The sequence below is a fragment of the Pantoea conspicua genome (assembly GCF_002095315.1).
Taxonomy (GTDB): domain Bacteria; phylum Pseudomonadota; class Gammaproteobacteria; order Enterobacterales; family Enterobacteriaceae; genus Pantoea; species Pantoea conspicua.
In genome coordinates, this window is sequence record NZ_MLFN01000004.1 from 1 (window position 1) to 57,671 (window position 57,671).

At 54.8% G+C, this 57,671-nt stretch carries 45 protein-coding genes and 6 pseudogenes; 27 read left to right on the plus strand and 24 right to left on the minus strand.

Going from position 1 to position 57,671, the window contains the following annotated elements:
• Window positions 1–438: 438 nt before the first annotated feature.
• Window positions 439–687, minus strand: coding sequence for a DUF2498 family protein (locus HA41_RS02530; RefSeq protein ID WP_094119454.1), 249 nt, complete (start codon window positions 685–687; stop codon window positions 439–441).
• Window positions 688–1,058: 371 nt separating this feature from the next.
• On the opposite strand from HA41_RS02530, the gene topA reads away from it, so the two are divergent.
• From topA to acnA, 4 genes and pseudogenes are all read left to right on the plus strand, one after another.
• On the plus strand, window positions 1,059–3,656 hold the full coding sequence (topA, locus tag HA41_RS02535; RefSeq protein ID WP_094119455.1) for a type I DNA topoisomerase: 2,598 nt from the start codon (window positions 1,059–1,061) through the stop codon (window positions 3,654–3,656).
• Window positions 3,657–3,845: 189 nt separating this feature from the next.
• Window positions 3,846–4,820, plus strand: a complete 975-nt coding sequence (cysB, locus tag HA41_RS02540) for an HTH-type transcriptional regulator CysB (protein ID WP_009089966.1) — start codon at window positions 3,846–3,848, stop codon at window positions 4,818–4,820.
• A 493-nt stretch (window positions 4,821–5,313) separates the two neighbouring features.
• Window positions 5,314–5,472: a YmiA family putative membrane protein gene (locus tag HA41_RS02545; protein WP_071778593.1), complete on the plus strand. Its 159-nt coding sequence runs from the start codon at window positions 5,314–5,316 to the stop codon at window positions 5,470–5,472.
• 608 nt (window positions 5,473–6,080) lie between these two features.
• Window positions 6,081–8,761 (plus strand): annotated as a pseudogene (acnA, locus tag HA41_RS02555) (aconitate hydratase AcnA).
• Window positions 8,762–8,793: 32 nt separating this feature from the next.
• Here acnA and ribA read toward each other — a convergent pair.
• Window positions 8,794–9,387, minus strand: a complete 594-nt coding sequence (ribA, locus tag HA41_RS02560) for a GTP cyclohydrolase II (RefSeq protein WP_010244482.1) — start codon at window positions 9,385–9,387, stop codon at window positions 8,794–8,796.
• Window positions 9,388–9,614: 227 nt separating this feature from the next.
• On the opposite strand from ribA, the gene pgpB reads away from it, so the two are divergent.
• The 5 genes from pgpB to yciH all read left to right on the plus strand — a co-directional run bounded on the left by pgpB (window position 9,615) and on the right by yciH (window position 13,232).
• A complete protein-coding gene (gene pgpB, locus HA41_RS02565; protein ID WP_094119457.1) occupies window positions 9,615–10,373 on the plus strand; it encodes a phosphatidylglycerophosphatase B in 759 nt (252 codons plus the stop codon).
• Between the two features lie 133 nt (window positions 10,374–10,506).
• Window positions 10,507–10,815 carry a LapA family protein gene (locus HA41_RS02570; RefSeq protein WP_094119458.1) on the plus strand — a complete coding sequence of 103 codons (309 nt, stop codon included), beginning with the start codon at window positions 10,507–10,509 and terminating at the stop codon, window positions 10,813–10,815.
• Window positions 10,816–10,821: 6 nt separating this feature from the next.
• Window positions 10,822–11,991, plus strand: a complete 1,170-nt coding sequence (lapB, locus tag HA41_RS02575) for a lipopolysaccharide assembly protein LapB (RefSeq protein WP_094119459.1) — start codon at window positions 10,822–10,824, stop codon at window positions 11,989–11,991.
• A 198-nt stretch (window positions 11,992–12,189) separates the two neighbouring features.
• Window positions 12,190–12,909 (plus strand): orotidine-5'-phosphate decarboxylase, encoded by a 720-nt coding sequence (gene pyrF / locus HA41_RS02580; protein ID WP_094119460.1) that lies wholly within the window; start codon window positions 12,190–12,192, stop codon window positions 12,907–12,909.
• Window positions 12,909–13,232 (plus strand): stress response translation initiation inhibitor YciH, encoded by a 324-nt coding sequence (yciH, locus tag HA41_RS02585; RefSeq protein ID WP_094119461.1) that lies wholly within the window; start codon window positions 12,909–12,911, stop codon window positions 13,230–13,232. Before pyrF ends, yciH begins: the two co-directional genes overlap by 1 nt.
• 77 nt (window positions 13,233–13,309) lie before the next feature.
• Here the strand turns inward: yciH and osmB are convergent, their stop codons facing one another.
• Window positions 13,310–13,525, minus strand: a complete 216-nt coding sequence (gene osmB, locus HA41_RS02590) for an osmotically-inducible lipoprotein OsmB (RefSeq protein ID WP_031374546.1) — start codon at window positions 13,523–13,525, stop codon at window positions 13,310–13,312.
• Between the two features lie 350 nt (window positions 13,526–13,875).
• Between osmB and araD the strand changes: the two genes are divergently transcribed.
• The 3 genes from araD to HA41_RS02610 all read left to right on the plus strand — a co-directional run bounded on the left by araD (window position 13,876) and on the right by HA41_RS02610 (window position 17,152).
• Window positions 13,876–14,574: an L-ribulose-5-phosphate 4-epimerase gene (gene araD, locus HA41_RS02595; protein ID WP_094119462.1), complete on the plus strand. Its 699-nt coding sequence runs from the start codon at window positions 13,876–13,878 to the stop codon at window positions 14,572–14,574.
• A gap of 583 nt (window positions 14,575–15,157) precedes the next feature.
• A complete protein-coding gene (gene kdgT, locus HA41_RS02605; protein WP_094119463.1) occupies window positions 15,158–16,141 on the plus strand; it encodes a 2-keto-3-deoxygluconate transporter in 984 nt (327 codons plus the stop codon).
• Window positions 16,142–16,285: 144 nt separating this feature from the next.
• On the plus strand, window positions 16,286–17,152 hold the full coding sequence (locus tag HA41_RS02610) for a crotonase/enoyl-CoA hydratase family protein (protein ID WP_031374543.1): 867 nt from the start codon (window positions 16,286–16,288) through the stop codon (window positions 17,150–17,152).
• 15 nt (window positions 17,153–17,167) lie between these two features.
• On the opposite strand, the pseudogene pdeR reads toward HA41_RS02610, so the two are convergent.
• The 5 genes and pseudogenes from pdeR to HA41_RS02635 form a co-directional block, all read right to left on the minus strand.
• Window positions 17,168–19,152 (minus strand): annotated as a pseudogene (gene pdeR, locus HA41_RS02615) (cyclic di-GMP phosphodiesterase).
• A 158-nt stretch (window positions 19,153–19,310) separates the two neighbouring features.
• On the minus strand, window positions 19,311–19,601 hold the full coding sequence (locus HA41_RS02620; RefSeq protein WP_094119464.1) for a YbdD/YjiX family protein: 291 nt from the start codon (window positions 19,599–19,601) through the stop codon (window positions 19,311–19,313).
• Window positions 19,594–21,663: a carbon starvation CstA family protein gene (locus tag HA41_RS02625; protein ID WP_094119465.1), complete on the minus strand. Its 2,070-nt coding sequence runs from the start codon at window positions 21,661–21,663 to the stop codon at window positions 19,594–19,596. The genes HA41_RS02620 and HA41_RS02625 overlap by 8 nt, the downstream gene beginning before the upstream one ends.
• 186 nt (window positions 21,664–21,849) lie before the next feature.
• Entirely contained in the window at window positions 21,850–23,784 is a 1,935-nt protein-coding gene (locus tag HA41_RS02630) for an exoribonuclease II (RefSeq protein WP_094119466.1), read from the minus strand.
• 115 nt (window positions 23,785–23,899) lie between these two features.
• Window positions 23,900–26,203, minus strand: coding sequence for an FdhF/YdeP family oxidoreductase (locus tag HA41_RS02635; RefSeq protein WP_094119467.1), 2,304 nt, complete (start codon window positions 26,201–26,203; stop codon window positions 23,900–23,902).
• 262 nt (window positions 26,204–26,465) lie between these two features.
• Here HA41_RS02635 and HA41_RS02640 point away from each other — a divergent pair, with 262 nt between their 5' ends.
• The 4 genes from HA41_RS02640 to HA41_RS02655 all read left to right on the plus strand — a co-directional run bounded on the left by HA41_RS02640 (window position 26,466) and on the right by HA41_RS02655 (window position 31,681).
• Complete coding sequence (locus HA41_RS02640; protein WP_094119468.1) at window positions 26,466–28,052, plus strand: PTS transporter subunit EIIC; 1,587 nt, start codon at window positions 26,466–26,468, stop codon at window positions 28,050–28,052.
• A gap of 177 nt (window positions 28,053–28,229) precedes the next feature.
• The gene (locus HA41_RS02645) at window positions 28,230–29,774 is read left to right on the plus strand and encodes a methyl-accepting chemotaxis protein (protein ID WP_094119469.1); all 1,545 of its coding nucleotides are present in this window, start codon (window positions 28,230–28,232) and stop codon (window positions 29,772–29,774) included.
• 171 nt (window positions 29,775–29,945) lie between these two features.
• On the plus strand, window positions 29,946–30,662 hold the full coding sequence (locus HA41_RS02650) for a YoaK family protein (protein ID WP_094119470.1): 717 nt from the start codon (window positions 29,946–29,948) through the stop codon (window positions 30,660–30,662).
• A gap of 122 nt (window positions 30,663–30,784) precedes the next feature.
• On the plus strand, window positions 30,785–31,681 hold the full coding sequence (locus HA41_RS02655; RefSeq protein WP_094119471.1) for a LysR family transcriptional regulator: 897 nt from the start codon (window positions 30,785–30,787) through the stop codon (window positions 31,679–31,681).
• A 5-nt stretch (window positions 31,682–31,686) separates the two neighbouring features.
• On the opposite strand, the gene HA41_RS02660 is transcribed toward HA41_RS02655, so the two are convergent.
• The 5 genes from HA41_RS02660 to sapC all read right to left on the minus strand — a co-directional run bounded on the left by HA41_RS02660 (window position 31,687) and on the right by sapC (window position 36,641).
• Window positions 31,687–32,799: a CMD domain-containing protein gene (locus tag HA41_RS02660; RefSeq protein WP_094119472.1), complete on the minus strand. Its 1,113-nt coding sequence runs from the start codon at window positions 32,797–32,799 to the stop codon at window positions 31,687–31,689.
• A gap of 219 nt (window positions 32,800–33,018) precedes the next feature.
• The gene (gene fabI / locus HA41_RS02665) at window positions 33,019–33,807 is read right to left on the minus strand and encodes an enoyl-ACP reductase FabI (protein WP_094119473.1); all 789 of its coding nucleotides are present in this window, start codon (window positions 33,805–33,807) and stop codon (window positions 33,019–33,021) included.
• Between the two features lie 142 nt (window positions 33,808–33,949).
• Window positions 33,950–34,753: a putrescine export ABC transporter ATP-binding protein SapF gene (gene sapF, locus HA41_RS02670; RefSeq protein ID WP_094119474.1), complete on the minus strand. Its 804-nt coding sequence runs from the start codon at window positions 34,751–34,753 to the stop codon at window positions 33,950–33,952.
• Between the two features lies 1 nt (window position 34,754).
• Window positions 34,755–35,750: a putrescine export ABC transporter ATP-binding protein SapD gene (sapD, locus tag HA41_RS02675; RefSeq protein WP_094119475.1), complete on the minus strand. Its 996-nt coding sequence runs from the start codon at window positions 35,748–35,750 to the stop codon at window positions 34,755–34,757.
• Window positions 35,751–36,641: a putrescine export ABC transporter permease SapC gene (sapC, locus tag HA41_RS02680; RefSeq protein ID WP_094119476.1), complete on the minus strand. Its 891-nt coding sequence runs from the start codon at window positions 36,639–36,641 to the stop codon at window positions 35,751–35,753.
• Between the two features lie 127 nt (window positions 36,642–36,768).
• On the opposite strand from sapC, the pseudogene HA41_RS02685 reads away from it, so the two are divergent.
• A pseudogene (locus tag HA41_RS02685) lies at window positions 36,769–37,094 on the plus strand (Arm DNA-binding domain-containing protein); the annotation flags it as partial.
• A 429-nt stretch (window positions 37,095–37,523) separates the two neighbouring features.
• Here HA41_RS02685 and HA41_RS02690 read toward each other — a convergent pair.
• The 3 genes from HA41_RS02690 to sapA all read right to left on the minus strand — a co-directional run bounded on the left by HA41_RS02690 (window position 37,524) and on the right by sapA (window position 40,973).
• The gene (locus HA41_RS02690; RefSeq protein WP_094119477.1) at window positions 37,524–37,727 is read right to left on the minus strand and encodes a hypothetical protein; all 204 of its coding nucleotides are present in this window, start codon (window positions 37,725–37,727) and stop codon (window positions 37,524–37,526) included.
• A gap of 657 nt (window positions 37,728–38,384) precedes the next feature.
• Window positions 38,385–39,350, minus strand: a complete 966-nt coding sequence (sapB, locus tag HA41_RS02695; RefSeq protein WP_094119478.1) for a putrescine export ABC transporter permease SapB — start codon at window positions 39,348–39,350, stop codon at window positions 38,385–38,387.
• Window positions 39,351–40,973: an ABC transporter substrate-binding protein SapA gene (gene sapA / locus HA41_RS02700; RefSeq protein ID WP_094119479.1), complete on the minus strand. Its 1,623-nt coding sequence runs from the start codon at window positions 40,971–40,973 to the stop codon at window positions 39,351–39,353.
• Between the two features lie 170 nt (window positions 40,974–41,143).
• Here sapA and HA41_RS21515 point away from each other — a divergent pair, with 170 nt between their 5' ends.
• Entirely contained in the window at window positions 41,144–41,278 is a 135-nt protein-coding gene (locus HA41_RS21515) for a hypothetical protein (RefSeq protein ID WP_279627055.1), read from the plus strand.
• Between the two features lie 168 nt (window positions 41,279–41,446).
• On the opposite strand, the gene HA41_RS20950 is transcribed toward HA41_RS21515, so the two are convergent.
• The 3 genes and pseudogenes from HA41_RS20950 to pspF all read right to left on the minus strand — a co-directional run.
• Complete coding sequence (locus HA41_RS20950) at window positions 41,447–41,587, minus strand: hypothetical protein (protein ID WP_158086612.1); 141 nt, start codon at window positions 41,585–41,587, stop codon at window positions 41,447–41,449.
• 525 nt (window positions 41,588–42,112) lie between these two features.
• Window positions 42,113–42,778, minus strand: coding sequence for a class I SAM-dependent methyltransferase (locus HA41_RS02705; protein WP_094119480.1), 666 nt, complete (start codon window positions 42,776–42,778; stop codon window positions 42,113–42,115).
• Between the two features lie 720 nt (window positions 42,779–43,498).
• A pseudogene (pspF, locus tag HA41_RS02715) lies at window positions 43,499–44,473 on the minus strand (phage shock protein operon transcriptional activator); the annotation flags it as partial.
• 164 nt (window positions 44,474–44,637) lie between these two features.
• Here pspF and pspA point away from each other — a divergent pair.
• From pspA to HA41_RS02745, 6 genes and pseudogenes are all read left to right on the plus strand, one after another.
• Window positions 44,638–45,303 (plus strand): phage shock protein PspA, encoded by a 666-nt coding sequence (gene pspA, locus HA41_RS02720; RefSeq protein ID WP_094119481.1) that lies wholly within the window; start codon window positions 44,638–44,640, stop codon window positions 45,301–45,303.
• A gap of 35 nt (window positions 45,304–45,338) precedes the next feature.
• Entirely contained in the window at window positions 45,339–45,566 is a 228-nt protein-coding gene (pspB, locus tag HA41_RS02725; protein ID WP_094119482.1) for an envelope stress response membrane protein PspB, read from the plus strand.
• On the plus strand, window positions 45,563–45,913 hold the full coding sequence (gene pspC / locus HA41_RS02730; RefSeq protein ID WP_094119483.1) for an envelope stress response membrane protein PspC: 351 nt from the start codon (window positions 45,563–45,565) through the stop codon (window positions 45,911–45,913). The genes pspB and pspC overlap by 4 nt, the downstream gene beginning before the upstream one ends.
• 55 nt (window positions 45,914–45,968) lie before the next feature.
• Window positions 45,969–46,217 (plus strand): phage shock protein PspD, encoded by a 249-nt coding sequence (gene pspD, locus HA41_RS02735; protein WP_094119484.1) that lies wholly within the window; start codon window positions 45,969–45,971, stop codon window positions 46,215–46,217.
• Window positions 46,198–47,595, plus strand: a complete 1,398-nt coding sequence (locus tag HA41_RS02740) for a YcjX family GTP-binding protein (RefSeq protein WP_094119485.1) — start codon at window positions 46,198–46,200, stop codon at window positions 47,593–47,595. The genes pspD and HA41_RS02740 overlap by 20 nt, the downstream gene beginning before the upstream one ends.
• Window positions 47,592–48,652: pseudogene (locus HA41_RS02745) on the plus strand (YcjF family protein). The gene HA41_RS02740 and the pseudogene HA41_RS02745 overlap by 4 nt, the downstream one beginning before the upstream one ends.
• A 184-nt stretch (window positions 48,653–48,836) precedes the next feature.
• Here HA41_RS02745 and HA41_RS02750 read toward each other — a convergent pair.
• The 3 genes from HA41_RS02750 to HA41_RS02760 form a co-directional block, all read right to left on the minus strand.
• Window positions 48,837–50,255, minus strand: coding sequence for a hypothetical protein (locus HA41_RS02750; protein WP_094119486.1), 1,419 nt, complete (start codon window positions 50,253–50,255; stop codon window positions 48,837–48,839).
• Window positions 50,256–50,318: 63 nt separating this feature from the next.
• On the minus strand, window positions 50,319–51,257 hold the full coding sequence (locus HA41_RS02755; protein WP_094119487.1) for a glycosyltransferase family 2 protein: 939 nt from the start codon (window positions 51,255–51,257) through the stop codon (window positions 50,319–50,321).
• On the minus strand, window positions 51,254–51,613 hold the full coding sequence (locus HA41_RS02760) for a GtrA family protein (RefSeq protein ID WP_094119488.1): 360 nt from the start codon (window positions 51,611–51,613) through the stop codon (window positions 51,254–51,256). The genes HA41_RS02755 and HA41_RS02760 overlap by 4 nt, the downstream gene beginning before the upstream one ends.
• Window positions 51,614–51,842: 229 nt before the next feature.
• Between HA41_RS02760 and tyrR the strand changes: the two genes are divergently transcribed.
• Complete coding sequence (gene tyrR / locus HA41_RS02765) at window positions 51,843–53,408, plus strand: transcriptional regulator TyrR (protein WP_094119489.1); 1,566 nt, start codon at window positions 51,843–51,845, stop codon at window positions 53,406–53,408.
• 60 nt (window positions 53,409–53,468) lie between these two features.
• Here tyrR and tpx read toward each other — a convergent pair whose 3' ends face one another.
• Window positions 53,469–53,972 (minus strand): thiol peroxidase, encoded by a 504-nt coding sequence (gene tpx, locus HA41_RS02770; protein WP_094119490.1) that lies wholly within the window; start codon window positions 53,970–53,972, stop codon window positions 53,469–53,471.
• 153 nt (window positions 53,973–54,125) lie between these two features.
• Between tpx and ycjG the strand changes: the two genes are divergently transcribed.
• Window positions 54,126–55,109: an L-Ala-D/L-Glu epimerase gene (ycjG, locus tag HA41_RS02775; RefSeq protein WP_094119491.1), complete on the plus strand. Its 984-nt coding sequence runs from the start codon at window positions 54,126–54,128 to the stop codon at window positions 55,107–55,109.
• Here the strand turns inward: ycjG and mpaA are convergent.
• Complete coding sequence (gene mpaA, locus HA41_RS02780) at window positions 55,084–55,791, minus strand: murein tripeptide amidase MpaA (protein WP_094119492.1); 708 nt, start codon at window positions 55,789–55,791, stop codon at window positions 55,084–55,086. The genes ycjG and mpaA overlap by 26 nt on opposite strands.
• A gap of 154 nt (window positions 55,792–55,945) precedes the next feature.
• Here mpaA and HA41_RS02785 point away from each other — a divergent pair.
• Window positions 55,946–57,564 (plus strand): annotated as a pseudogene (locus HA41_RS02785) (peptide ABC transporter substrate-binding protein).
• The last annotated feature ends 107 nt before the right edge of the window (window positions 57,565–57,671 follow it).

Sequence of the window (57,671 nt, forward strand, 5' to 3'; positions counted from 1 at the left end):
TGCTTTGCCGTCGTGCCGACGAACCGTTCGCGGATCGGCCCTCCCTGGCCGGCCCGGAACTCTCCACGCTTCCCGGCGTGGCGTTCTGGCCCAACGTCACGCCTCAGCGCTGCGGATAGCCCTTTCAGCAGCAGAGGCGCTCAGGCCTCTGCCATCGTGCCCTTTTTAACAGCACGCCTGAAGCTTCAGAGCAGGCTGGGGTCGGGCAGGGGCAGGCAATTCGCAGCGCTGAACAGAATGAGTCTGCCAGGAGAGCCCGCAGGACGCGGGCGAAAGGCGGCGCGGCACAGGATGTGCCATCCCCGGCGGTCCGTCAGGCAGACGAATGAAGTGAAGGAAGCGCGCAGCGGCGCGAGGACCGCCAGCCCCTGAGCGGCACCAGACTGCGTTATCACCTGCTGCTTCACTGACGAGCATCAGGCCTCTGTGCCAGGTTTTTTATTCCAGATGGTACTGCGACGATAATACAACGGCTAAATGTTTAAACACGTTGAACACCGCCGTGGTTCTGGCGGTGGGCAGTTCATCGGCATCCAGAAAAAACGGGCCGCGAAACACCAGAACGTTTCCCTGCTGAATCACTTCATCCGCCTGCATACCGGCAAAATAATTATCATGCTCTTTGATCAGCGCATTGGCCATTTCCAGCAATGCCTGGCGTGAAATAGGCTGGGTTATTGTCTTCATTGTTTGCTCCTTTTTTGACAGCACCTTAATCCTTTCTATATTACTTGCGTGTCCCATTGTGTGACAAATCGGCGTAACGGCTGAAAAGTTGGCGGAAATTTATCCTGAGTGCTAATTAAGTTGCGTAACAGATTTTATCAGGTAGAGTGTGGGCGATTCTGATTTCAGGGGTTTTGCACCGCGATGTGTGATTATGTCAGATGGAAAAAGTCCTCTTTATCATGCAGTTGCATAACGCCGCATCGTCTGATCAGAGATTGACCCCTCCGCCTTGAAATGTTAAACAGGCGCAGCAATATTGAACCCATTGGGTTTTTGGGCATCCAATCCTCTCCCGTTAAGCAGGATGTTTTCATTAGGTAAAGGTAAATATGGGTAAAGCACTCGTTATTGTTGAGTCCCCGGCAAAGGCTAAAACAATCAATAAATACCTCGGCAGTGACTACGTGGTTAAATCCAGCGTGGGTCATATCCGGGATCTGCCGACCAGTGGTTCAACCGCCAAAAAAAGTGCTGACGCCTCGACAGATAAAAAAGTCAAAAAAGTTAAAAAAGATGAGAAAGCGGCACTGGTCAGCCGGATGGGGGTTGATCCTTACCACGGCTGGGAAGCGGATTATCAGATCCTGCCTGGCAAAGAGAAAGTGGTTGCCGAACTGAAAGCGTTAGCGGCCAGCGCTGACCACATCTATCTCGCAACGGACCTTGACCGCGAAGGGGAAGCCATTGCCTGGCACCTGCGGGAAGTGATCGGTGGCGACGACCAGCGTTTCAGCCGCGTGGTGTTTAACGAAATCACCAAAAATGCGATTCGTCAGGCGTTTGAAAAGCCGGGCGAACTGAATATCGATCGGGTTAATGCTCAGCAGGCGCGTCGTTTTATGGACCGCGTGGTGGGCTATATGGTGTCACCGCTGCTGTGGAAGAAAATCGCCCGTGGCCTTTCCGCCGGACGGGTGCAATCCGTTGCTGTGCGGCTGGTGGTGGAGCGTGAGCGCGAGATCAAAGCGTTTGTACCAGAAGAATACTGGGAAATTAACGCTGCGCTGACTACGCCAAAAGGCGACGAGCTTTCAATGGATGTCAGCCACAAAGGCGACAAGCCATTCCGTCCGGTCAATCGCGACGAGACCTATGCGGCCGTTTCGCTGCTGGAAAAAGCGCGCTACGAAATTGTCGATCGTGAAGATAAGCCGACCAGCAGCAAGCCGGGCGCGCCTTATATCACCTCAACGTTGCAGCAGGCCGCCAGTACCCGTCTCGGCTTTGGCGTGAAGAAAACCATGATGATGGCGCAGCGCTTGTATGAAGCGGGCCACATTACCTATATGCGTACCGATTCGACCAACCTGAGTCAGGATGCGGTCGCCATGGCACGCGGCTATATCGAAAGCCACTTCGGTAAAAAATATCTGCCTGAAGCGGCCAACACTTACGCCAGCAAAGAGAATTCACAGGAAGCGCACGAAGCGATTCGTCCTTCTGATGTGGAAGTGGTGGCGGAACAGTTAAAAGATATGGAAGCGGATGCGCAAAAGCTCTATCAGCTGATCTGGCGCCAGTTTGTTGCCTGTCAGATGATGCCAGCGCAATATGATTCCAGCACCATTACCGCAGTGGCAGGCGATTTTAAGCTCAAGGCCAAAGGCCGTACGCTGCGCTTCGACGGCTGGACCAAAGTAATGCCGGCGCTGCGTAAGAACGATGAAGATCGGACTTTACCGCCAGTTAACGTCGGCGACGTGCTGGATCTGCAGCAGTTGCTGCCTGGCCAGCACTTTACTAAACCACCGGCGCGCTTCAGCGAAGCCTCTCTGGTGCGTGAACTGGAAAAACGCGGTATTGGTCGTCCATCGACTTACGCGGCGATCACGTCAACCATCCAGGATCGCGGATATGTGCGGGTCGAGAACCGCCGTTTCTATGCGGAGAAAATGGGTGAGATCGTCACCGATCGGCTGGAAGAGAACTTCCGCGAACTGATGAATTACGATTTCACTGCGCGCATGGAAAACAGCCTCGATCAGGTCGCCAATAATCAGGCGCAGTGGAAAGCGGTGCTGGACAATTTCTTCAGCGACTTCACTCAGCAGCTTGAGCGGGCAGAGAAAGATCCTGAAGAGGGCGGCATGCAGCCGAACCAGATGGTGCTGACCTCGATTGACTGCCCGACCTGCGGCCGCAAAATGGGTATTCGTACCGCCAGCACCGGCGTGTTCCTCGGCTGTTCAGGCTATGCCTTACCGCCGAAAGAGCGCTGCAAGCAGACTATTAACCTGATTCCGGAAAATGAAGTTCTCAATATTCTGGAGGGGGATGATGCTGAAACCAACGCCTTGCGCGCACGTCGTCGTTGCCAGAAGTGTGGTACGGCGATGGACAGCTACCTGATCGATAACGAGCGTAAGCTGCACGTCTGTGGTAACAACCCGGAATGCGACGGCTACGAGATTGAACAGGGTGAGTTCCGCATCAAAGGCTATGACGGCCCGGTGGTTGAGTGCGAGAAATGTGGTTCAGAGATGCACCTGAAAATGGGACGTTTCGGCAAGTACATGGCCTGTACCAACGACGAGTGCAAAAACACCCGTAAAATCCTGCGTAACGGCGAAGTGGCACCGCCGAAAGAAGATCCGGTCCCGCTGCCTGAACTGGCGTGCGAGAAGTCGGATGCCTATTTCGTGCTGCGCGACGGCGCTGCCGGGGTTTTCCTGGCCGCTAACACCTTCCCGAAATCGCGCGAAACCCGTGCGCCGCTGGTAGAAGAGTTGCAGCGCTTCAGCGATCGTCTGCCAGAAAAGCTGAAATACCTGGCTGAGGCACCGGCGACCGATCCGGAGGGGAATAAAACCCTGGTCCGTTTCAGCCGCAAAACAAAACAGCAGTATGTCTCCTCTGAAAAAGAGGGTAAAGCGACCGGCTGGTCTGCCTTCTATATTGATGGCAAATGGCAGGAAGCGAAGAAGTAATCCTCACAGGCCAGCGCTCGCTGGCCTTTTTCTGAGCCTTATACCCATCCGTTCTACAATCACACTTAAAATGTTATAGTGGTTATAGCATTTCCGACCTTTCCTGATGCATGGCTTTTCTTCACCCTGTTAAGGCGACAATACGTCATCCGGGGATGCGACTCTGTAACTTACCGGGATGGAACAGATATGAAATTACAGCAGTTGCGCTATATCGTCGAAGTGGTTAACCATAATCTGAATGTCTCTTCGACGGCGGAAGGACTCTATACCTCGCAGCCCGGCATCAGTAAACAGGTGCGGATGCTGGAAGATGAGCTGGGCGTTCAGATCTTCGCCCGCAGCGGTAAACACCTGACTCAGGTCACACCAGCCGGTGAAGAGATTATCCGCATCGCGCGTGAAGTGCTTTCTAAAGTGGATGCGATTAAATCGGTAGCCGGTGAACATACCTGGCCGGATAAAGGATCGCTCTATGTGGCGACAACGCATACGCAGGCGCGCTATGCGCTGCCGGGGGTAATTAAAGGTTTCATTGAACGCTATCCACGGGTGTCGTTGCATATGCATCAGGGCTCACCGACGCAGATTGCAGAAGCGGTATCGAAAGGGAATGCCGATTTTGCGATCGCCACCGAGGCGCTGCATCTTTACGACGATTTAATTATGCTGCCGTGCTACCACTGGAACCGGGCGATAGTGGTGACGGCTGACCATCCGCTGGCCGGAAAAGGGCAGGTGACCATTGAAGAGCTGGCTGAATATCCGCTGGTCACTTATACCTTTGGTTTTACCGGTCGTTCCGAACTGGATACGGCATTCAATCGTGCCGGTTTAACTCCGCGGATTGTGTTCACCGCTACCGATGCTGACGTGATTAAAACGTATGTCAGATTAGGTCTGGGTGTCGGCGTCATAGCCAGCATGGCAGTTGATCCGGTCTCCGATCCTGATCTGATTCGTATTGAAGCGGCCGATATCTTCACCAACAGCACCACCAAGATTGGCTTCCGTCGCAGCACGTTCCTGCGTAGCTATATGTATGACTTCATTCAGCGCTTTGCGCCGCATCTGACCCGCGATGTGGTGGATACCGCCGTGGCGTTACGCTCAAATGAAGACATTGAGGCGATGTTTAAAGACATTAAGCTGCCGTTTAAGTAACGTTGATATTCAACACAATTTCCCAGGCTGCCTCAGGCAGCCTTTTTTATTGCTAGTCGTTAGCGCCAGACCAGATTCAAATTTTTTTATTATTTTTTTGTAAATGAAACATCGGTCACATGTTTTCGGATTGATCTTCCTTAAATGCGAATTACGACACATTTTTTACTTTGCCGCTTTGCGGCTCGCCAGGAATATTCCCATACTCCAGTTAAGACCTGATGGAAAGCCGGTAGATATCAGGTTCTGTAATCCGCTCTTTAGTTTTGAATGGTCCTGATTTGAATTTAAGTCAAATTTATAATGTGATCGTTTAATTAAAATTTTGTTCCGCGGTTAATGATTTCAGACGTGACTGGGTCTTATTGATTAATAGCGTTAATCGTTTTACTCAATAAAAATAACTGGATTTTTGGCCTTAACGCGTTTAGGATTCGTCCTAAATCTTAATCGTTGTTATCAATCATTTTGTTGAGAGTGATTATCAAAAACTATGAATACACGACTGACTGTACAACCGGGTTTCCCGGCTAAAAGCACCAAGGTTGAGCGCACTGGCAATACACGTCGTAAAGCCTGGCTGACCGTATTCGCTGCCTCAGCGCTGTTCTGGGTAGTTGTTGCTTTAATGATCTGGCGTATCTGGGGCTAAAGCCATGTGGGCAAACACACTCAGCCATAAACGTTCTTTGACGGCGCGTCAGCACAAGCCCGCTTCCTGCAAAGGAAAAGAGCCGCTTGCAAAGGATGAAAAAGTGTCTATCCCCGATTCCTGGGATTTGAGTGATGGCCAGCGACACTTTATCGAGTCGTTTCTGGACCCTAAAACGAAATAACGTTTTCGCTGTACCGTTTATTATTTTTTTCTTTCTGCTCTTCTTATCGGATTCGCCGGCGGGCAAATTAAAAGCCCATCCCCACACTCAGTAACACAAACGGGTTTCATCCCTATACCGGATGAACGCAGGCCTTTGTACGCCCATTTCTGGCGAAGGAGTGAACACCATGAATATCATAAAAATGTCCTGGCTTAGCGCTTATGCCTTCTGCTTCGCGTTCTGGTCTGCGGCGGTGTGGATAACGCTCTGATTTGAATTAAATCACCTCTTTCTGATGCCCTGTCTCCGGACGGGGCATTTTCGTTTCGGCCGATTGTAGCAATTTGTGTTGTAATCAAAACGTTAACGAAATTGTGGTCTATCTTTAACATAAACCTTTACCTCTCTGAGGTTTAAAGACCACGATTATAAAGGAGGAGCTATGTCGTCTACCCTACGCGAGCAGAGTCAGGAAATACTGCAGGTCGACAATAAAAACTACCACATCTTCAGTCTTCCCCATGCTGCTCAACATCTCGGTAACATTGACCGCTTACCCAAATCCCTGAAAGTTTTACTGGAAAACCTGTTGCGCTGGCAGGATGGTGAATCGGTCACTGCGGAAGATATTCAGGCACTGGTTGACTGGCAAAAAGATGCCCATGCCGATCGCGAAATTGCCTACCGTCCTGCGCGGGTATTAATGCAGGACTTCACCGGTGTGCCCGCCGTGGTCGATCTGGCGGCGATGCGTGAAGCAGTAAACCGGCTGGGCGGCGATGTCGCGAAGGTGAATCCCTTATCGCCGGTTGATCTGGTGATTGACCATTCGGTCACCGTTGACCATTTTGGCGATGATGATGCATTCGGGCAGAACGTCCAGCTTGAGATGGAACGTAACCATGAACGTTACGTTTTCTTACGCTGGGGTCAGAAAGCCTTTGATAAATTCCGCGTGGTTCCACCGGGTACCGGTATCTGTCATCAGGTCAATCTGGAATATCTCGGTAAAGCGATCTGGCATGAAACCCTGAATGGTGAAGAGTATGCCTGGCCGGACACGCTGGTGGGTACCGATTCTCATACCACCATGATCAATGCGCTTGGCGTGCTGGGCTGGGGTGTGGGCGGCATTGAAGCGGAAGCGGCGATGCTCGGTCAGCCGGTTTCGATGCTGATTCCGGATGTGGTGGGTTTCAAGCTCACCGGTAAACTCCGGGCGGGGATCACCGCAACCGACCTGGTGCTGACCGTCACGCAGATGCTGCGTAAACATGGCGTGGTGGGTAAATTCGTTGAATTCTACGGTGATGGACTGGCCGACCTGCCATTGGCTGACCGCGCCACTATTGCCAATATGGCACCGGAATATGGCGCAACCTGTGGTTTCTTCCCGGTGGATGAAGTGACCCTGAGTTATATGACGCTGACCGGGCGCGAAGCCGAACAGGTTGCGCTGGTGGAAGCCTATGCTAAAGCGCAAGGCCTGTGGCGTAACCCGGGGGATGAACCGCGCTTCACCAGCACTCTGGCGCTGGATATGAATGAGGTTGAATCGAGCCTTGCCGGACCGAAGCGGCCGCAGGATCGCGTCTCTCTCGGTGACGTGCCGGCAGCCTTTGACGCCAGCAATGAGCTGGAGGTCAATCACGCGCAGAAGCCGCACAAAACGGTCGACTATACCGACAGTGATACCGGTCTTAGCCACACCCTGACCGACGGCGCGGTGGTGATCAGTGCCATTACCTCCTGCACCAACACTTCAAACCCCAGCGTGCTGATGGCTGCCGGTTTACTGGCGAAAAAGGCGGTTGAGCGGGGCCTGAAGCGGCAACCCTGGGTGAAAGCCTCGCTTGCACCTGGCTCTAAAGTGGTCTCCGATTATCTTGCCGTGGCACAGCTGACTCCTTATCTGGACAAGCTGGGCTTTAATCTGGTCGGCTACGGCTGCACTACCTGTATCGGTAACTCGGGTCCGCTGAAAGACGAAATCGAATCGGCGATCAGGGAAGGCGATCTGACGGTGGGGGCTGTGCTGTCAGGCAACCGTAACTTTGAAGGCCGTATCCATCCGCTGATTAAAACCAACTGGCTGGCGTCGCCGCCGCTGGTCGTCGCTTACGCCTGGCGGGTAACATGAAGATCAATCTGCAAACCGATCCGATCGGACACGATCGCAGCGGCCAGCCGGTCTTTCTGAAAGATATCTGGCCATCGCCGGAAGAGATCTCCACCGCGGTGCAGCAGGTGACCAGCGACATGTTCCATAAAGAGTACGCCGAAGTGTTTGACGGCACGCCAGAATGGCAAGAGATCAGGGTGAGTGAAGCCGCGACCTATGACTGGGACGAAGGCTCAACCTACATTCGTCTGTCGCCATTCTTTGATGATATGGAGAAAGAGCCGAAACCGGTACAGGATATTCGCGGCGCACGGGTACTGGCGATGCTGGGCGACTCTGTCACCACCGACCACATCTCGCCAGCCGGCAGTATTAAGGCGGAAAGCCCGGCGGGTCGTTATCTGCTGTCGCATGGCGTTGAGCGCAACGACTTCAACTCATACGGTTCACGTCGCGGTAACCACGAAGTGATGATGCGGGGCACCTTCGCGAATATCCGTATCCGTAATGAGATGGTGCCTGGCGTGGAAGGCGGCTACACCCGTCACTATCCGAGTGGCGAGCAGCTGGCTATCTATGATGCCGCGATGAAATATCAGGCAGAAGGGGTGCCGCTGGCGGTGATTGCGGGGAAAGAGTACGGCTCGGGCTCGAGTCGCGACTGGGCTGCCAAAGGCCCGCGCCTGCAGGGTGTCCGGGTAGTGATTGCCGAATCCTTTGAACGTATTCACCGTTCGAACCTGATCGGCATGGGGATACTGCCGCTGGAGTTCCCACAGGGCGTGAACCGTAAATCGCTGGGGCTGACCGGTGAAGAGCGTATTGACGTCGAAAACCTGGGCGCGCTGGTGCCGGGCTGTTCGGTAAAAGTCACGCTGACCCGTGCCGATGGCAGCAAAGAAGAACTGAATACCCGCTGCCGCATCGACACCGGTAACGAGCTGACCTATTACCGTAACGACGGTATCCTGCACTACGTCATTCGTAACATGCTGGACTAATAAAAAAGCCGGGGAAACCCGGCTTTTTTAACTTATGACTTCGGCAGCAAATGGCCCATCTTTTCCGCTTTGGTATCGAGATAGTGCGCATTTTTAGGATTGCGACCCACTACCAGCGGCACACGCTCAACGATGTTAATGCCCGCCTCACTGAGGATCTCCACTTTACGTGGATTATTGGTCAGCAGACGCACTTCATTCACGCCCAGCAATTTAAACATGTCGGCACACAGCGTGAAGTCGCGTTCATCGGCGGCAAAGCCCAGCTGATGGTTCGCTTCAACCGTATCGTAGCCTTTATCCTGCAACGCATAGGCGCGGATCTTATTCAGCAGCCCGATGTTGCGTCCTTCCTGGCGGTGATAGAGCAGCGCGCCGCGACCCTCTTCAGCGATGGCGTTCAACGCCGCTTCCAGCTGGAAGCCACAATCGCAACGCAGGCTGAACAGCGCATCGCCGGTCAGGCACTCGGAGTGCACGCGCGCCAGCACTGGTTCGTTGTCATTAATATCGCCAAAGACCAGCGCAACGTGGTCATGTCCGGTTGCCAATTCTTCAAAACCGACCATCAGGAAATCTCCCCATGGCGTGGGCAGTTTGGCTTCTGCCACCCGTTTAAGCTGCATGTGACTCTCCAGAACCTTCAGAGGATGCACTATCATCATGATAGCGCACAGGCCAGTGTGGCCTGACAAACGTGCAATATTGTGCCACAACCCACAGGCGGGCTGGTAATCTGTCAGAGCAATTGATGTGATAAAGCACGATTATCTAATCGATAATGGTTATGTTATTCTTTTTTAAGCTAAAGTTATGCTGCTTTTGCGATTTGTCACCGATATAAGGGAAAAGGATGTATAAAATTTCGCGTCGCACCACCTTCGGGATGTTATTGCTATTAATCATGCCGATAGGCGTCTGGTTATCAGGCTGGCAATGGCAACCGGGCGAAAGCAACGCGATATTGAAAGGGTTGTTCTGGATGACCGAAACAGTCACCAACCCCTGGGGCATTGTTACCAGCGTGGTGCTGAGCGCCTGGGTACTCTGGTGTCTGCGCTTTCGCCTGAAACCGGCGATTCTGCTGTTGCTGATCATGAACGCCACCATTCTGGCCGGGCAGTACACCAAATCCTTTATTAAAGAACAGGTTCAGGAGCCGCGTCCCTATGTGATCTGGCTGGAAGAACATCACGGCCTGGATGATAAAGCGTTCTATGAACTGAAACGCAAACAGCGTGGCGAAATGGTCACGGCATTAATCGCTGATGAGAAGCAGATTCCGGGCTGGCTGAAGCGCCACTGGGCTTTTGAGACCGGCTTTGCGTTTCCGTCGGGGCATACTATGTTTGCTGCCAGCTGGGCGCTACTGGCGATCGGTCTGCTGTGGCCGCGCCGCCACTACAAAACCGTGGTAATCGTTTTTCTCTGGGCGATGGGCGTCATGGCCAGTCGGATGCTGTTGGGGATGCACTGGCCGCGCGATCTGGCGATGGCAACCGTGCTCTCCTGGTTGCTGGTTACCCTGGCGACCTGGCTGGCACAGCGTGTCTGTGGTCCGTTAAGCCTGCCGCCAGCCGAGCAAAAAGAGGTGGCGCAGCGGGAGCCCTGATTGTAATTCACCATAAAGACCCCATATTATTGATCGGGCTGGCGTAAAAGCGGGCCGTCTGATGCTGCTGGGAGCAGCATTTTTGCTGGAGTTTTGGCATAATTCTACTGACAACCTCACAACAGGATGCACTGTGAAATATTTGCTGATTTTTTTAGTGGTATTGGTGATTTTCATCATTTCCGTCACCTTAGGCGCGCATAACGACCAGGTTATTACCTTTAACTACCTGCTGGCGCAGGGTGAGTTCAGCATCTCGACCTTACTGGCAACGCTGTTTGGTGCCGGTTTTGTGCTCGGCTGGATGATCTGTGGTCTGTTCTGGTTACGCGCCCGGGTGTCGCTGGCCAATGCCAATCGAAAAATTAAGCGCATGCAGGCACAAATTGAGCAGAGCAATGTGGGTGCCACAGTGCCATCCTCTCCGGCTGGCCGGGAATAAACATCAATGCTTGAGCTGCTGTTTCTGTTACTGCCGGTTGCGGCTGCGTATGGCTGGTATATGGGCCGCCGCAGTGCGCAGCAGGACAAGCAACAGGAAGCTAACCGCCTGTCACGCGAATATGTCGCTGGCGTCAACTTCCTGCTTTCTAACCAGCAGGATAAAGCGGTCGACCTGTTTCTCGATATGTTGAAAGAGGACAGCGGCACCGTTGAAGCCCACCTGACGCTGGGTAATCTGTTTCGCTCGCGCGGTGAGGTCGATCGCGCCATCCGCATTCACCAGGCGCTAATGGAAAGTGCTTCCCTGAGCTATGAACAACGTCTGCTGGCCATTCAGCAACTGGGTCGCGACTACATGGCGGCCGGTCTGTACGATCGCGCAGAAGATATGTTCAAGCAACTCACCGATGAAACCGATTTCCGTATCGGTGCGCTGCAGCAGTTATTGCTGATCCATCAGGCGACCAGCGACTGGCAGAAGGCGATTGAGGTGGCGGAGCGGCTGGTCAAGCTGGGTAAAGATAAGCAGAAAGGCGAGATCGCCCATTTCTACTGCGAACTGGCGTTACAGGCGATGAGCAGCGACGATCTTGATCGTGCTATGACACTGCTGAAAAAAGGGGAGGCGGCCGATCGGCAGAGCGCGCGCGTCTCCATCATGATGGGCCGGATTCTGATGGAGAAGGGCGATTTCGCTAAAGCGGTCGGCCATCTGCAACGGGTGCTGGATCAGGACAAAGAGCTGGTGAGCGAAACGCTGGCAATGCTCGAAACCTGCTTCCAGCGGCTCAATCAACCGGAGGCCTGGGCTGAATTTCTGCAACGCTGTGTGGAAGAGAACACCGGCGCTGCCGCAGAACTCTATTTGTCCGATATTCTTGAGCAACAGCAGGGACCGGAAGCGGCGCAGAATTACATTAACCGCCAGCTCCAGCGCCATCCCACCATGCGAATGTTCCATCGCCTGATGGATTTTCACCTGCATGAAGCGGAAGATGGACGCGCGAAAGAGAGCCTGATGGTGCTGCGCGATATGGTCGGCGAACAGATTCGTACCAAACCGCGCTATCGCTGTCAGAAGTGTGGTTTCACCGCACACGCGCTCTACTGGCATTGCCCTTCCTGCCGCACCTGGTCGTCAGTAAAACCTATTCGCGGCCTCGACGGCCAGTAATCCCCGCCACCGGGCGTGCGTTGTTAGCCTTGCTATTAGTTACAACATACTAAATATTTTAAATCTCCACCCAATGCCGCAACAGTGCGCGCGAAGTCAGACAGGCGGAGAATGTCGATTGTGATGGCCCGAGGCCGCAGGTAGAATGCTTGCCGTTTGTCTATTGCGCCCGCGGGTGCCCACTGCAGAGGAAATGCCATGCCTTCACCCCACACCGTGACCGCTTCGCCGATTCTGGTGGCGCTTGATTATCACGACATCAACAGCGCGCTGCGCTTTGTCGATCAGATCGATCCGCGCAGTTGCCGGCTGAAAGTGGGCAAAGAGATGTTCACACTGTTTGGTCCTTCGCTGATCACCACCTTGCAGCAACGCGGTTTTGAACTGTTTCTCGACCTCAAATTTCACGACATTCCCAACACCACGGCGCATGCGGTAGCCGCCGCTGCCGAATTAGGCGTGTGGATGGTCAATGTCCACGCCAGCGGCGGGGCGCGCATGATGAACGCAGCACGCGAAGCGCTGCTCCCCTATGGTAAAGAGGCACCGCTGCTGATTGCCGTCACAGTGCTGACCAGCATGGATCAGGAAGACCTGCTAGGGTTGGGCATCACGCTTACGCCGGCCGAACAGGCTGAACGACTGGCGAAGCTGACGCGTGACTGCGGTCTCGACGGTGTAGTCTGTTCAGCGCACGAGGCGGTTCGCTTCAAACAGGTGATCGGTGAGGACTTTGCGCTGGTCACGCCAGGTATTCGTCCGGCAGGCAGCGATGCCGGCGATCAGCGCCGCATCATGACGCCCCTGCAGGCTAAGCTGGCGGGTGTGGACTACATGGTGATTGGGCGTCCGATCACCCAATCTGCCGATCCCGCCGCGTCGCTGCAGGCCATTCTGCACAGTCTGGAGGAAAAGTAATGGCAAATGATAATCCATTGGTTTATTCAACCGACAGCGGCCGCATCGTGCAGCCGGAGCAAAAGGCTGAACGGCCAAAAGGTGATGGGATTGTCCGCATTCAGCGCCAGACCAGCGGACGTAAAGGCAAAGGCGTCTGCCTGATTAGCGGTATCGATATGGATGATGCCGGATTAACGCAACTGGCGGCTGAGCTGAAAAAGAAATGCGGCTGTGGCGGATCGCTGAAAGAGGGTGTCATTGAGATTCAGGGCGACAAACGCGACCTGCTGAAAAGCCTGCTGGAAGCGAAAGGGATGAAGGTCAAACTGGCGGGGGGCTGAATAAAAAATCGGGCTACCGTGGTAGCCCGATAACAGGTAGATGCTTAGCGTAGCCGATAATTATTTTAATCCGGTCATTAATGGACCTGATGACCGATAATACCACCTACAGCAGCGCCGCCGACCGTGCCAAGCGCGCTACCGTTGGTCAATACTGAACCCCCAATCGCACCCGCACCCGCACCAATCGCGGTATTACGGTCACGTTTAGACCAGTTAGAACAGCCGCTCAGCGCGACAACTAATGTGGTAGCCAGTACAGCAGCGGTGATTCGTTTCATTGTAATTGTCATAACTTCTCCTTTAATGTGCTCACAGAGGCAACACCTTAAGTATAGCTCCGATATTTCCTCAACCCGCTTGTGCGCCTCATTATTGCCGCTTCCCTGTCGGCATCGAAACAGGCTCCACCATCGACCCACTGTCTGTAGCGGATGAGTCACAACGCAAAACCTTCAGGTCCACGCGTTGCCTGAGAGAATTCTATGCATTCTTCGCCATGAACGAAGATAGACAATTCTGAAATCACGACACATTTTTGCATTCACAGCCAATTCCCTCTGCGTTTATAGCCATTTGCTCCATAACCTTTTCACGGCTTACTCCGCAAAATTTAAGGACAATTGTCCGCAGGAGAAAAGGCATGCTGGAACAGCTTAAACAACAGGTTCTGGACGCGAATCTGGATCTACCCAAATACAACCTGGTGACCTTCACCTGGGGTAACGTCAGCGCGGTAGACCGCGAGCTGGGCTTACTGGTGATTAAACCCTCCGGCGTCCGTTATGAAGAGATGACGCACGACGATATGGTGGTGGTCGAACTGGCTACCGGCAAAGTGTTGGAAGGGGAAAAACGTCCATCGTCGGACACCGCCACCCACCGCGCGCTCTATCTTGCCTGGCCAGAGGTCGGCGGTATCGTCCATACCCATTCACGCCATGCGACCATCTGGGCCCAGGCGGGACGACCGATTCCCGCCTGGGGCACGACCCACGCCGATGATTTCTACGGTGAGGTCCCCTGTACCCGCGCGATGCGCGATGAAGAGATCCAGCAGCAGTATGAGTGGAATACCGGTGAAGTGATTATTGAAACCTTTGCCCAGCGGGGCCTGTCACCTTCAGCGATACCGGCGGTGCTGGTCAATTCGCACGGCCCCTTTGCCTGGGGTAAAGATGCACATGCGGCGGTGCACAGCGCGGTGGTACTGGAAGAGGTGGCCTATATGGGGCTGTTCAGCCAGCAGCTGACAGCGAATCTGCCGCCGATCCAGCAAACCCTGCTTGACCTTCACTACTTACGTAAGCATGGCGACAACGCCTGGTACGGGCAGAAATAATCGTCGGGACGCCTGCAGCGTTAATGCTCGTCAGTTAAGGTTGAATTTGCAAAGGCTGTCACGGTCAAACGTGGCAGCTTTTTTTCTGGGCAGGCGTTCCGGAGTGCGGGCCTGCGCGCTCGTGCCCTTTTTAACAACACGCACTGAAGTTTCAGAGCAGGATGGGGCCGATCAGGGGCAGGCAATCCGCAGCGCTGAACATTAGCCAGGAGAGCCCGCAGGACGCGGGCGAAAGGCGGGGCAGCACAGGATGTGCCATCCCCGGCGGTCCGTCAGGCAGAGGAATGAAGTGAAGGAACCGCGCAGCGGCGCGAGGACCGCCAGCCCCTGAGCGGCACCAGACTGCGTTATTATTGCTGCTTCACTGACAGGTATTACGCCCACTGCGTCCCTTTTTTATTGTCAGCTTAACTGGTATGGCGATCGCGATCATATTTACCAAAACAATCGGTCAATAAAAATAAAACAGCGTTTCATTTTACTGCATCGATCACTGTTTTCGTCACACACAGTCACTATTTTGTTTGCATCGCCTTCGGGCACTTTTCGCAGCTCCAACTGGCATAGCAAAGGTGACATCAATATGCATATCAAACGTGCAATAGACAAAATTCCTGGCGGCATGATGTTGATCCCGCTGTTTATCGGCGCGCTCTGTCATACCTTCTCTCCCGGTGCCGGGAAGTACTTAGGTTCCTTCACCAACGGTTTAATGACCGGCACCGTACCGATACTGGCAGTGTGGTTTTTCTGTATGGGCGCGTCTATCAAGCTAAGCGCGACCGGCACCGTATTACGTAAGTCCGGCACGCTGGTGCTGACCAAAATTGCGGTCGCCTGGATTGTCGCGGCCATTGCATCACGAGTGATGCCGGAGAATGGCATTGAGGTCGGGATGTTTGCCGGGTTGTCCACCCTGGCGCTGGTAGCAGCCATGGATATGACCAATGGCGGGCTCTACGCGTCGATTATGCAACAATATGGGTCGAAAGAGGAAGCGGGCGCCTTTGTACTGATGTCGCTGGAATCCGGTCCGTTAATGACCATGGTGATTCTGGGCACCGCGGGAATTGCCTCATTCGAGCCGCACGTGTTTGTCGGGGCGGTGCTGCCATTTTTGGTGGGCTTTGCATTAGGAAACCTTGATCCTGAACTGCGTGAGTTCTTCGGAAAAGCGGTACATACCCTGATCCCATTCTTTGCGTTTGCGCTGGGCAACACCATCAACCTGGCGGTGATCGTTGAAACCGGCCTGCTGGGCATTATGCTGGGTGTTGCGGTGATCATCATTACCGGCATCCCGTTAATTCTTGCCGACCGGCTGATTGGCGGCGGTGACGGTACGGCGGGCGTTGCAGCCTCCAGTACCGCCGGTGCTGCGGTGGCCACGCCGGTTCTGATCGCTGAAATGGTGCCGCAGTTTAAACCGATGGCACCGGCTGCTACTGCGCTGGTTGCGACCTCGGTGATTGTCACTTCGGTACTGGTGCCAATGATTACTGCACTCTACTCAAAACGCGTTAAGCGTATGCATGTCGCCATCGACCAGCGCGCTGTCATTAAGTAACCCACCTAATCAATCCCCGGCGCGCCAGTCGGGGATCACTCTGGATTTTGTGTTGTAAATCAATCTCTCATTTGGTCTTGACTCACTCTGCATTACGCTGATGTGGCGTATTTAGCGCATCAAATATAAACAGAGGATGAGACAATGACAGTTATTAACCAAGCAACGTGCAGATTATTTACCGAAGTCGGCAACACCACTCAGTTAGTCGCCTATTACGAGGAAGGCCGACGCACGATGTGGATGATGTTGCGCGCCCAGCCACGTCCCAGCTTCAACCATGAGCTGATTGAGGAGATCATGAACCTGAGCTATGCCGCACAGCGTTCCGGTCTGCCGATCGATTTCTGGGTAACCGGTTCGCTGGTGCCGCAGATGTTCAACGCCGGGGGCGATTTACGTTTCTTCGTCGAGTGCATTCGCAATAATCGGCGCGAAGCGCTGCGGGCTTATGCTCGTGCCTGTGTGGACTGCATACACTCAGCGGCACGGGGCTTCGACACCGGTGCGGTCACGCTGGCGATGATTGAAGGCAGTGCATTAGGCGGCGGCTTTGAAGCGGCGCTGGCACACCACTTCATTCTGGCACAGAACAACGCCCGGATGGGCTTCCCGGAAATCGCTTTTAACCTGTTCCCGGGCATGGGCGGCTATTCACTGGTGGCCCGTCGGGCGGGGATGAAGCTGGCTGAAGAGCTGATCTGCGAAGGGGAGTCACACAGTGCGGAATGGTACGAAACCCGTGGCCTGGTCGATAAAGTGTTCCAGCCGGGCGACAGCTATCGTGCGACCCGAACCTTCATCGACACCTTACGTCCGAAACTCAATGGCGTAAGGGCGATGCTGAAAGCGCGTCAGCGCGTGCTGCAACTGTCACGCGCTGAGCTGATGGACATCACGGAGGACTGGGTGGATTACGCCTTTACGATTGAACCAAAAGATATCGCTTATATGGAACGTCTGGTGCAGTTACAAAACCGCCACAGCGCATCGCTGCGTAAAGCGGGTTAGTAACCGTCGTTAGCGTTACACGCGGGCAGGATGCTTAGCCAGCCAATGCCCAAATTGCTCCGCGGGCATTGGTTTTGCGTAAAGATAGCCCTGACGCCCATCTACACCACTTTTAAGGATAAATTTCTCTTCATCGCGGGTTTCGATACCCTCGGCTATCACCTGCAGATCAAGCGCCTTGGCGACGGCGACGATGGCACGAACCAGCGATTGTGAAACCGGCTGCTTGTTAATATTACGAATAAAGCTTTGATCGAGCTTGATCGCGTTAATCGGCACCCGTGCCAGTTGTGACAGTGAGGAGTAGCCGGTGCCGAAATCATCGAGATGCACCTGCGCGCCCAGCTCCTGAAACTGTTTCATCAGCTTCAGCGCTTCGGTCTCATTTTCGATCAGACAACTTTCGGTCAGCTCAATGTCGATCGGACAATCGTCGAGACCGGCTTCGATCAGCGCCTGTTTCAAATCGCTGTAGATACTTTGATCGATAAGCTGACGGGCAGAGACGTTAACCGCCACCCGCAGAAACACGCCGTGCTGCCGCCAGGCGATAATCTGCTTCAGCACATTGAGCATCACCCAGCGACCCAGCGGAACAATCAGGCCCGACTCTTCGGCGTAGGGAATGAAATCGCCGGGCGAGACCAGACCACGCTCCGGTGAAAGCCAGCGCACCAGTGCTTCGGCGCTGCGAACGTTGCCGTCACTGTCGATTTTAGGCTGGTAGTGAACGATTAAGTGATCCAGCTCCAGCGCTTTACGCAGGTTGGTATCAAGCCACAGATATTCAAATACCCGCTGATTCATCTCAGCGGCGAACACGCAAAACTTGCCGCGGCCATTCTCTTTAGCGTGATACATCGCGGTGTCGGCGTTGCGGATCAGGCTCTCGCGATCTTCGCCATGCATCGGGGCGAGGGCAATACCGATGGAACAGCCGCTGTAGACTTCAATCAGACCGATACGGAACGGCTGGCGCAGTCGCTCCAGGATGCGTGAAGACATCGCCTCCAGCGCCGCCTGGCTGGTGTGTTCGGCCAGTACCACAAATTCATCACCGCCTAACCGGCCCAGCGTCTGATCTTTTCCCAGACAACTGAGGATCGCCAGGGAGACCGCCTGCAGCAGCTGATCGCCGAACATATGACCGTAGGCGTCATTCACTTTTTTGAAATTATCGAGATCGAGGTAGACCACACCGGTCTGGCTATCGCCAGCTTGCTCCAGCGCCTGGCTCATTTGCTGATGAATGGCATTGCGGTTCGGTAATCCGGTCACCGTATCGGTGTTAGCCAGCACCCGCAGCCGTTCCTGGGCGCGGCGCTCCTCGGTTATGTCCGTGCCTGAACAGATGAGGAAAATTTCATTTTTGCCACTGCCGCTGTGAACGAACTTATTACGAAACAAGAACAGTCGCTGGCCTTTTTTGGTTTTAACCCAGCGCTCAACTTCATAGGAGTTACCATCCCGGAAGAAGCCGGCAATGTTACGTCGGGAGGAGGCGGCTTCCTGTTTGGTCATAAACAGCTGAAAGACATTCCGGCCAATCACCTCATGTTCATTCAGACCGGTATATTCTTCACTCAAACGGTTAAAGCGTTGGATATTGCCGCGCTGATCGAGGATGACAATCACCGAATTGGCTTCGGAAACTACCTGTTCGGCGAATGAAAGCCCAATGTCAAATCGCGTGCCACCGCGGCGGTGTCACCCCAGGCTGATGCTGTTCCGGCCCATGAAGACTGGTTAACTTTGCGGCCGACCAGATGCAACGGGACTGCTACACCCTGCAACGGCAAGGTCAGATTAATGCTTGAGGTGATGACCGGCATAGCCCGGATCATTGCAGCCTGGCCGGGCGTGAGCGGCAGAGCGATATTGGTTTGTGACGACTCATCTTCGGCAAAACTCAGCGCATCGCTGTCCGCGGTCAGACGCCAATGAGGGCTGGTTGTACCAAACAAGGTGTACAACAACGTTTGCCCTTGTTCATCGGTCATTAAAACTTCCTCCGGGGGTGCACTGCAGGCGTTATCTCATTATTTTAGCAACAGTATTCATCATCCGACGTTAGCACAAGGTACAAACCAAATATATTTCACTATCAGGATACGAATGGCACAAAAAAGCCCCAGCAATGTGGGGCTTTGGTCTCTTGTCAGCAGGGACATTTCCCCAGTTTTCCGGCCTGACTCGGGAAGCGGGCATCCAGACAATAGCGGTGGAAATCCCGCTCATTCATCGGCGGCTGAGCGGGATGATGCAGTCGCATATGCTGCAGGTACGTTTGATAATCCTGTACGCCGACCATTAAGCGAAAGCACTGTTGCAGACCACGCCATAGCGTTCGCCAGCGAAAAGGCGCCGGAGTGGGTGCCGACATAAACTGGCAGTGATGAATCTGCCAGTCGCCCTGTGGCCGCCGCACCGGATGAATGGCATCAGACATGACGCACCGCCTTATTGCGCAGCGTCACCGCTGATTCATGGGTGGTCGGCAGATCGCTGCGCAGCGCCTTGCGAATCACAAAGAAGGCGGCAATCAGCATTGTCACCGCCACCAGCATAAAGAAGCCGCACAGTACGGCGTTGATCTGATTGCTGAAGACGATGGTCTGCATATCGGCCACGGTTTTCGCCGGTGCAATCATCACGCCTTCATCCAGTCCTTTACGGAATTTACTGGCCTGGGCCAGGAAGCCGATCGACGGTTTTTCATGGAAGATTTTCTGCCAGCCGGCGGTCATTGAGGTGATAAACAGCCAGATGGTTGGCAGGATAGTGACCCAGGCGTAGCGCTGTTTTTTCATTTTAAACAGCACCACGGTCCCCAGGATCAGCGCCATTGAGGCCAGCATCTGGTTACCGATACCAAACAGCGGCCACAGAGTATTAATCCCGCCCAGCGGGTCGACCACGCCTTGATAGACAAAGAAGCCCCAGCCCGCCACCGCCACTGTGGTGCCGGCCATGTTGCCGAGCCACGAGCGGTTATTCGCCAGCGAAGGCACCATAGTGCCCACCAGGTCCTGCACCATAAAACGGCAGGCACGGGTGCCGGCATCCACGGCGGTCAGGATAAACAGCGCTTCAAACAGGATGGCGAAGTGATACCAGAAAGCCATCATCGCCCGGCTGTTGAAAATCTCGGTGATGATGTGTGCCATGCCGACGGCAAACGTCGGCGCGCCACCGGCACGCGACAGAATCGAACCCTCACCGACGTCGCGGGCGATGCCGCTCAGCATTTCTGGCGTCACCACAAAGCCCCAGCCGTTGATCACCTGTGAGGCGCTCTCAACGGTGGTGCCAATCAGCGCGGCCGGTGAGTTCATGGCGAAATAGACGCCCGGATCCAGCACCGAGGCGCAAATCAGCGCCATGATCGCCACGAATGACTCCATCAGCATCGCCCCATACCCGATAAAGCGAATATGACTTTCACGCTCCACCAGTTTCGGCGTGGTACCGCTCGATACCAGCGCATGAAAGCCGGAGATGGCACCACAGGCGATGGTAATAAACAGGAACGGGAACATCGCACCGGAGAAGACCGGGCCGCTGCCATCGATAAATTTGGTCACCGCCGGCATTTTCATCTCCGGCATGGCAAACACGATCCCTACGGCCAGGCCGACAATCACCCCAATTTTCAGGAAGGTTGACAGGTAGTCACGCGGTGCCAGCAGCAGCCAGACCGGCAACACCGAGGCAATAAAGCCGTAGATCACCAGCACCCAGGTTAGCGAGGTGCCTTTCAGGGTGAAAAACGGTCCCCAGTAGGGATGTTGTGCGACGTCGCCGCCATAAATGATCGCCGCCATCATCAGCACAAAGCCAATCAGCGACACTTCAGCGATTTTTCCGGGGCGGATAAAACGCATGTAAACGCCCATAAACAGCGCGATAGGAATGGTGGCAGCGATAGTGAAGAGGCCCCACGGGCTGTTGGCCAATGCCTTAACCACCACCAGCGCCAGCGCGGAGAGAATGATGATCATCACCCCGAGCGCGCCGAGCATGGTGACCACACCGGCAAAGGCACCCAGCTCCTGACGCGCCATTTCCCCCAGCGAGCGGCCATCCCGGCGGGTAGAGATAAACAGGATCAGAAAGTCCTGCACCGCACCGGCCAGCATCACCCCGACCAGAATCCAGATCGTGCCCGGCAGGAACCCCATTTGTGCCGCCAGAATTGGCCCGACCAGCGGACCGGCCCCGGCAATGGCGGCAAAGTGGTGGCCAAACAGCACCCATTTGTTGGTCGGCACATAGTCGAGGCCGTCATTCAGCCGCTCGGCGGGCGTCAGGCGGCGGTCATCCAGTTCAAAAATATTACGGGCGATAAACAGGCTGTAGAAACGATAAGCGATGCTGTAGCAGGCGACAGCCGCAATCACCAGCCAGACGGCGTTAACGTGTTCGCCGCGGCTGAGTGCCAGCATGGCGAAAGCGCCCGCGCCGATTAACGCCACCACTAACCAGATCGCGCCGGTTTTGACGTTTTTCATGACTAACTCCTTGTGAGGATCGAGAGGGATGCGATCGAAAACAACGAGTCAAACTTAATGTAATGGAATGTAAGTGAAAGTTAATCGATGGAGAAGTGTGAAGCGGGGAACAAATTTAACATTTTTGCAAAGAGAGCGGGGCGGGAAGCGGCGGGATAACCGGAGTTATCCCGCCGGATTTCAGACTCAGACGGCGGGACGCGCCACGACGCTGCGGGTTTCCATTCGCACTTCGGCGATGGTCACTTCAATGACGTCAGTAACACGGTAAACCACTTCGCCTTTGATCTGCACGCTGCCATTTTCCTGGCTGCAGACCAGCTCATCACGCACCGCGTGGATGAACGGTGCCGGGATAAACGCCACCGCACCGAACTCCAGCAAGCGGACACGCATACCGCCCCGCGACACGTCAATGATCTCCGCGCTGAAGCGACGATCGGTGGCGGCGAACGGCGCCAGATAACGGGCATAGAGCCAGTCTCCGACATCGCGCTCTGCCATGCGGTTGAGGCGACGACGTTCGCTCATGGTGACGGTCAGCGCCTCATCCGGACGAGCGATCTGGTCACCGCGAATGATCGCTTTCAGCAGGCGATGGTTGATCATGTCGCCAAATTTACGAATCGGCGAGGTCCAGGTGGCATAGGCTTCAAGGCCCAGACCAAAGTGTGGACCCGGTTCGGTACTGATTTCGGCAAAGGTCTGGAAACGACGAATGCGGCTGTCGAGGAACTGTGTCGGCTGGGCATCCAGTTCGCGACGCAATACGCGGAAACCTTCCAGCGTGGTAATTGCCTGCGCATCCACGCTGATGCCGTGGGTCGCCAGCACTGCGGCCGCCTGTTCGGCGTTGGTGGTATCGAAACCGGCATGCACGTTGTAGATACCAAAGCCCAGCGTGTCACGCAGCACTTTTGCCGCGCAGACGTTAGCCAGAATCATCGACTCTTCCACGATGCGGTTGGCGATGCGGCGCGGTTCAGCCACGATTTCCAGTACTTCGCCTTGCTCACCCAGCAGGAAGCGGTAATCAGGACGATCTTTAAACACCAGCGCATGGGTCTGACGCCATTCGCTGCGTGCCAGACAGAGACGGTTCAGCAGGCGGATCTGCTCAGCAATCGCTTCGCTTTCTGGCTGCCAGTCACCGCTGTTTTCCAGCCAGTCAGAAACGTCGTCGTAGGCCAGTTTGGCTTTCGATTCGATCCAGGCCGCAAAGAACTGCAGATCCTCACCCGGCGTGCCATCTGGCGCAACGGTGACGCGACAGGCCAGTGCCGGACGACGCGCATGGGGGCGCAGCGAGCAGACATCATCAGAGAGCTGGCGCGGCAGCATCGGAATGTTGAAGCCCGGCAGATAGTTGGTGAACGCACGTTGCGCCGCCAGTTTATCCAGCTGGCTGCCTTCCGACACGTAGGCGGTGGGATCGGCGATCGCCACGGTCAGCCGCAGCGAGCCATCTTCCAGCGCTTCAACGTAGAGCGCATCATCCATATCTTCGGTGCTGGCGCTGTCGATGGTAACGAAATCGAGCGCGGTCAGATCTTCACGCGTCAGATTCTCATCCAGCATCTCGCCAAAGCTGACATCGGGCGCTTCACGCTCAAGGTTATGACGCGACAGCGTCACCCACCATGGCGCGAGGTGATCGTCAGCTTTAACAATGAAATCGGTCAGTTCGGCATAAAAACCGCGATCGCCTTTCAGCGGGTGGCGACGCATTTCAGCGACAGCCCAGTCGCCATTTTCAAACTCGTGCGTCAGTCCGCGCACCGGACGGCACTGAATGGCGTCCTTCAGCAGCGGATGATCGGGCACAATTGACAGGCGATCGTCTTTCTTCTGTACCCGGCCAACAAAGCGGCTCAGGAACGGCTCAACCAGGGTTTCCGGCTCAGCGCTTTCACGATCTTTATCGCTGTGGATCACGGCGACGATACGGTCACCGTGCATTACCTTCTTCATCTGCGGTGGCGGAATGAAGTAGCTTTTTTGCGCATCGACTTCCAGGAAGCCGAAGCCTTTTTCGGTGCCTTTAACAACGCCTTCAGCACGAGGCGTTTGTGAGTGGAGCTTCTCTTTCAGCTGCGCGAGCAGCGGGTTATCCTGGAACATAATTTTTTACGTTTCGTTGCCTGATTGCGGCTGACAGTTTTACGCGAATCGACGCCGCGCGGCAAGGCAAAAAGCCGGACAGGCCGGCTTTTCAGATGTGCTAAGTTGGCCGCGATCAGGCGATGCGTTGGTCAGCCAGGGCTGACGACAGTTCCAGTTTCACCGGCACCGATTTCGAGGTCGGTGTACCACTGCCATCGCCGAAGCTGTTCAGCGGCACCAGCGGATTGGTTTCCGGATAATAGGCTGCCAGATTTCCGCGCGGAATATTATACGGCACCAGTTTGAAACCGCTGACGCGACGGGTAATACCATCATTCCACAGGGTTTCAATATCGACGTTCTGGCCTTCGGAGAAGCCCAGATCTGCCATATCGTCCGGGTTGATGAACACCACTTCACGCTGACCAAACACGCCACGATAACGGTCATCAAGGCCGTAAATGGTGGTGTTGTACTGATCGTGGGAACGCAGGGTTTGCAGCGTAAAGGGCACCTCCTGATCCAGATTCGGGAACAGTGAAGTTGGCAGCGCTGCTGCGCTGAACTCCGCTTTGCCACTGGCGGTATTGAAGCGCAGTTCCGCCGCCGCGTTACCGAGATAGAAACCGCCCGGGATATCACATTTAGCGCTAAAGTCAGCAAAGCCCGGAATGGTGGCGGCGATGTGCTCGCGGATCAGGTTGTAATCGCCTGCCAGATCCAGCCATTTCACTTTCTCATCACCGAGCACCGCATGGGCAATACCGGCCACAATCGCGGTTTCAGAACGCTGCGTCTCCGCCAGCGGAATGCCAATCCCTTCAGAGGCGTGCACCATACTGAATGAATCTTCCACCGTGATGAACTGGTTGCCGGTCGCCTGACGGTCACGCTCGGTACGGCCCAGCGTCGGCAGGATCAGCCCTTCGTGACCCGGCACCAGATGGCTACGGTTCAGTTTGGTGCTGATGTGAACGGTGAGTCCACAGCGCGACAACGCTTCTTCAGTACGCGGTGAGTCAGGCGCGGCGGCGGCCAGGTTGCCACCCAACGCAATCAGCACTTTCACTTCGTCACACAGCATCGCATTCAACGCTTCGACCGTGTTGTGGCCGTGGGCGCGTGGCGGTTCGAAGTTAAAGTGGTTCCCCAGCGCATCAAGAAACGCCTGCGACGGTTTCTCATCGATGCCCATGGTGCGGTTGCCCTGCACGTTGCTATGACCACGAACCGGACAGAGACCCGCCCCTTTTTTGCCCAGCTGACCAAACAGCAGTTGCAGGTTGGTGATTTCACGCACCGTATCAACCGAATGCTTATGCTGGGTAATGCCCATTGCCCAGGTACAGATCACCCGATCGGCACTCTGGTAGATCGCCGCGGCTTCACGGATTTGCGCCTGGGTCAGTCCCGACTGCGCCACAATTTGCATCCAGTTGGTGTTATCGACGGCCTCAATATAGGCTTCGATACCGTTGGTTTTGGCATTGATGAATGTCTGATCAAAAAGGCCGCTTTCACCGGCCGCCAGGCGCGCACGATGGGTCTCCAGCAGGCATTTCACCATGCCGCGCACCGCCGCCATATCACCACCGAGATTCGGCTGATAATAGGAGGAGCTGATGGTACCAGACATCGATGTCACCACTTCCAGCGGTTTTTGTGGATCGGCAAAGCGTTCCAGACCGCGCTCACGCAGGGTGTTAAAGGTTACGATCTTCGCGCCATGATCGGCGGCGTGGCGCAGGCTATGCAACATGCGCGGATGGTTGGTGCCGGGATTCTGGCCGAAGACGAAAATCGCATCGGCATGATCAAAATCATCCAGACGGATGGTGCCTTTACCCACGCCGATGCTGCGCTTCAGGCCGGTACCGCTCGCTTCATGACACATGTTGGAGCAGTCGGGGAAGTTGTTGGTGCCCATCAGGCGGCCAAACAGCTGATAGAGCCAGGAGGCTTCATTACTGGCGCGACCGGAGGTGTAGAGCTCCATCTGGTCCGGGTTATCCATCGCCTTGATATGGCGGGCGATCAGCGCAAACGCATCGTCCCAGCTAATCGGCTCATAGTGGTCGGTTTCGGCGTTGTAGCGCAGCGGATGGGTCAGACGACCCTGATATTCCAGGAAGTAGTCGCTCTGGGTATAGAGCGTGGTCACGCTGTGGCGGGCAAAAAATTCGCTATCGACGATGCGGCGGGTCGCTTCCCAGGTCACCGCTTTAGCACCGTTTTCGCAGAAGCTGAAGGTACTTTTATTGTCATCGCCCCAGGCGCAGCCCGGACAGTCAAAACCGCGAGCTTTATTCATACGCATCAGATTGCGCATATTCTTCAGGGCCGCTTTGCTGTCAAGAACGAAACGCGTGGTGGCTTCCAGTGAACCCCAGCCGCCCGCAGCCGCGCGATAGGGTTTGATTTGGCGTTTAAATTTCATAGTGAGTGCAGGCTTTTTTATAGTAGGAAGTATTGTAGATGGTTTGTTATCAGGTTATGGCCTGATGGTGAAGTGAAGTGTGCAATCATCGTCATACCATGTCTAATTGATTGACTTAATGGTGCGATAGCTGCCGTTTATGATGCATTGGCCAGAATTGTGATGTCGTTCAAATTTTACCCGGACGTAACCTGCTGATAACGGGAGTTCTCGCCACAACGCGCTAATACTTGCTGTTCATAACAGAAGAGGGCGCAACTCAATGAAACAGCTGACCAGCCAGATTCATGCGTTTGGCAAAGCGTTAATGATGCCAATCTCGGTGATCGCCGCCGCCGGGATCTTCCTTGGACTGGCGGCAGCCATGCAAAACCCGGCAGTCACCGGCGATGCCTTTGCGCAGATGCAGATCCCCCAGTTGATTATTGGCTTTATACGCAAGGTCGCGGGAGCGCTGTTCGCTAACCTGCCGGTATTCTTTGCGGTTGCCAGCGCCATCGGACTGGCAAAAGCGGAAAAACCCACTGCCGCCTTTGCGGCCGTGATCGGCTATATCACCATGAACGTCGGCATCAACGCCACACTGGCGGCTAAAGGGATTACCGCCGCAACCACGACACCGGAGGCGTTACAGCAGGCCGGGCTGGACCAGACCACCGCGATGATGCGGTCGGCAGAATATATCGAGATGCTGGGTGTTTTCACCTACAACATGAGCGTGCTGGGCGGGGTCATCGCAGGGCTGGTGACGGTGGCGCTGCATAATCGCTTCTATACCCAGCAGCTACCGACGGCGATCAGTTTTTTCGGCGGACGCCGTTTTGTGCCGATTGTGACCGTGGTCTGCCTGCCACTGATTGGCGTGCTGCTGGCGATGATCTGGCCAACCATCGGCAACGGCATCGCCTGGATTGGTCAGATGATCGGGAAAAGCGGGCAGTACGGCGCTTTTCTGCTCGGAGCGTTTGAACGCATTCTGATCCCAACCGGCCTGCACCATATTCTTAATGAAACCGTCCGCTTTACCCCGATTGGCGGGATGGCGATGGTAGACGGGCAGACGATTGTTGGCGCGCTGAACATCTTTAACACCTCGCTGACCCATCCGGGTATGATCCCGGACGACACGCTGCGCACCGCTACCCAGTTTCTGGCACAGGGTAAAATTCCGGTGATGATGTTTGGTCTGCCTGCCGCCGCGCTGGCGATCTATCACACCGCCCGGCCGGAGCATAAGCAGCGGGTGAAAGCGCTGGTGCTGGCGGGCGCGCTGACCTCATTTACCACCGGCATCACCGAACCGCTGGAGTTCTGCTTTATCTTCGTTTCGCCGGTACTCTACCTGCTGCACGCGTTTCTCACCGGTCTCTCTTTTATGCTGATGTCGATGCTGCATCTGATGATCGGTAACGTGCAGGGCGGGATTATCGATCTGGTAGTATTTGGCGTATTAGGCGGCGCAAAAACCCACTGGTGGTGGACGCTGGCGCTGGGCGTGATTTACGCACCGATTTATTACTACGCTTTCCGCCTGGTGATCACCCGGATGAACGTCGAAACACCGGGCAGGGAATCGGATGATGAGAAACCCCAACAGGTGAGCGGAGATGAGCGCACTCAGGTGATCATCAGCGGGCTGGGAGGGCAGGCCAATATCGAGGATGTCGATTGCTGCTTTACCCGGCTGCGGGTGCGAGTGAAAGACATGAAAGAGGTGATCGATCAAACCCTGATGAGTACCGGTGCCAATGGGGTTAACCGGGTCAGTGACAACGATGTGCAGGTTATTTACGGACCGCAGGTAGAACAAATCGCCAATCAGGTGAAAATGGCGCTCGGTGTGGCGTAATCGCAGCGGTGTGCCGCACCCGTTTACAGCCCGGGGCTACCGGGCTGTAACACGCTGATTTTTTTATCGCTTTATCTGGCTGCCGCCTGGCTTAATTTAACTAAAAAAAGTCACGCCCTAATGGGGGGCAATTTCCGGCCGATATAACAGCATTGGTTCATTATCCGGAAGTTTGTTATGTCACTCAAAAAATCCTCCCTGCTGATCTTCTCTTTCCTGCTGGCGCTGTTTCTGACCAGCGTGGCCATCAGTACCTGGCTGCTGGTTCAGAGTAATCAGTCGTTAAATGCCGTTAATAAAGAGATCCGCGTGGTGCTGTCGGTTATCGATCCGATAAACCACAGCCGTACGCTGCGCGTGCGCCTGATGGAGTACATGAAAGCCATCGAAGAGAGCAATGGTCAAAGCCCGGCCTCTCTGGACGGCGTCAGAACGGTAGCCGCGAAGGCCGATGCTGCGTTTGAAGCCTACATGGCGGCACCGCGACTGCCAGGTGAAGAGGCGGAAGCCGACGGCTATCGGCAGGCGTATCTGGCTTACCGCCAGCAGGGGCTTCAGCCGTTGATTGATGCAGCCGAAGCGCATGATCAACTGCGGTTTAAAAATCAGATCGCCAGCGTGGTGCGTCTTGACCGGCAGTACGAAATCATCCTCGATCGCGTACTGGCCCGGCATGAAGCCTATGCGAAAAAGCTCAACACCGACGCGCAGAGCCATTTCACCTCTGGCATCACGCTGCTGGCTGTGTTTGGCATCCTGTTTTTTGCCATCATTATCGCCATCTACCTGTTTATGAAGCGCTATCTCCTTTCGCCACTCAATCAGGCTCAGGCGCACTGTAAACTGATTGCCGCAGGCGTACTGGACAGCAGCGTGCCGGTCAAAGTCGGTTCACGCAGTGAGATCCAGCTGCTGATGGCTTCGCTGGAGCAGATGCGCAGTGCCCTGACTGACATTATCATGCAGGTGCGCGATTCCACCCGCTCGGTCTCTACAGCATCACAGGAGATTGCGGCGGGCAATATCGATCTTGCGTCACGCACGGAACAACAAGCCGCGGCGCTGACCCAGACCGCCGCCAGCATGGAGCAGTTGGGCGCCACTGTTAAACAAAATACCGGCAATGTGTTTGAAGCCTGTCGCCTGACCAGTGAAGCGGTGCAGAATGCCGAAAGTGGTGCCAAAGTGTCGCAGGAAGTGGTGGTTTCGATGGAGCTGATTAATGCCAGCTCGAAAAAAATTGAAGAGATCACCACAGTGATCGACAGCATCGCTTTCCAGACCAACATTCTGGCGCTGAATGCTGCCGTTGAGGCGGCGAGAGCCGGTGAACAAGGCCGCGGCTTTGCGGTGGTGGCGGGTGAGGTACGTAATCTGGCCCAGCGCAGCGCCGTTGCGGCAAAAGAAATTGAGAGCCTGATTGCTGAATCGGTAGCGATTATTCACGCCGGTTCTGACCAGGTCAGTCGCACCGGTGATGCCATGAGCGCCATCATCTCCTCGGTCAGCCGGGTCAATCAGCTAATGGAGCAGATCTCCACCGCCTCGGACGAACAAAGTCGCGGGATTGGACAGATTGAGCAGGCGGTGACCGAGATGGACAGCGTGACGCAACAGAACGCCGCGCTGGTGCAGGAGTCCGCCGCCGCCTCGGCTTCGCTGGAAGAGCAGGTGCACTATCTGACGCAATCGGTCTCCACCTTCCGTCTGTCAGCCCGCTAACCGGCACTCCCGCTCTGTCTCACAGGGCGGGAACCGCACGCCGGGTGGTAGCGTTTCTGAAGAGGATCTGACCGCGCGCAAGGAGAGGGGGTTTAGCCTGCGCTGGCCGCTTGTTTGCGACGAAAAATCAGCGGATTATATCGGCCATGTTTGCCAGGATGCGTAGGTTCCATGCTGATCACCACAGAAGATGCGCGCAGTGTCGGCGCTGATAGCCGTCTGGCCTGTACGCTGGCAGCGGCCGCAGGCGCGCTGAACACCGCGGCGTTTGAGATTGTCGGCTTTTTCTCCGCCAATATGACCGGAAACGTCTCTTCACTGTCCGATCATCTGGCAAAAGCCAATTTAGGGGCTGGCCTGTTTTTCCTGTCGATTGTTTGCCTGTTTATTGCCGGTTCGATGGTCTCAACCCTGATCATTAATTCAGGACGTCGTCGCAATATTCGCACAATTTATGCGTTTGTCATTCTGGCCGAAGGCGCGGCGCTGGTGGGACTTGGCGTGACAGAAAGCCTTTTTTTGCCGGATTCGCCTGGCGTGGTACTGATCATGAGCCTGAGTTTTTTGATGGGCTTACAAAATGCGGTGGTCACCCGGATCTCAAATGCGCGGGTTCGCACCACGCACGTCTCCGGCACCGCGACCGATATCGGTATTGAACTGGCGATGCTGTATGAGGTGTTACGGCGTAAGGTCTCACCCAAAGAGGCGCCGCTCTATCTGGATCGCCTGCGGCTGCACGGCCTGACGCTGTTATCCTTTCTCGCGGGCGGCGTGGCGGGAATATGGCTCTACAGCGTGCTGGGGTATGGTTTTTTGCTGCCGGTCGGCTTCGCATTAATTGCGCTGGCGCTGCAAACTATCGTCAGGCGTGAAAGGGCTGGTTGAATGATCCTTGCTGTTAAGACGTATAGGCGGGTAAACGCTAAAATTGAAATTAATCATCGGGTAAACGCCCGAAATAAAAAAGACAACGTGGATTCACGCTAACCTGCTGACGGGTCATTAACATCGACATCAAACAATTAATCTATTTGTGTAATCTCGAACGCGAGCGCCACTTTGGCCGGGCCGCCGAAGCCAGTTTTGTCACCCAGCCGACGCTTTCGATGCGCCTGAAAAATCTGGAGCGCGAACTGGGCCTGTCGCTGATTAATCGCAGTAACAACTTTGCCGGTTTCACCCCGGAAGGCGATCGCGTGCTGGCGTGGGCGCGGGAGATTGTGTCCGTTTATCAGGGGCTGAAGCTGGAAGTAGAGTCCCTGAAGCATGGGGTCAACGGCACGTTGCGGCTTGGTGTGGTGCCACAGTGCAGCGTGGCGTTGCCGCTGCTGTTAAAAGCAGTACAGGCCCGTTATCCGCAGCTCGATTACCGGATTGCGGTGCTGAGCGCTGATCAACTGCTGGAGGCGCTCAACAGTCACACCGTGGATGTCGGCATTGGCTTCTTTGAAATGGCCACACTGCGTGAACTTCATTTTCAGACGGCGATGCTGGCCGATCGTGGCGTTGAGGCGATCTTCCATCCCGACCATTTTCCTCAGCTGGTGGCGAGCGGTCCGCTCACCCTGAATGAGCTGGCGCAGCAACCGCTCTGCCTGGCGGAACCGACCCGCTACTTCCGGCGTTATCTCGATATGGCGTTTCGCGAGGCGGCGCTGGTACCGCGGGTGGTGGTTGAAAGTGCCTCAGTGATGCAGCTGATGCAGTGCGCTCAGGTCGGGCTGGGACTGCTGATCTCCCCGGTGGGTCACCTGTTGCCCGGTTCGCTGCAGGGGTTGCATCAGCGGCCCATCCAGCTGCAACCGATGGCGCGTGAAGCGGCGCTGGTGATTGCTGAACCCGGACGCGCCACCCCGCTGGCCCAGCACTTTTTTGACGAAGCGCGCGGGCAGCTTCCGGTTTAACGGATTTACCTGACTTCACCCAGCGCATAAAACAGCCGGCTGTTCCAGTTACCGATCGCCGCCGATTGAATTACGCCGAACAACGCCTCAGCCGTCCAGCCTGACTCCGCTAGCGGTTGCAGATGCGCCGCGCTGAAGCGTTCCGGCGCGCGGGTGAGCTGGGCGGCCAGCGTGACAATCTGCCGCTGCGGCTCACGGATGCCAGCCTCATCTACACCTTCAATCAAATCGTCGATGTCTGAAAGTTGCTGAAATGCCCAGCGGCTGCCGAGAATCCGTGCTGCCGTCGCTTCGGCCAGCGGCTGCCCGGGCGCTAATTGCTGACGCAACTGCACCCAGCCATACAGCGCCGACGCATCATGCGCCAGTAGCCACACCGCATCCTGCATACCCGGCAGCGTCTGACTGCGGGTGATTGCGGCCAGCTGTTCAGCACTGGCGTAGCGTAATTCCAGCGGTTTCAGCGCCGGACGCCACCCAGCCGGTTGACCGAAGCCGCTGCGGTCAGCATCCGGCGGTGGGGTGGAGCCAGGCAGCCAGCGCACCGGCTGGGCCTGCATCGCCTGCAGTCCGGCGACCACGCGCGCCTGATAGCTGACAAAACCGATCAGCTGATTGAGCGTCACGATATCCGGCTCGGTCAGACCTACGGCATCCAGTGCGGAAATCGCGCTGGCGGTAATCAGCTCAGGCTGCATCGCCAGCTGACGGGCATACTGGGTAATTTGAGTCAGACGATTGTTGCTTTCACGGGATGAATCGGGTCCTGGCAGCGGGTTAAGACGTGCCGAGTAGTGATTGCACAAACGCTGGACGCCGGCCACCTGGGCTACAGTCAGGGCGGTACTCAGGCGATCGTACAGCGTCAGGGTATGGGTCAGCGAGGTCGTGATGCGATCAGGGAACAGCAGTTGCGCCAGATCGCGCGCCGCCAGCAAGGCGGGCTGGTTAGCGCGCAACACTGCCGCGATCTGCACATCATCGGTCAGGCAGCCCAGCAGGAAACGGTCATCAATGTGGGCGGCTTCAGGCACCAGCGGAGCCGCCTGCGAGATGCGTGGACTGGTCTGGCTCTCGTAAAACCAGTGGTTATGGCCCGGATAGCGGCGTTGTTCCATGATCAATCCTTTTGCAAAATTCTGGTTCGGCAGGCAGGCGGCAAAATCTGAAAAAAAGCCTGACCGAAGGGCAGAGGTATCCTCGCCGAAGGCCAGGCCAGGGCAAAAGAATGATCGGTGATAATTAATAGCGTTACGGTATAACGACAGGAAAATCAGGCGGGAAGGCGATGGGGAGAAGAAGAAAGAGAAGGGCGAGCCAGGCTCGCCCTCAGAAACTTATTTCAGTTCCAGCTCATTCATTGCGGCGATGCTGAAGCCGCCATCAACGTGAACGATTTCACCGGTGATGCCACCTGCCAGGTCAGAGCAGAGGAATGCCGCTGAGTTGCCGACATCTTCGATGGTCACGGTACGACGAATCGGGGTCACCGCTTCGCAGTGAGCCAGCATCTTACGGAAATCTTTAATGCCTGAAGCGGCCAGCGTACGGATTGGACCGGCAGAAACGGCGTTGACACGGACGCCTTCCGGGCCCATCGCGTTCGCCATGTAGCGGACGTTGGCTTCCAGTGATGCTTTCGCCAGACCCATTACGTTGTAGTTCGGGATAGCGCGCTCGGCACCGAGGTAAGAAAGGGTCAGCAGCGCAGACTGTGGATTCAGCATCGCGCGGCACTCTTTGGCCATGGCAACGAAGCTGTATGCACTGATGTCATGCGCGATTTTGAAGCCTTCGCGGGTTACGGCATTCACATAGTCACCATCCAGCTGGTCGCCTGGGGCGAAACCGATGGAGTGAACGAAACCGTCAAATTTCGGCCAGGTTTTTGCCAGTTCAGTGAACAGAGATTTGATGCTCTCATCTTCGGCAACGTCACACGGCAGAACGATGTCTGAGCCCAAATCTTTAGCAAACTCTTCCACACGACCTTTTAATTTGTCGTTCTGGTAGGTGAAAGCCAGTTCTGCGCCCTGTTTGTGCATCGCCTGTGCAATACCGTAGGCGATGGAAAGTTTACTGGCAACGCCAGTAATCAGAATGCGCTTACCGGAAAGAAAACCCATAGCTGTAATCCTTATGGTCATTGTAGTTGGCGGCCGCATTGTTTAAAAAGTAGGCGACCGACGTTAATCGACGTGCGGATTCTAGCACGTCTGTCTGAAATCAGGTAAATCAGCCCGCAAATTGCGGGACAGAGAGCAATAATCAGTGCTCTCGCCGCCAGGCTTCGGCGGTCAGCGCTTCGCCAAAATGGCTGCTGATCAGCCGGCGGGTCAAATCGTGCAACGGGGAGGCGAGCACATCGGCGGTACCGCCGCGCTCCACCACTTCCCCCTGATGCATTACCAGCACCTGATCGCTGATGTGCTTCATCATGCCGAGATGCTGGGTGACATAAATGTAGGCGATGCCGTGTTTCTCCTGCAGCTCCAGCATCAGATTGACCAGCTGCGACCGCATGGTCATATCCAGTGAGGCCAGCGCTTCATCCGCCACGATCACTTTCGGCTGCAGGATCAGCGCGCGTGCCAGACCCAGGCGCTGTTTCTGGCCGGGCGCCAGCATATGCGGATAGTAACCCGCGTGATCGCGCAGCAATCCTACCTGGCGCAGCGTGGCGATAATGCGTTTCTCTCGCTGCTCTGCAGTCAGATCGGTATTGAGCCTCAGCGGGAGATCGAGGATCTGGCTGACCCGCTGACGCGGATTCAGTGACGTGGAGGGGTCCTGAAAAATCATCCGGATACGCTGGCTGCGATAGCCGTAATCGCCAAAGCTGAGCGGATGATCGTCAATCAGGATCTCACCCTCGGTCGGCGCGATCATACCGCTGAGCATTTTTGCCAGCGTCGATTTGCCAGAGCCGTTTTCGCCGATAATCGCCAGCGTTTGCTTTTCGCGCAGGGTAAAGCTGACCGATCTTACCGCTTCGACATGCTGACGACGAAACAACCCGGTGCGATAGCGAAAGGTTTTACTCAGATTGCGCACTTCCAGCAGGGTTTCCATGTTACTGGCTCTCCATGTTCAGCGGGAAATGACAGGCGTAGAGATGCGATTTACTGCCCGCCAGGCGCGGCGTCTCAACGCATTTTCGCTGCGCGTAGGGGCAACGCGGCCCCAGCCGGCAACCTATTGGCAGGCTCTCCAGTGATGGAATGGCACCCGATAACGTATTCAGACGGCTCTTGTGCGGCAGAGCGCGGCCAAAGTCAGGCATGGCGCGAATCAGCGCCTGAGTATAAGGATGGTGCGGCGTAGTCATCAGATCGTCGCTCTGAGCGGTTTCCACCGTCTGGCCACAGTACATCACGTTAATCCGATCGGCCCATTGGCTCATGTTTCGCAGGTCATGACTGATCAGCAGAATCGTGGTGTTATTATTCTGGTTGAGGCGACTCAGCAGGCGAAAAATCTGCGCCTGGGTGGTTGGCTCCATGGCATTGGTCGGCTCATCGGCAATCAGCAGGCGCGGCTGGTTCGCCAGCGCGATGGCGATCATCACTTTCTGACACTCACCCTCAGTCAGCTCATAGGGAAAGCTGCGCATGATATCTTTGTGATCCTTGATACCGACGCGATGCAGCAGTTCAATAGCGCGGGTTTTACGCCAGAACCAGAAGCGCTTCATCCAGGAACCTTTATAGGTCCAGCGTGGAATTGCCTGCATTAGCTGGCGGCCAATGCTTTCGGACGGATCGAGACAGGACTGCGGCTCCTGAAAAATCATGGAGACGTTATGGCCGACAATACGGCGACGATCGCGTGGCGACAGGCGCAGCAGATCCACATCATCAAACACCATGCGATCGGCGGTGACGCGCCAGTTATCTTTGGTCACGCCGCAAATCGCTTTTGCCACCAGGCTCTTGCCCGATCCTGACTCACCCACCAGTCCGCGAATTTCACCTTCGCTCAGGGTCAGGTTGACACGGTCGACCGCTTTGACCGGCCCGTCGGCAGTCATAAATTCAATGGTGAGATTACGAATATCGAGTAACGGCATTTATTCCACTCCCGCTTCGACGGCGCGACGGATGCCGTCACCGAGCAGGTTAACAATTAATACGCTGACCATCAGCGCCACACCAGGCAGCATCACCGTCCAGGGTGCGACATAGATCAGTTCAAGCGAATCACCCAGCATGGCACCCCATTCGGGCGAGGGCAGCTGTGCGCCCAGATCAAGAAAGCCCAGCGCCGCAATATCCAGAATCGCCATCGACAGGGCGCGGGTAATCTCGCTGATCAATAATGGCAGAATGTTAGGCAGAATGGCGTAGCGCAGAATATTACGACTGCTGGCGCCATCGAGACGGGCTGCCACCACATACTCTTTTTCCAGTTCATCATGGACTGCGCTATAAATCTCCCGCACCAGACGAGGCATCAGGGCCAGCCAGACCGCCAGCATGGCGTGCTCCAGCCGGGGACCGAGGAAGGCCACCACAATAATCGCCAGCAGCAGCGAGGGAATCGAGAGCAGCGTATCCAGTACGTGATTCATAACCGCGGATCGCACGCCGTGAGTCATGCCTGCCAGTATGCCTAACACCAGTGCCCAGAAGGTCGCAAACAGTGTTACCAGCATCGCCGACCCGACGGTGGGGCCGGCACCGCTCAGCAGGCGGCTCAGTACATCGCGACCTAAATCGTCGGTACCGAGGAAAAATGACACATCGCCATAGCGCGACCAGGAGGGCGGCAGCAGTTGATAACCGAGGAATTGTTGATCAATACCGTAGGGCGCGATCAGTGAGCCAGACAAACAGAGCAGCAGCAACGCACCAAAACCATACAGGCCCACCATCGCCGCGGTATCGCCATAAAAATGGTGCCAGCTCTGACGAAACGCACTGGGCAGGCGTTTTTCGGCATAGATATTATCGGAGGGCATACGCTTTCACTTTACTGTGCTTAGGGTCGGGCAATGTTGCTTTATAAAAATCATTCATATCAGGTGGTTGCCCCGCTGGCATGCTTTATGTTGTGTTGTCATAGATGACGCTGTAAAGCTGTGATTTATGGATTTTGTGTACACGTTGCTGACAGATATCAGACTCAGGAAGGCGCTGGGTAAGCGCCGCGACATAACAGAGGTTATCTCTCCGACTCGCACGGAATGAATGTCAGGCTCTCCATTTCAGGCGGCGTGACATTTTTCTACCGTTATCGCTGGGAGGGTAAACCCGTTCAGCTGACTATAGGTGATTATCCGTCGATATCCCTGTCGCAGGCAAGGGAACGGCGTCAGCAATTTCGGCTCTGGATGACAGAGGGTTACGATCCGCATCGGCAGGTCGTCCTGAACAGGCTGAAAAAAGTCGAGGCGATAACGGTTGCAGAGGCGCCTGAAACTGGCTGGCATACGGCCCGGTTTGCTTTAGCAATATAACCTGCTGTGCCAGATTTTGTACCGTGCAAGCCCATCGCTTGTTACGAGAATTTCATCATTCAGATGTGTTAAATTCATATGCTCTGCAGGTTTTCCGCTGCAGTGTGGGCCATTTAAAATGGGCTTATATGACGTGAAATCAGTACTTCATTCAGTGCTGACATAAAGTTTCCCGGCAGCACTTTTCCCGCTCACCTGCAGTGGCACAGGCGGCGTACCCCGGTAAAATTCATCGTGGGCTTTTGGTTAGCCAGGGCAATTTCAGTCATCTGCTGCTCATGCTCTTCAGCTTCATATACCTGGTCTGGAAAATTCATATTTACCTCCAGATAGCAGGCAATAAAAAACCGCCTCGCTGGGCGGCTGGTTCACTATTAGTGGACGCTACGCTGGCCGGACCCTGGCCTTTGTTGGATGTCCATCAGGCCCATCGTCATGGGTGTGGTCAGGATCCGGCTCAATGATAACGATATAATCTTTACCTTTCCCGTCGCGCGTTAACGTCACTAAATCTCCGGCGCAAGGTTTGGCGTCAAAATCATGTTCCTCTTCAACGCCAGTATCTTCAAAAATCACAGTAAATTTCATTTTCCGACCTCTTTCTGATAAACCGCGTCGTTACCTCAAATTTTTTGCTGACGCTGACTTATAGAATTTTAGACTATTTTGAAAAGAGCTTAAATATCATCGATTTACTCCATTCCGACATGTCGACTCGTCATTTATTTTGATGGGTGGCTCAATGAAGAGATGCCGCTGTGCATTGAGCGTAATACAAAATTCTGCACGCTCTCACGGAAGATACACAGGCGTTGATGATGAATACATGAGGTCACTGTTTTATATCGGTATAGAAAGTCTGCAAAATGGTAACGAAGCCCCCATCACGCAGGGCATCGCCTTTACGTCGTGGCTGCTTACTGGTGTTATTATCATCCATTGCTCTTTTTCCTGCGCGGCCCGCCAGCTCTGGCGTATGTAACGGCCCCGAGCGGAAAGGCGATATAAAGTTCGCTGCTGGCTGTCGGACGAATCGACGTCATCAAGCGTGTTCACGTTGGGGCTCAGGTTTCGGGACAGGTTAAATCGCTGAATGTGAAGCTGGATGATTACGCCACTAAAGGACAACTGAGTGTCAGCATTGACGATGTACCGCAGCGGAATGATTTACGTGACGCCGGAGCTCGCTTAACGAGGTCAAAGCCGATCTGTAAGCTAAGCAGGCACAACTTTTGAAAATAAACGTTATCGGAGGGCATACCATTCCTTGTGTTTCAGCGGGTTCATGGCTGCGCCAATGACATCGGAGATAACGTTAACCAGTATCACCAGTCCACCAATCACCATCACGCCAGCGGAGATCGCGGCGTAATCCTGCTGGCGAATAGCATTAATTAACCAGCGTCCCAGGCCAGGCCAGTTGAAAACCATCTCAGTGATCATCGCCAGTGTCAGCATGGTCGAAAATTGCAGGCCAAGACGCGGTATGACCGGCGGTAAGGCGTTGTGCAACACATGGCGGCGGATCACCGTCAGGCGCGACAGGCCACGGGTCGCGGCGGCTTTGACATAGTTTTTGTCCATCACCTCACTGGTGCTGTTGCGCAGCAGGCGGATCACTTCGGTGGTCGGGGCCATTGCCAGCACCGTCACCGGCAAAATCAAATGCGTCAGGGCGCTGATAATCATCTCGTGACGCCAGGGCGAGCGGCTGAGCCAGGCATCAATCAGCGCAAAGCCTGACACATTCTGTACCGGATAGAGCAGATCGTGCCGGCCTGATACCGGCAGCCAGCCGAGCGTCAGCGAGAAAAACAGGGTAAACAGCAGCGCCAGCCAGAAAATGGGCGCTGAAAAGCCGATCAGCGCCAGCGCACTGATGGTTTTATCCGGCCACTTGTTGCGCATCACACCGGCGCAGATGCCGAGCGGAATGCCGACCAGCAGAGCAAACAGAAAGGCCAGAATGCAGAGCTCCATAGTGGCCGGAAACACTTCCCGCAGCTGCAGGCCAATCTCCTGACCATTGGTGCTGGAAACGCCAAAGTCAAACTGCAGCATTCCTTTGAACCAGAACCACCAGGCGTCAGACAGCGCAGCGCCTTCCAGCGGTGCATTCGGCGTAAAATAGCTGAGACTGAAGCTGACCAGCGACAGCAAAAACAGCGTAATCAACAGCAGCAGCAGGCGGCGCAGAATATAGATGATCACTTACTTTCCCTCACCCTTTTCACGATAAACCCCGGCAAATGACGCGTTACCAAACGGACTCAGCACCAGACCTTTAATGTCATGACGAAACGCCTGCAGACGCAGCGACGACGCCAGCGGCAGCACCGGCAGTTCCTGTGCGAGAATCTGCTGCGCTTTGTCATAACTGTCGATCCGTCCCGCCAGCTGCTGTGATAACAGGGCGTTCTGCAACGTTTCATCAAAGCCGGGCGAGCACCAGTGTGCGTAGTTGGTCTGGGAACGAATCGCCGCACAGCTGAGTAGCGGACGGAAGAAACTGTCGGGATCGTTACTGTCGGTGGCCCAGCCCGCCAGGGTCAGGTCGTGATTCATCGACATCAACTGAGCTTCCTGGAAACGTCCTTCAACCGGTACGATGGTCAGCCGGACGCCCACCTGCGCCAGATCGGCCTGCAATAACTCAGCGGTTTTCAGCGGGCTGGGATTCCATGATTGCGAGGCTGACGGCACCACCAGTTTCAGATGCAGGTCGGTCAGGCCCAGCGCTTCCAGTTCCTTGCGGGACTTCTTCGGATCGTATTCCGTGACGCGCGCATCACTGTCATAGGCCCAGGAGGCGCGCGGTAAAATAGAGGCCGCTGTCTCGGCGGTACCGTAGTAAATCGACTCCATCAGGCGTTCATTATTGATCGCCAGTGCCAGCGCGTGGCGCACTTCAGGACGGTCCAGCGGCGGCTTGCGGGTATTAAAGGCCAGATAGGCAATATTCATACCGGGCCGCAGCGTCATACGCAGGCGGGGATCATCACGTAAAATGCTGAGCTGACTGGCTGCCGGATAAGCCAGAACGTCGCATTCACCGGTCAGCAGCTTAGATAAACGACCGGTACCGCCGGCGCCTAAATCGATCACCGCCTGCTGCAGACGCGGTACGCCTTTCCAGTAGTGCGGGTTACGCGCCAGACGAATGTACTGTCCGGTACGGTATTCGCTGAGCTGATAAGGTCCGGTGCCCACCGGCTGGCGATCCATCTCTTCCTGGCGGCCTTGCGCCATCAGCTGGTCAGCATACTCTTTCGACAGCACCGGCGCGTAGTGAGTCGCCATATGCCAGAGGAATGAAGCATCGGGACTGTTCAGCCGGAACTCTACCGTCTTGTTATCCACTTTCTTCACGCTCTGCACCGAATCGGCAAACTGCAGGCTGTCGAAATAGGGGTAGCTGCCGCCGTTAACGTTATGCCACGGATGATGACGATCAAACATCCGCGCAAAACTGAACACCACATCATCGGCGTTCATCGTGCGAGTCGGTTTGAACTGGTTAGTTTGCTGAAACTGCACGCCGCTGCGCAGATGAAACCGATAGGTCGCACCGTTGTCACGTACTTCCCAACTGGCCGCCAGATCAGGTTTCAGACGATAAGTGTAAGGATCAACATCCAGCAGTCGATCGTAAAGCTGGGCCGCCAGGGTATCGACGGTTAATCCGCTGCTGACCATCTGAGGATTGAAGGTATTAAGCGTGCCGCTGACGCAATAGACAAAGCCGCTCTGGCGAATATCGCCGGCGGGGGCTGACCACGCAGGCAGGCTCAACACGCCGAGGCTAAACAACAGCGCACATATTAGTTTTGACATAGAACTCAACGATTTTGAGGCATTGGACAGAGTGTATCGCAAAGCCGGCGATGTCCCAAAATCTCAGACGGTGCGCAGGCTGTTTTTCATCAAAACAACGGCAGAAAAACGCACGAAGTGTGTGGTGATGATAATTATTCTCAATTAGCTCTTTACAGATGATAATAAGAATGATTATTATTAACTTGCACTTCGACGGTGGCTCTACCGAAGAAGAGCACGACATTGCTCACATTGCTTCCAGTATTGTTGCCCGCCCTCTGGCGGGCTTTTTTTTGCCGCCCGCTTTTTGTGGCGCAGGGTGACACTGAGCGCCGCAGCTGCCACCGCGCGCGCCTGGCAAACAAAAAAGCGATTAAGCAGGGCGTTTTATTGCCTGCATTATTGGATTTCCTGTCAGGAGCAGAGGCGTAAACTCATCAACCGGAAGGGGGGAAGTAAGGGGGAGCAGCGAGTGATCATGACGGGTTTATTTATTCTGTGAGTTCAAATTTTGCGGCTAATTTGTGCAGGGCAACAACAGACATGAAATCCGTACTGCTTTCGAAAAATGCAATCCAGTTTTTTGACAGAAAAAAAGCCAGTGCTTCTTTTTCTTCTTCAGTCAGTTCCATCCTGAATCTCCTTTATTGCTGGCACTGTTACGTTCATTTTGCTAAATCAAATCGCTGTTAGCGTTAATAACGCAGCATAAGTCAGACTGCCCGTCAATTACCGACATTTATGCACGCTCATCTGACGGTGGAAAAAAGACGCCCTGGTCGCAGGGCGACACCGAATGCCGATGAAAGCCTCTGATTGGTTTTAGCTTACACATTTAATTGATGAGGCCGAACTCACGGAAAGCATTATTAACGACGCAGCGACAACCGCAGTTAAACAGTGTTGTTTTGAAAAGGGGATTTGTTGATGACGATCATTTATTCTGACCTTTTAACTTTCAGCGTTAATATTAACGTCAATTAACCATACTTTGAAAATAGGGATATCATCTCAGTCTCTGGTTGGGATTATCAGTAGAGGTGAGGCGGCCCCAGCGTTACAGCCGTGGCCGCAGACAGGATTTCAAAGGGAAAGGGGCATTGCCGCGAGCCCAGCCTGCGAGCGTGCTCCTGAGAATGCAGCAAATACCCTGTTATTTACCACGTAATTTTGCCGGTGGCAGAAAAAAGCGCCACGGTACCGCAAATTTTGACTTCCACCTCTCTGAAGTGAGTCTCCAGAATGTTGTGTAACGCTTCAGCGGAATCCTGCCAGTTTGAAAATATCCCTTTTTTGTTATAAAGGTTCATTAACGCGGTGCCAGACTTATTGTGCCTGACGCCTGAGCCCAGAATTGTCGCACCATAGAGTGTACCGTCAGCTTTCAACGCCTTCGCGGCATGGGTAATCACCGCCGCTTTCGACATCATATTTCCAGGTATGCAGTGAAGCAGATAGAACATTGAAACCGAGTCATAAGCGTTATTCATCTCGTCAGGAAGCGGCAGCAAGATATCGTGCTGTAAACACTGGGTTTCGAATTGAGACGCAATGCGTGCACGGGCAGCATTCAGACTGTTGAGATTGAGATCGACGAGGGTGATATTGCGCGGTTTTATCTGGCTCCTGGTCAGGTAATAACCGGTGCCGACGCCGATATCCATATGATGTTCGCCTGAAAAGCGCTGGAAATGTTTAAGCAGCACGGACTCTGTATCGCACCGCCAGGCATAGCTGTTTGATATATTGAGTACCCACCAGTCGTAGGCTTTTAATGAGAGCGGCGTATAAACCTGCGAACCTTTTTGGCTATCACTATGCATTTTATCAACGTCCTTTTATCAATTTATTTTACAGGAATGGGCTCAGGGGGTATTTGTGAAGAGAACAAGCATTGCTTCCTGAATACAGCGCACTCTTCAGCACGGTAAAGATTCTTTTCCGGCAGTGAACACCTGCCAGCACTGTCGGGATTATTAACGATCTGTATGACGTTGCTGCATCTCGCGCTGGTATTTATGATAATCCACGCCACATTCTGCTGAGCAGAAAGCGGTGCTGGCAACCACTGGCTGGTCCTCACACCAGATACAGAGCCCGTCGGGGCTGGTTAATGAGGCTTGCGGTTAACCAGAGCCGCCGTAATGATTGCCTGTTCAAATTGTTGCGCTAAATCCGCGTCATCCATAACTCTTCTCTCATCGTCTGTGAAAGGAAACGTGTCGGGCTACTGCGCAGCCGCAGCCTGAAAGCATAACCCAGCCGTAAGGCCTGATGTTAGTGTGGATTTATACAGAATAAGCCGGTCACTCTCTCAGGTGAGTGAGTAGACTGGCATGAAATAAAATTTCAGAGCCTGTTATCTGGCGGTGATTAAACGATAACGGTGAATGTTTGCCTGATGTTGATCAACGGCCAGGCAGGTTATTGCCGACAGGTTAAGGGCGAAAATGAAAGAGGCCGGACGATTGCTGTCCGAAAACAGTGAGTGCTGCGCTGCTTAGCGCGTTGACCTCATAATTTATCGTTGGAAATACCGTGTTTTTCATCATTGCGCGCAATTGATGGTAGGTGACGCCTAACAGGCCTGCAGCGCGGCGCTGGTTGTATCGCGCCTGTTTGAGGCTGGCTTCTACCAGACCTCGCTCCTGCTGATTCTGCCACTGACGCAGATCCAGCGGCAGCGAGGGGAGTTCGCCATCGTGCTCAGGGCGGCTCATCGGCAGGGCATCAACCGGTACAGGACGTGAAGCGAACGGATTAATAATCACATTATCCAGCGGCTGCTCGCTGCTGTTATGACGATAAACTGAACGTTCAACCACATTCTTCAGTTCACGTACGTTGCCGGGCCAGTGATAACTCAGCAGCGTCTGCTGTGCCTGGGACGTAAATCCGGGAAACAGCAACAGGCCAAGTTCACGACACATCTGAATAGCGAAATGTTCCGCCATCACCAGAATATCGCTGCGCCGCTCACGCAGCGGCGGCAGTTGCACGACGTCAAAGGCCAGACGATCCAGCAAATCAGCGCGAAATTTTCCGGCTGCCGCCAGGGCGGGCAGGTCTTCGTTAGTGGCACAGACCAGGCGGACATTCACCTGCAAAGAGTGATTCCCCCCGACGCGCTCCAGCTGACCATATTCGATTACCCTAAGCAGTTTTTCCTGTACCAGCATCGGTGCCGTCGCCAGCTCATCCAGAAACAGCGTCCCGCCGTCCGCCCGTTCAAAGCGGCCAAGATGACGCTTCTGAGCACCGGTAAAAGCGCCAGCCTCATGACCGAACAGTTCAGAATCAAGCAGGTTTTCATTCAGCGCCGCGCAGTTAAGCGAGATAAACGGTCCCTGCCAGCGATCGGAAAGATAGTGTAAACGACTGGCGATCAGCTCTTTACCGGTACCGCGCTCACCAACCACTAATACCGGTTTTTCCAGTGGTGCCAGCTTCGACACCTGTTCCAGTACCTCAAGAAAATTATTGGACTCACCGAGAAGGTTATCGTTATTTCCTGCCATGATGAATTTCGCCACCCTTTAATCATTTTGACTATATTAGTACAAGCCGAAAGAGGTGTAAAATTTAAAATTAATTAAAAATCAATAACATATATAATTGGCACGCATCTTGTATTAGCTATGTAGCGCAACACGCCATGACACAATTAAAGAGGAACATCATTATGGGTATTTTTTCTCGTTTCGCCGACATCGTTAATGCCAACATCAATTCGCTGCTGGAGCGTGCGGAAGATCCGCAGAAACTGGTCCGCCTGATGATTCAGGAAATGGAAGACACCTTAGTCGAAGTCCGATCAACCTCAGCGCGTTCGCTGGCTGAAAAGAAACAGCTGTCACGCCGGATTGAGCAGGCGGAGATTCAGCAGGCGGAATGGCAGGAAAAAGCTGAGCTGGCACTGCGTAAAGATAAAGATGATTTAGCCCGCTCAGCGCTGATCGAAAAACAGAAACTGACTGATCTGATCGCCACACTGAAACAGGAAGTCGATCAGGTAGAAGAGACGCTAGCGCGCATGAAAGGCGAAATCAGCGAGCTGGAGAAAAAACTGAGCGAAACGCGGGCGCGTCAGCAGGCGTTAACGCTGCGTCATCAGGCGGCATCCTCCTCTCGTGACGTTCGTCGTCAGCTGGACAGCGGCAAAATTGATGAAGCGATGGCGCGGTTTGAGTCGTTTGAACGTCGCATCGATCACATGGAAGCTGAAGCGGAAAGCCACGGGTTCGGTAAACCGAAAACCCTGGATCAGCAGTTTACTGATCTCAAAGCCGATGATGAAATCAGTCAGCAACTGAATGCGCTGAAAGCCAAAATGAACCGTAGCGAATAACAATCGATGTTGCGATAAGTGATTAAGGAGAGTCAATGAGCGCACTTTTTCTCGCCATACCGCTAACGATCTTCGTGTTGTTCGTGGCACCGATCTGGTTATGGCTGCATTACAGCAACAGACGCAACGGCGGTTCGGATCTGTCGCAAAGCGAAATCCAGCGCCTGCAGCGTGTTGCTCAGGACGTGCAGCGGATGCGTGAACGCATTGATGCGCTGGAGGCGATTCTGGACGCAGAGCATCCTAACTGGAGGCAACCATGATGAAAGGCCGCAAGTTATGGCGTAAGCCTGACGAAGGTAAACTGATGGGCGTCTGTGCTGGCCTGGCGGAATATCTCGATATTCCGGTGCGCTTACTGCGCGTCATCATGGTGCTATCCCTGTTTTTCGGTCTGTTTATGTTTACCGTGGTCGCCTATTTCGTGCTGGGCTTTGTACTGGATGTCAAACCGGCCAATGCCGCTGATAACCCACGTCAGCCCAGCGCCAGCGAATTGCTCGACCAGTTAGAAAGCGCACTGCAGCGCGATGAACGCAGCGTGCGCGATGTAGAACGCTACGTGACGTCAGAAACCTTCAGCGTACGAAGCCGCTTCCGCCAGCTTTAATTTTTCTTATTCCGGGCCTGTCGCAGGCCCTTTCGCTGACCCTCTGGAGGTGTCGATGACGTTCTCGCGATCCACTGCTTTTCGCCACCGCGCGGCACCCGCGTTGAAGTCGGCGGCTAAATTCATCATTATCAATGCTGTCACCTACGGTCCTGCTGGTGTGACGGGCTGGGCAGTGAAATCGGTCGCCCGCCGACCGATACGTCTGTTACTGGCACTGGCGCTTGAGCCACTACTGAAACGCGTCATGAATTGCGCGGCATCGCGCTTCATCAGGGAGAAAGATGAAAAGACTGCAAACTGAATTTATCGCGTTAATGAACCGCGGCGTGGATCGTCATCTGCGTCTGGCGGTCACCGGCCTGAGCCGAAGTGGCAAAACGGCCTTCATCACTTCACTGGTTAATCAACTTTTAACGGTCCACAGCGGCGCACGATTGCCGCTGTTTTCCGTGGTGCGGGATGAGCGCCTGCTCGGGGTAAAGCGGGTACCCCAGCGCGATATGGGCACGGCGCGCTTTACCTACGATGAAGGACTGGCGCAGCTCTACAGCACGCCGCCCGCCTGGCCAACACCCACGCGCGGCGTCAGCGAAATGCGGCTGGCACTGCGCTACCGGCCCAATGATTCTCTGTTGCGCCATCTGAAAGAGACCGCCACGCTCTATCTTGAAATCGTGGATTATCCCGGTGAATGGCTGCTCGATTTGCCGATGCTGGCCCAGGACTATCTGGCCTGGTCGCGGCAGATGAACGGACTGCTGACAGGCGATCGTGCTGAATGGGCGAAGCCGTGGCGCACGCTCTGCCAGCAACTCGACCCGTTCGCCCCCGCCGATGAAAACCGGCTGGCGGAGATCGCCGCGGCCTGGACCGATTACCTGCACCGCTGTAAGGCCGAAGGATTGCATTTCATCCAGCCGGGCCGCTTTGTCCTGCCCGGCGATATGGCGGGCGCGCCGGCACTGCAATTTTTCCCCTGGCCGGCCGTCGACGAATCGCAGCTCAGCAAACTGGCCCAGGCGGACAAAGGCAGTAACTTCAGCATGCTGCAGCAGCGCTTTAATTTCTACTGTCAGCATGTCGTGAAAGGCTTCTATAAAAATCATTTTCTGCGCTTTGATCGACAGATTGTGCTGGTCGATTGCCTGCAACCGCTCAACAGTGGGCCGCAGGCGTTTAATGATATGCGGCTGGCGCTGACGCAGCTGATGCAAAGTTTTCATTATGGTCAGCGCACCCTGTTCCGGCGTCTGTTTTCACCGGTAATCGATAAATTACTGTTTGCCGCCACCAAAGCGGACCATATCACCAGCGATCAGCACGGCAATATGGTGTCACTGTTGCAACAGCTGGTGCAGGATGCGTGGCAGAACGCCGCGTTTGAAGGCATCAGTATGGATTGCATCGGACTGGCCTCGGTGCAGGCGACACAAAGCGGGCTGGTGGATCACCGGGGTGAGAAGATCCCCGCGCTGCGCGGTAATCGGCTGAGTGATAGTGAACCGCTGACTGTTTATCCCGGTGACGTTCCGCCGCGGCTGCCGGGCAACGCCTTCTGGCAGCAGCAGGGTTTTCGGTTTGAACAATTCCGCCCACAGCAGCTGGATGTTGATCGACCGCTGCCGCATATCCGCATGGATGCTGCGCTGGAATTTTTGTTAGGAGATAAATTGCGATGAGCGATCCGCTGAAGCCCCGTATCGATTTTGCCCGTCCACTGGACGAAGCGACAGAGGTGCCGTTGCGGCCTGCACAGACCTTTGACCCGCAGGCGCAGGCGGCTTTTCTTGCAGTGCAGGATGACGAGGCTGCTGTTGAAGAGGAGGCGCCGGTGAGCGTGCGGTAGAAGCGGCGCTGAAACCGAAACGCAGCCTGTGGCGCAAACTGGTGATGACCGGCGTGGCGCTGTTCGGCGTCAGCGTCATTGCCCAGGGTGTGCAGTGGACCCATGATGCCTGGCTGGCGCGCGACTGGTTTTCGCTGGGCAGCGGCGTGGCGGGCGGCTTGATCGTGCTGGCGGGCGTCGGCGCGCTGGCTGGTGAGTGGCGCCGTCTTTACCAGCTCCGCCAGCGTGCTGAAGAACGCGACATCGGCCGGGAACTGCTGCACAGCCACGGTATCGGCAAAGGCCGGTCATTTTGTGAGAAGCTGGCGCAGCAGGCGGAGCTGGATCAGGCGCATCCGGCACTACAGCGCTGGCAGGCCTCGCTGCATGAAACCCATAACGACAGTGAAGTGGTACGGTTATATGCTCAACTGGTGCAGCCGGTGCTGGATCGACAGGCGCGACGTGAAATCAGCCGCCACGCGGCAGAAGCAACGCTGATGATCGCCGTTAGTCCGCTGGCGCTGGTTGATATGGCCTTTATCGCGTGGCGTAATCTGCGGCTGGTCAATCGCATCGCCGCGATTTACGGCATTGAGCTGGGTTACTTCAGTCGCATCCGTCTGTTCCGGTTGGTGTTGCTGAATATGGCGTTTGCCGGTGCGTCGGAACTGGTGCGTGAAGTGGGTATGGACTGGATGTCGCAGGATATCGCCGCCCGACTCTCCACGCGTGCAGCGCAGGGCATCGGCGCCGGTCTGCTGACCGCGCGACTGGGTATCAAGGCGATGGAACTCTGTCGCCCGCTGCCGTGGCTGGAGCAGGATAAGCCGCGGCTGGGCGATTTCCGTCGCGAGCTGCTGGGTCAGATGAAAGAGGCGTTGCAGAAGGGCGGGAACAAGCCCGCGTAGCGCGTAGCTGGTGTGGTGACGGAATAACACAAGGCGGCCAGGATAATGCTCGTCAGTTAAGGTTAAATTTGCAAAAGCTGTCACGGTCAAACGTGGCAGCTTTTTACTGGGTGAGCGGCACCAGACTGCGTTATCACCGGTCGCTTAACTGATGAGCATCAGGCCTGGCGCCTTGTTTTTTGCCTCAGTGTGGCTGTCGCAGCACCTCTTGTGCGTCGATCACCCGGCAGTTGCCCGGACAGGCTGATTCATCAGTGATGACCGGATTAGCCGGCAGGGTAAATGCCATCCCGTTTTGCAGCCTGACAAAATGCGCCATGCCAGCAAAGGTCCATGACATGCTGAGTCCCAGCCCGCCGAAATCATCATACTTCCGCAACGTGGCCACTTTCGGCAGATATTCCCCGGTCAGACGATAGTAGAGTGCGCCGTGAAAATCCTTTGGCACCTGAGTGGTGATAGCCTGATTAAGCAGTGCAAATTCTTTACCTGCCGGTCTGGAATAGCCATTAATCAGATGGCTCATTGCCAGTGAAGCGGCAATCACCACTAACACGGCATAAAAGCGCTTTTTCCATTTTAACCGACGGCTGATTTCAAACAGACCGACAATAAACAGGCTGGATGAGATCAGCGCCCCGGCAATCAGGGTGCGGTAAGCGGCCATGCTCTCACTGACGATCAGGTTTGGCAGCGCGGCGATGAGCAGCAAAATAAAGACCAGGTAAAACTTATCGTTGCCGGCCGCTTTGATTTTCTTCAATCCGAAACCAATGACGATTAACGAGACGATAACGGAAACGGTTTTCGCCCCCAGATCAAAATGACAGATAACATTCTTCAGGTACTCGGTAATGAACCATTTTAGCTTGACCGGAATATCGTAGCTGAATGCAGAACGCGGTAGCGTATGCCCATACAACTGCACGGGCAGCACCTTCGAAGCCATCAACGCGGCAAACATGCCTGCGCCCAATACCAGCAGGGAAATCAGGGCGCGTTTTTTATCGATTCTGCGATCCGAAAGAGATAAATCCAGTAAGGCAAAAAAGGTGAAGGTCATGGCGGCAGGTTGATAAATACAGAAGGCAACCGTCAGCAGGCAAATCGCCAGCAGCCGTCCTGCCACGCCCGGTTTCACCGACAAAGTGTAGCTCGCACCCGCCAGCAGAATAGCGGCGATATAGGGAAAGCAGGAGGCCCAGGCGACATAAACCTGGAATGAGGGCAGCAGGCAAAGCAACAGCGAAAAGGTAATGCGTTGCGCCTGATTCTCAAACAGTTGATATTTCTGGCTCAGAGTGTAGAAATAATAGCCGGTGAAAATAAGCAGAACAATGGCGACGGAACGCAGTAGCGCCAGTTTTTCGACGCTATTGACAATAAAAGAGGCGGCATACTGAATAATGCCGTACACCGGTCGTCCTGATAATGTATCCCAGTTTAAAATACTCAGCCGGTCAAAGTTAGCCCAGTAAAGATTAGTCCAGTCATCGGTATAGGCATAATGCGTTAAATAAGCCGGACTGTAGGCAAAAAGGAAAACAAGCACAAATAGCGAAAATATTTTGCTGCGGCTTAATTCCTGTTGGCTGATGATCATTTTCTATCCTTTTTATTATAAGGTTGCAGGCGGTTCCCGCCCTGTGGCACCTTTACTCTGCTGTTAATCCTGGTTTTTTCTCAGCTCAGCGTTTTTTCGCAAAATGTAGCGCGGACGGTTTTTGGTTTCCATATAGATGCGGCCGATATATTCGCCGAGTACGCCAATGCCGATAAGCTGGACACCGCCGAGAAACAATACAGAAACCAGGATTGAGGGATAGCCAGGTACCGCGTTGCCAAAAAGCAGCTTGTCGATAATCAGCCACAGGCCATAAATAAAGGCCAGCGAGGCGACCAGAAAACCGAGGTAAGTCCAGATACGCAGTGGCACGGTTGAAAACGAAGTCAGCCCTTCCAGTGCCAGATTCCATAGCTTCCAGCCGCTGAATTTACTGTTGCCCGCTACCCGTTCCGTTCGGACATATTCAATAATTTCTGTCTGTCCGCCAACCCAGTTAAGAATGCCCTTCATAAATAAATTCTTTTCGGGCAATAGCTTAATGTTCTCTACCACTTCCCGGGACATCAGCCGAAAATCGCCGACGTTTTCTTCCAGTTTGGGATGACTGATGCAGTTATGCAATTTGTAAAACCAATGAGCAGTCTTGCGCTTCAGGTGACCATCGGCGCTTCTGTCGATACGTTTGGCTAACACAATATCGGCACCCGCCTGCCACTTGCTGATCATTTGCGGGATCAGCGTGATCGGGTCCTGTAAATCAACATCAATCGGAATGATGGCATCACCCGTGGCGGCTTCCAGCCCGGCGAAAAGCGCCGGTTCTTTACCGAAGTTGCGAATAAAAGAGAGGGGACGGACCAGCGGATCCTGCTGGCTAAGTTGGGTGATCAGGGCGCGTGTCGCATCCGTACTGCCATCATCAACAAAGACAATCTCGATCTGCCACGCTGCAAAGTCGGCATATTTCCTGACGGCATCGTAAAAAAGAGGAATCATCTGTTCTTCATTGAATACCGGCACCACCAGAGAGATCTTCATTTATTTCCTTTGAACACGATAAAGCGGGAAAAGATAAAGCCACAGGCCAGACTCAATGCAGAAGAGGCTATCAGCGTAATCAGCGGATATAGGCCGTTCCTGTCCGCAACATAACCGACACCAAACGCCATTGCGCCCATAAAAATCACATAGAGAATATAGCGGAACGGCGTGGCCTGTTGCTTAAAGGTCCAGCGGGCATTGACGAAAAACGAGAAGGTTACCGCCAGACAAAAGGCAATGACATTGGCGGTGGATTGTAATAATCCCTGACTGAGACAGATAAAGAAGGTCATCCAGTGTATCAGGGTATTAAACACGCCAACGGTCAGGTATTTCGCAAAAAAGGTCAGCATTTTTTAATCATTATTAAGAGGTTGTGCGAAATATACAGCAAGTTGGCGGCAATCAACAGTTTCTCACTGACGTAGCCTGACAATCTCATTCACCACTGAAATCGGCAGCGGGCAGTACAAAAGCCAGCCAAACGGTTTCTGGCTGTCAACTTTTCCTGACAGAGCCCTTTCTGCTGGCGCATCTCTTAGCGTATCATCGCCTTATCTGAACCTGATTAAGGCCATCGCAATGCGTCTGGAAGTGTTCTGTCAGGACCGAATCGGTCTGACGCGTGAGCTGCTCGACCTGTTGGTTGCGCGTAACATCGATCTGCGCGGTATCGAAATCGCGGCATTAGGCCGTATCTATCTCAATTTTTCAGCGCTGGAATTTGATGCCTTCAGTAATCTGATGGCCGAAATCCGGCGTACACCGGGCGTGACAGATGTGCGCACCGTGGCGTACATGCCGTCGGAACGTGAGCACCGTGCGCTGAGTGCGCTGCTGGTGGCGATGCCGGAACCGGTCTTTTCGATCGATCTAAAAAGCAAAGTCGAACTGGCGAATCCGGCTGCGCAGAATCTGTTCAATCTTGACGAACAGAAGATGCGTAACTTCAGTGCCGGTAACCTGATTAACGGCTTTAACTTTATGCGCTGGCTGGAGAGCGAGCGGGTTGAAGCACAGGCGCAACATGTAGTGATTGAAGGACGGGACTTCCTGATGGAAGCGCGTCCTATCTATCTGGCGGGGGAAGCGGACCAGAACGACCAGCCGGTTGGGGCAATGGTCATGCTTAAATCCACGGCACGCATGGGGCAGCAGTTGCAGAACCTGGTGGTGACGGATGAATCGGAGTTCGACCATATTGTCGCGGTGACGCCAAAAATGCGTCAGGTGGTGGACCAGGCGCGCAAGCTGGCGATGCACGATGCGCCGCTGCTGATCATTGGTGACACCGGCACCGGCAAAGATATGCTGGCACGGGCCTGCCATCTGCGTAGCGCTCGGGGAAAAAAACCATTCCTTGCACTGAACTGTGCCTCGTTACCCGATGACGTTGCTGAGAGTGAACTGTTTGGGCACGCGGCGGGCGCCTATCCGAATGCGCTGGAGGGCAAAAAAGGATTCTTTGAGCAGGCCAACGGCGGATCGGTGTTGCTGGATGAAATCGGGGAGATGTCGCCGAGAATGCAGACCAAACTGCTGCGTTTTCTCAATGACGGTACTTTCCGGCGGGTCGGTGAAGAGCATGAAGTCCATGTTGATGTGCGCGTCATCTGCGCCACCCAGAAGAACCTGATTGAACTGGTGCAGCGCGGCGAATTTCGTGAAGATCTCTTTTACCGGCTGAACGTGCTGACCCTGCATCTGCCGCCGCTGCGCGATCGTCCGCAGGATATTCTGCCGCTGACCGAAATGTTTGTTGCCCGCTTCGCCGACGAACAGGGAATGCCGCGTCCGCGTCTGTCGCCGCAGCTGAATGCGTTTCTGACCCGCTATGCCTGGCCGGGTAACGTGCGCCAGCTGAAAAATGCGCTCTACCGCGCGCTAACCCAACTGGAGGGCTATGAACTGCGTCCTCAGGATATTGTGTTACCGGAGCAGGCACTGGATGTGTCGTTAGGCGATGAAGCGCTGGAAGGGACGCTGAATCAGATCACCAGCCGGTTTGAGCGTTCAATTCTGACGCGGCTCTATCTCTCTTATCCCAGCACCCGTAAGCTGGCAAAACGGCTCGGCGTGTCGCATACCGCTATTGCCAATAAGTTACGGGAATATGGTCTGGGTCAGAAGCGCAGCGAAAGCGAATAGGCTCTCTGCTGAGGCAAGCAGGAAGCGGATAACCGGGTTATCCGCTTTTTTATTGCCGTTTTACTTCAGTGCCGCCAGTGCTGCTTCATAATCAGGCTCAGTGGTAATCTCATCCACCAGCTGGCTGTAAATCACCTTATCTTCCTCATCCAGCACAATCACGGCGCGTGCGGTCAGGCCTTCCAGCGCACCATCGGCAATTTCCACACCGTAGTCATACTTGAATTCAGAACCGCGCAGGGTGGAGAGCGTGACCACATTGCTGAGGTTCTCCGCACCACAAAAGCGCGACTGCGCAAACGGCAGGTCAGCAGAGATGCACAGCACCACGGTGTTATTCAGTTCTCCCGCCGCCTGATTAAATTTACGCACCGAGGAGGCGCAGACGCCGGTATCAATGCTCGGGAAAATGTTCAGAATTTTGCGTTTTCCTGCATACTCAGAGAGCGCAACGTTGACCAGGTTTTTTGCCACCAGCGTGAATGCTTTGGCTTTATCGCCAGCCTGAGGAAACTGACCCGCAACCGGTACTGCGTTACCCTGAAAATGAACGGTCTGAGACATACTGATTCCTTTTGATGATGAAGAGAGGGAACTTTTAAACGGTTAACCCACAGCTATAACCGTTGTTTATGACATAAATGTTAAGGGTTTACGAGTTCAATTGTTGAGTTTAGCGTGGCAGCCTGCCACCGCGTCGTACATTGTGGAGAATCAATGAGAACGGTAAAAAGTTATCCTGAAGCCTGGCCATTGCATACGCCGTTTGTCATTGCCCGTGGAACCCGCACTGAAGTCAAAGTGGTGGTGGTTGAAATTGAAGAGGCGGGCGTCAAAGGCGTCGGTGAAGCGACGCCTTACGCACGTTATGGGGAAACCGAAGCCTCGGTGCTGGCGCAAATCGCCAGCCAGCTGACCGCATTACAGCAGGGTATGACGCGTGACGCGCTGCAACAGGCGTTGCCGGCGGGTGCGGCGCGCAACGCCATTGACAGCGCATTGTGGGATCTGGCGGCCCGTCAGCAGCAGCAAAGTCTGTGGCAGCTTAGCGGTGTGGTGGCGCCCGGTGAAGTGGTTACCGCCCAGACGGTCAGCATTGATACCCCGGCAGCGATGGCCAGCAGCGCCCAGGCATTGTGGCAACACGGTGCAACGCTGCTGAAGATCAAACTTGACGATAATTTTATCACCGAGCGATTAATGGCAATCCGCGCTGCAGTGCCGCAGGCGACGTTAATCGTCGATGCCAACGAGTCGTGGCATGCTGAAGGGCTGGCGGCACGTTGTCAGCTTCTGGCCGACATCGGCGTGGCGATGCTGGAGCAGCCGTTACCGGCCGGCGAAGATGCTGGGCTGGAGAACTTTATCCATCCGCTGCCGATCTGCGCGGATGAAAGCTGCCATACACGTGACAGTCTTTCCGCGTTGCGCGGGCGTTATGAGATGGTCAACATCAAGCTGGACAAAGCAGGTGGACTGACTGAGGCGCTGGCGCTGGCTGACGCTGCTCAGCAGCAGGGATTTGCCGTGATGCTGGGCTGTATGCTCTGCACTTCACGCGCCATTCGCGCCGCGTTGCCGCTGGTGCCGCAAACCCGCTTCGCCGATTTAGATGGCCCGACCTGGCTGGCGGTGGATGCGGAACCGGCGATCAAAGTACAGAACGGCCAGCTGATTATTGCTGCCAGCGCAGCAGATTGACCATCATCTCAAGATAGATTTCCGTGGCTTCATCGACTGAAATCACCGGCATTTCTGCCGTCACGCACGGCAGACTGAGGTCCTTACACCAGCTGCCGAACGAGCCAGGCGTGTCATAACCGACGCTGCTGACGCGCGGCAGACCGGTCCGGGCCGACAGCCAGCCGCCGATCTCTGCCTGATGCGGATCGTCAATGCAGCCCAGCGGCTCATGCCACGAAACAATCCAGCGCGGCTTGAGCTGATGAATCAGGGCGCACAATGCCTGGGTTTCCGGTTCTGATGCCGGGTGGCTGCCGGTGGATAAAGCCACGTCGCGCGTTTCTGCCACGCTGTTCCAGCGATAAACGGTCTCACCCGATTGCCAGTTCGCTGCCGGAAAGTTGCGGTTCAGATCGACGCCATTGGCATTGGCACGCAATCCCAGCTGGCAGCCATCCGGATTCACCGCCAGCACCACATGGTGACGACGCAGCGCGTCGGGCAGCGTGCGTAATGCGCCGGAGAGCGTGGCTATCGCCGCATTCTCATCGCCGTGGGTACCCGCGAGGATCAGGCCGCTATCGGCATCGCCCAGCGGGGCCGGGAACCACAACAGCGGGGCACCCAGCACTGACCGGCCATATTGCTGATACGGAACGCCCAGTTTGCCGCGCAGCTGCCGTGGATGTAATGACGACATGGTGATTTCCTCTGAAGGGTTTTTCTAAAAGTAGCGGAAAAGCCGCGCGCGGAAAATAGCTATTTATCAATCAGCAATTTGCGATAAAGTGCCAAAAGACAAGCTGCATCGGCATTGGACCGCGGCAGCGCTTCTTTGGGGTAAAGGAGTGATGATGGTTAAGACCTTTCACATGACGCTGGCGGCGCTTAGCCTGAGCAGCGTCATCACACCCGCGCTGGCGGCAAATGTGCCTGCCGGTGCCCAGCTCGCCGACCAGCAGCAGATCGTTCGCCATATTAAAGATGAACCCGCCTCGCTCGATCCGCTCAAAGCGGTGGGGCTGCCGGAAATTCAGGTCATTCGCGATCTGTTTGAAGGGCTGACCAGTCAGGACGCGCAGGGCAAAATCGTACCGGGCGTGGCGCAGAGCTGGAGCAGCAGCGATAATAAAACCTGGATTTTCACCCTGCGTAACAACGCCCGCTGGTCGAACGGCGATCCGGTCACCGCGCAGGATTTTGTCTACAGCTGGCAGCGACTGGTGAATCCGAAGAACAGTTCGGCATTTGCCTGGTTTGCGGGGTTAAGCGGCATTGAGAATGCGGCCGCTATCACCAAAGGTGAGATGACGCCCGACAAGCTGGGCGTGGTGGCGCAGGATAATAGCCGGCTGAAGATCACCCTTGACCGGCCGGTGCCGTGGTTCCCGGCGCTGGTCGCCAACGTCGCCCTGTTCCCGGTGCCGCAGAAGGTGGTTGAACAGCAGGGCGATAGCTGGACCGCGCCGGGGAAACTGGTGGGTAACGGCGCGTATCAGCTAAGCGAGCGAGTCGTAAACGAAAAGATTGTGCTGACCCGTAACCCGCACTACTGGGATGATGCACATTCGGTGCTGACCAAAGTCACCTTCGTGCCGATTAATGAAGAGTCGAGCGCCACCAAACGCTATCGCTCCAACGACATTGATATTACCGAATCTTTCCCGAAAAACATGTATGCGCTGTTGAAGAAAACCTTGCCTGGTCAGGTTTATACCCCGGACCAGCTCGGCACTTACTACTACGCATTTAATACCGTGAAAGGGCCGACCGCCGATGTCCGGGTGCGCAGAGCGCTGTCATGGTCAATCGATCGCCAGGTTATCGCGGATAAGGTGCTGGGAACCGGTGAAAACCGGCATGGCATTTTACACCGGACGTTACTGCGGGTTTCAAGCCACTGCCGTCATTCATGCAGCAGCACGATCAAAACAGTCTGAACGCGCAGGCCAAAGCGCTGCTGGCGTCAGCCGGATACGGACCGGATAAACCCCTGCACCTCAAACTGCTCTACAACACCTCTGAGAGCCATCAGAAAATCGCCATTGCGGTGGCCTCAATGTGGAAAAAGAATCTCGGCGTCGATGTCACGCTGGAAAATCAGGAGTGGAAAACCTATATCGACAGCCGCAACAGCGGTAATTTCGATGTGATCCGGGCATCCTGGGTCGGGGATTACAATGAACCCTCTACCTTCCTTAACCTGCTGACCTCAGGCAATAGCAGCAATATTGCGCGCTTCAGCAATGCGGACTATGACGCGGTGCTGGCGAAAGCCAGTAAAGAGTCCAGCGATCAGGCCCGCAACAGTGATTACAATCGCGCCGAACAGATTCTGGCTCAGCAGGCGCCGATTGCGCCCATCTACCAGTATACCAATGGCCGTCTGATCAAACCCTGGGTCAAAGGCTATCCGATCACCAACCCGGAAGATGTGGCCTATAGCCGCGAACTGTGGATTGAAAAGCACTAAGGCTTATGCGGCCTGACATCAGGCCGCTGTCTGACATCTTTCTACACAGCCCAATGATTGCAACTCAACGCCGTCACGCTAGACTGTATCGTATTGATTTTGATAGC

Excerpts from the sequence above, each read along its gene's own strand:
- HA41_RS02530 (WP_094119454.1), bottom strand. The coding sequence starts at position 687 with ATGAAGACAATAACCCAGCCTATTTCACGCCAGGCATTGCTGGAAATG.
- topA (WP_094119455.1), top strand. The coding sequence starts at position 1,059 with ATGGGTAAAGCACTCGTTATTGTTGAGTCCCCGGCAAAGGCTAAAACA.
- cysB (WP_009089966.1), top strand. The coding sequence starts at position 3,846 with ATGAAATTACAGCAGTTGCGCTATATCGTCGAAGTGGTTAACCATAAT.
- HA41_RS02545 (WP_071778593.1), top strand. The coding sequence starts at position 5,314 with ATGAATACACGACTGACTGTACAACCGGGTTTCCCGGCTAAAAGCACC.
- ribA (WP_010244482.1), bottom strand. The coding sequence starts at position 9,387 with ATGCAGCTTAAACGGGTGGCAGAAGCCAAACTGCCCACGCCATGGGGA.
- pgpB (WP_094119457.1), top strand. The coding sequence starts at position 9,615 with ATGTATAAAATTTCGCGTCGCACCACCTTCGGGATGTTATTGCTATTA.
- lapB (WP_094119459.1), top strand. The coding sequence starts at position 10,822 with ATGCTTGAGCTGCTGTTTCTGTTACTGCCGGTTGCGGCTGCGTATGGC.
- pyrF (WP_094119460.1), top strand. The coding sequence starts at position 12,190 with ATGCCTTCACCCCACACCGTGACCGCTTCGCCGATTCTGGTGGCGCTT.
- yciH (WP_094119461.1), top strand. The coding sequence starts at position 12,909 with ATGGCAAATGATAATCCATTGGTTTATTCAACCGACAGCGGCCGCATC.
- osmB (WP_031374546.1), bottom strand. The coding sequence starts at position 13,525 with ATGACAATTACAATGAAACGAATCACCGCTGCTGTACTGGCTACCACA.
- araD (WP_094119462.1), top strand. The coding sequence starts at position 13,876 with ATGCTGGAACAGCTTAAACAACAGGTTCTGGACGCGAATCTGGATCTA.
- kdgT (WP_094119463.1), top strand. The coding sequence starts at position 15,158 with ATGCATATCAAACGTGCAATAGACAAAATTCCTGGCGGCATGATGTTG.
- HA41_RS02610 (WP_031374543.1), top strand. The coding sequence starts at position 16,286 with ATGACAGTTATTAACCAAGCAACGTGCAGATTATTTACCGAAGTCGGC.
- HA41_RS02620 (WP_094119464.1), bottom strand. The coding sequence starts at position 19,601 with ATGTCTGATGCCATTCATCCGGTGCGGCGGCCACAGGGCGACTGGCAG.
- HA41_RS02625 (WP_094119465.1), bottom strand. The coding sequence starts at position 21,663 with ATGAAAAACGTCAAAACCGGCGCGATCTGGTTAGTGGTGGCGTTAATC.
- HA41_RS02630 (WP_094119466.1), bottom strand. The coding sequence starts at position 23,784 with ATGTTCCAGGATAACCCGCTGCTCGCGCAGCTGAAAGAGAAGCTCCAC.
- HA41_RS02635 (WP_094119467.1), bottom strand. The coding sequence starts at position 26,203 with ATGAAATTTAAACGCCAAATCAAACCCTATCGCGCGGCTGCGGGCGGC.
- HA41_RS02640 (WP_094119468.1), top strand. The coding sequence starts at position 26,466 with ATGAAACAGCTGACCAGCCAGATTCATGCGTTTGGCAAAGCGTTAATG.
- HA41_RS02645 (WP_094119469.1), top strand. The coding sequence starts at position 28,230 with ATGTCACTCAAAAAATCCTCCCTGCTGATCTTCTCTTTCCTGCTGGCG.
- HA41_RS02650 (WP_094119470.1), top strand. The coding sequence starts at position 29,946 with ATGCTGATCACCACAGAAGATGCGCGCAGTGTCGGCGCTGATAGCCGT.
- HA41_RS02660 (WP_094119472.1), bottom strand. The coding sequence starts at position 32,799 with ATGGAACAACGCCGCTATCCGGGCCATAACCACTGGTTTTACGAGAGC.
- fabI (WP_094119473.1), bottom strand. The coding sequence starts at position 33,807 with ATGGGTTTTCTTTCCGGTAAGCGCATTCTGATTACTGGCGTTGCCAGT.
- sapF (WP_094119474.1), bottom strand. The coding sequence starts at position 34,753 with ATGGAAACCCTGCTGGAAGTGCGCAATCTGAGTAAAACCTTTCGCTAT.
- sapD (WP_094119475.1), bottom strand. The coding sequence starts at position 35,750 with ATGCCGTTACTCGATATTCGTAATCTCACCATTGAATTTATGACTGCC.
- sapC (WP_094119476.1), bottom strand. The coding sequence starts at position 36,641 with ATGCCCTCCGATAATATCTATGCCGAAAAACGCCTGCCCAGTGCGTTT.
- HA41_RS02690 (WP_094119477.1), bottom strand. The coding sequence starts at position 37,727 with ATGAAATTTACTGTGATTTTTGAAGATACTGGCGTTGAAGAGGAACAT.
- sapA (WP_094119479.1), bottom strand. The coding sequence starts at position 40,973 with ATGTCAAAACTAATATGTGCGCTGTTGTTTAGCCTCGGCGTGTTGAGC.
- HA41_RS21515 (WP_279627055.1), top strand. The coding sequence starts at position 41,144 with ATGATTATTATTAACTTGCACTTCGACGGTGGCTCTACCGAAGAAGAG.
- HA41_RS20950 (WP_158086612.1), bottom strand. The coding sequence starts at position 41,587 with ATGGAACTGACTGAAGAAGAAAAAGAAGCACTGGCTTTTTTTCTGTCA.
- HA41_RS02705 (WP_094119480.1), bottom strand. The coding sequence starts at position 42,778 with ATGCATAGTGATAGCCAAAAAGGTTCGCAGGTTTATACGCCGCTCTCA.
- pspA (WP_094119481.1), top strand. The coding sequence starts at position 44,638 with ATGGGTATTTTTTCTCGTTTCGCCGACATCGTTAATGCCAACATCAAT.
- pspB (WP_094119482.1), top strand. The coding sequence starts at position 45,339 with ATGAGCGCACTTTTTCTCGCCATACCGCTAACGATCTTCGTGTTGTTC.
- pspC (WP_094119483.1), top strand. The coding sequence starts at position 45,563 with ATGATGAAAGGCCGCAAGTTATGGCGTAAGCCTGACGAAGGTAAACTG.
- pspD (WP_094119484.1), top strand. The coding sequence starts at position 45,969 with ATGACGTTCTCGCGATCCACTGCTTTTCGCCACCGCGCGGCACCCGCG.
- HA41_RS02740 (WP_094119485.1), top strand. The coding sequence starts at position 46,198 with ATGAAAAGACTGCAAACTGAATTTATCGCGTTAATGAACCGCGGCGTG.
- HA41_RS02750 (WP_094119486.1), bottom strand. The coding sequence starts at position 50,255 with ATGATCATCAGCCAACAGGAATTAAGCCGCAGCAAAATATTTTCGCTA.
- HA41_RS02755 (WP_094119487.1), bottom strand. The coding sequence starts at position 51,257 with ATGAAGATCTCTCTGGTGGTGCCGGTATTCAATGAAGAACAGATGATT.
- HA41_RS02760 (WP_094119488.1), bottom strand. The coding sequence starts at position 51,613 with ATGCTGACCTTTTTTGCGAAATACCTGACCGTTGGCGTGTTTAATACC.
- tyrR (WP_094119489.1), top strand. The coding sequence starts at position 51,843 with ATGCGTCTGGAAGTGTTCTGTCAGGACCGAATCGGTCTGACGCGTGAG.
- tpx (WP_094119490.1), bottom strand. The coding sequence starts at position 53,972 with ATGTCTCAGACCGTTCATTTTCAGGGTAACGCAGTACCGGTTGCGGGT.
- ycjG (WP_094119491.1), top strand. The coding sequence starts at position 54,126 with ATGAGAACGGTAAAAAGTTATCCTGAAGCCTGGCCATTGCATACGCCG.
- mpaA (WP_094119492.1), bottom strand. The coding sequence starts at position 55,791 with ATGTCGTCATTACATCCACGGCAGCTGCGCGGCAAACTGGGCGTTCCG.